Origin of the sequence: Dethiobacter alkaliphilus AHT 1 (assembly GCF_000174415.1) — a bacterium.
Classification (GTDB): Bacteria; Bacillota; Dethiobacteria; order Dethiobacterales; family Dethiobacteraceae; genus Dethiobacter; species Dethiobacter alkaliphilus.
Genome location: NZ_ACJM01000004.1, coordinates 57,672 through 115,342, shown reverse-complemented (window position 1 = coordinate 115,342; position 57,671 = coordinate 57,672). Strand labels below are relative to the sequence as shown.

Annotated in this window: 59 protein-coding genes, 1 tRNA gene and 2 riboswitches (2 of these 62 cut by a window edge); of the genes, 52 read left to right on the top strand and 8 right to left on the bottom strand. The window is 45.7% G+C overall.

What is annotated here, in order from left to right:
* From minD to ltrA, 30 genes are all read left to right on the top strand, one after another.
* A protein-coding gene (gene minD / locus DEALDRAFT_RS05000; RefSeq protein WP_008515472.1) for a septum site-determining protein MinD crosses the window boundary here: on the top strand, positions 1–577 show its 3' portion. Its footprint begins 224 nt before the window's first position; only the last 577 of its 801 coding nucleotides appear in the window; its start codon lies beyond the left edge, outside the window; its stop codon occupies positions 575–577.
* Between the two features lie 12 nt (positions 578–589).
* On the top strand, positions 590–856 hold the full coding sequence (gene minE / locus DEALDRAFT_RS04995) for a cell division topological specificity factor MinE (RefSeq protein ID WP_008515470.1): 267 nt from the start codon (positions 590–592) through the stop codon (positions 854–856).
* Between the two features lie 203 nt (positions 857–1,059).
* The gene (rodA, locus tag DEALDRAFT_RS04990; RefSeq protein WP_008515468.1) at positions 1,060–2,172 is read left to right on the top strand and encodes a rod shape-determining protein RodA; all 1,113 of its coding nucleotides are present in this window, start codon (positions 1,060–1,062) and stop codon (positions 2,170–2,172) included.
* Positions 2,173–2,520: 348 nt separating this feature from the next.
* Positions 2,521–3,318: a M23 family metallopeptidase gene (locus DEALDRAFT_RS15885; protein ID WP_008515465.1), complete on the top strand. Its 798-nt coding sequence runs from the start codon at positions 2,521–2,523 to the stop codon at positions 3,316–3,318.
* A gap of 15 nt (positions 3,319–3,333) precedes the next feature.
* On the top strand, positions 3,334–4,218 hold the full coding sequence (locus tag DEALDRAFT_RS04980; protein WP_008515464.1) for a site-2 protease family protein: 885 nt from the start codon (positions 3,334–3,336) through the stop codon (positions 4,216–4,218).
* Positions 4,219–4,406: 188 nt separating this feature from the next.
* A complete protein-coding gene (locus DEALDRAFT_RS04975; protein WP_008515462.1) occupies positions 4,407–6,266 on the top strand; it encodes a TIGR03960 family B12-binding radical SAM protein in 1,860 nt (619 codons plus the stop codon).
* On the top strand, positions 6,250–6,957 hold the full coding sequence (locus DEALDRAFT_RS04970; RefSeq protein ID WP_008515460.1) for a TIGR03936 family radical SAM-associated protein: 708 nt from the start codon (positions 6,250–6,252) through the stop codon (positions 6,955–6,957). Before DEALDRAFT_RS04975 ends, DEALDRAFT_RS04970 begins: the two co-directional genes overlap by 17 nt.
* Positions 6,929–8,602: an Rne/Rng family ribonuclease gene (locus DEALDRAFT_RS04965; protein WP_008515458.1), complete on the top strand. Its 1,674-nt coding sequence runs from the start codon at positions 6,929–6,931 to the stop codon at positions 8,600–8,602. Before DEALDRAFT_RS04970 ends, DEALDRAFT_RS04965 begins: the two co-directional genes overlap by 29 nt.
* A 140-nt stretch (positions 8,603–8,742) precedes the next feature.
* Complete coding sequence (gene rplU, locus DEALDRAFT_RS04960) at positions 8,743–9,054, top strand: 50S ribosomal protein L21 (RefSeq protein WP_008515455.1); 312 nt, start codon at positions 8,743–8,745, stop codon at positions 9,052–9,054.
* Positions 9,055–9,056: 2 nt separating this feature from the next.
* The gene (locus DEALDRAFT_RS04955) at positions 9,057–9,380 is read left to right on the top strand and encodes a ribosomal-processing cysteine protease Prp (protein WP_008515453.1); all 324 of its coding nucleotides are present in this window, start codon (positions 9,057–9,059) and stop codon (positions 9,378–9,380) included.
* 26 nt (positions 9,381–9,406) lie between these two features.
* Positions 9,407–9,688, top strand: a complete 282-nt coding sequence (gene rpmA, locus DEALDRAFT_RS04950; protein WP_040378514.1) for a 50S ribosomal protein L27 — start codon at positions 9,407–9,409, stop codon at positions 9,686–9,688.
* A 142-nt stretch (positions 9,689–9,830) separates the two neighbouring features.
* Positions 9,831–10,367, top strand: coding sequence for a Spo0B domain-containing protein (locus DEALDRAFT_RS04945; RefSeq protein ID WP_008515449.1), 537 nt, complete (start codon positions 9,831–9,833; stop codon positions 10,365–10,367).
* 29 nt (positions 10,368–10,396) lie between these two features.
* Positions 10,397–11,680, top strand: coding sequence for a GTPase ObgE (gene obgE, locus DEALDRAFT_RS04940; RefSeq protein WP_008515447.1), 1,284 nt, complete (start codon positions 10,397–10,399; stop codon positions 11,678–11,680).
* A gap of 16 nt (positions 11,681–11,696) precedes the next feature.
* Positions 11,697–12,332, top strand: coding sequence for a nicotinate-nucleotide adenylyltransferase (gene nadD / locus DEALDRAFT_RS04935; protein WP_008515445.1), 636 nt, complete (start codon positions 11,697–11,699; stop codon positions 12,330–12,332).
* A gap of 76 nt (positions 12,333–12,408) precedes the next feature.
* Positions 12,409–12,657, top strand: coding sequence for an RNA recognition motif domain-containing protein (locus tag DEALDRAFT_RS04930; RefSeq protein ID WP_008515443.1), 249 nt, complete (start codon positions 12,409–12,411; stop codon positions 12,655–12,657).
* 131 nt (positions 12,658–12,788) lie between these two features.
* Entirely contained in the window at positions 12,789–13,358 is a 570-nt protein-coding gene (yqeK, locus tag DEALDRAFT_RS04925; RefSeq protein WP_040378479.1) for a bis(5'-nucleosyl)-tetraphosphatase (symmetrical) YqeK, read from the top strand.
* A 3-nt stretch (positions 13,359–13,361) separates the two neighbouring features.
* A complete protein-coding gene (locus DEALDRAFT_RS04920; RefSeq protein WP_008515440.1) occupies positions 13,362–14,519 on the top strand; it encodes an LCP family protein in 1,158 nt (385 codons plus the stop codon).
* 15 nt (positions 14,520–14,534) lie between these two features.
* Positions 14,535–14,912, top strand: coding sequence for a ribosome silencing factor (gene rsfS / locus DEALDRAFT_RS04915; RefSeq protein ID WP_008515438.1), 378 nt, complete (start codon positions 14,535–14,537; stop codon positions 14,910–14,912).
* Positions 14,913–15,097: 185 nt separating this feature from the next.
* Entirely contained in the window at positions 15,098–16,108 is a 1,011-nt protein-coding gene (locus DEALDRAFT_RS04910) for a hypothetical protein (RefSeq protein ID WP_008515436.1), read from the top strand.
* A 90-nt stretch (positions 16,109–16,198) separates the two neighbouring features.
* Positions 16,199–16,274, top strand: a tRNA-Ala gene (locus DEALDRAFT_RS04905).
* Between the two features lie 278 nt (positions 16,275–16,552).
* The gene (locus DEALDRAFT_RS15880; protein WP_008515434.1) at positions 16,553–17,137 is read left to right on the top strand and encodes a hypothetical protein; all 585 of its coding nucleotides are present in this window, start codon (positions 16,553–16,555) and stop codon (positions 17,135–17,137) included.
* 337 nt (positions 17,138–17,474) lie between these two features.
* On the top strand, positions 17,475–17,645 hold the full coding sequence (locus tag DEALDRAFT_RS17535) for a helix-turn-helix domain-containing protein (RefSeq protein ID WP_008515432.1): 171 nt from the start codon (positions 17,475–17,477) through the stop codon (positions 17,643–17,645).
* Positions 17,646–17,661: 16 nt separating this feature from the next.
* Entirely contained in the window at positions 17,662–17,913 is a 252-nt protein-coding gene (locus DEALDRAFT_RS04890) for a hypothetical protein (protein WP_008515430.1), read from the top strand.
* Positions 17,914–17,992: 79 nt separating this feature from the next.
* A complete protein-coding gene (locus tag DEALDRAFT_RS04885) occupies positions 17,993–18,199 on the top strand; it encodes a hypothetical protein (protein WP_008515428.1) in 207 nt (68 codons plus the stop codon).
* Positions 18,200–18,202: 3 nt separating this feature from the next.
* Positions 18,203–18,508 (top strand): hypothetical protein, encoded by a 306-nt coding sequence (locus DEALDRAFT_RS04880; protein ID WP_008515427.1) that lies wholly within the window; start codon positions 18,203–18,205, stop codon positions 18,506–18,508.
* A 19-nt stretch (positions 18,509–18,527) separates the two neighbouring features.
* Positions 18,528–19,235: a rolling circle replication-associated protein gene (locus DEALDRAFT_RS04875; RefSeq protein WP_008515425.1), complete on the top strand. Its 708-nt coding sequence runs from the start codon at positions 18,528–18,530 to the stop codon at positions 19,233–19,235.
* A 203-nt stretch (positions 19,236–19,438) separates the two neighbouring features.
* Positions 19,439–19,675, top strand: a complete 237-nt coding sequence (locus DEALDRAFT_RS04870) for a hypothetical protein (protein WP_008515423.1) — start codon at positions 19,439–19,441, stop codon at positions 19,673–19,675.
* A gap of 23 nt (positions 19,676–19,698) precedes the next feature.
* Positions 19,699–19,881, top strand: coding sequence for a helix-turn-helix domain-containing protein (locus tag DEALDRAFT_RS04865; protein ID WP_008515421.1), 183 nt, complete (start codon positions 19,699–19,701; stop codon positions 19,879–19,881).
* Positions 19,882–20,037: 156 nt separating this feature from the next.
* Positions 20,038–21,243: a tyrosine-type recombinase/integrase gene (locus DEALDRAFT_RS04860; protein WP_083798653.1), complete on the top strand. Its 1,206-nt coding sequence runs from the start codon at positions 20,038–20,040 to the stop codon at positions 21,241–21,243.
* A gap of 695 nt (positions 21,244–21,938) precedes the next feature.
* Positions 21,939–23,360: a group II intron reverse transcriptase/maturase gene (gene ltrA, locus DEALDRAFT_RS04850; protein ID WP_008515418.1), complete on the top strand. Its 1,422-nt coding sequence runs from the start codon at positions 21,939–21,941 to the stop codon at positions 23,358–23,360.
* Positions 23,361–23,509: 149 nt separating this feature from the next.
* On the opposite strand, the gene DEALDRAFT_RS04845 is transcribed toward ltrA, so the two are convergent.
* Positions 23,510–24,856 (bottom strand): APC family permease, encoded by a 1,347-nt coding sequence (locus tag DEALDRAFT_RS04845; protein WP_008515417.1) that lies wholly within the window; start codon positions 24,854–24,856, stop codon positions 23,510–23,512.
* Between the two features lie 193 nt (positions 24,857–25,049).
* Between DEALDRAFT_RS04845 and DEALDRAFT_RS17395 the strand changes: the two genes are divergently transcribed.
* A complete protein-coding gene (locus tag DEALDRAFT_RS17395) occupies positions 25,050–25,181 on the top strand; it encodes a hypothetical protein (protein WP_276324442.1) in 132 nt (43 codons plus the stop codon).
* Positions 25,182–25,279: 98 nt separating this feature from the next.
* Here DEALDRAFT_RS17395 and DEALDRAFT_RS04840 read toward each other — a convergent pair whose 3' ends face one another.
* On the bottom strand, positions 25,280–26,440 hold the full coding sequence (locus DEALDRAFT_RS04840) for a glycosyltransferase family 4 protein (protein ID WP_008515416.1): 1,161 nt from the start codon (positions 26,438–26,440) through the stop codon (positions 25,280–25,282).
* A gap of 148 nt (positions 26,441–26,588) precedes the next feature.
* On the opposite strand from DEALDRAFT_RS04840, the gene DEALDRAFT_RS04835 reads away from it, so the two are divergent.
* From DEALDRAFT_RS04835 to DEALDRAFT_RS04765, 16 genes are all read left to right on the top strand, one after another.
* Positions 26,589–27,194, top strand: coding sequence for a hypothetical protein (locus DEALDRAFT_RS04835; RefSeq protein ID WP_008515414.1), 606 nt, complete (start codon positions 26,589–26,591; stop codon positions 27,192–27,194).
* Positions 27,195–27,210: 16 nt separating this feature from the next.
* Positions 27,211–27,960 (top strand): protein kinase domain-containing protein, encoded by a 750-nt coding sequence (locus DEALDRAFT_RS04830; protein WP_083798651.1) that lies wholly within the window; start codon positions 27,211–27,213, stop codon positions 27,958–27,960.
* Between the two features lie 154 nt (positions 27,961–28,114).
* Positions 28,115–29,224, top strand: a complete 1,110-nt coding sequence (locus DEALDRAFT_RS04825) for a YheC/YheD family endospore coat-associated protein (RefSeq protein WP_008515411.1) — start codon at positions 28,115–28,117, stop codon at positions 29,222–29,224.
* A gap of 184 nt (positions 29,225–29,408) precedes the next feature.
* Complete coding sequence (locus DEALDRAFT_RS04820; protein WP_143753383.1) at positions 29,409–31,766, top strand: YheC/YheD family endospore coat-associated protein; 2,358 nt, start codon at positions 29,409–29,411, stop codon at positions 31,764–31,766.
* 14 nt (positions 31,767–31,780) lie between these two features.
* Positions 31,781–32,866: a YheC/YheD family endospore coat-associated protein gene (locus DEALDRAFT_RS04815; RefSeq protein ID WP_161598017.1), complete on the top strand. Its 1,086-nt coding sequence runs from the start codon at positions 31,781–31,783 to the stop codon at positions 32,864–32,866.
* Entirely contained in the window at positions 32,853–34,241 is a 1,389-nt protein-coding gene (locus DEALDRAFT_RS04810; RefSeq protein ID WP_008515408.1) for a YheC/YheD family endospore coat-associated protein, read from the top strand. Before DEALDRAFT_RS04815 ends, DEALDRAFT_RS04810 begins: the two co-directional genes overlap by 14 nt.
* A gap of 209 nt (positions 34,242–34,450) precedes the next feature.
* Positions 34,451–34,966, top strand: a complete 516-nt coding sequence (gene nuoE / locus DEALDRAFT_RS04805; RefSeq protein ID WP_008515407.1) for an NADH-quinone oxidoreductase subunit NuoE — start codon at positions 34,451–34,453, stop codon at positions 34,964–34,966.
* Between the two features lies 1 nt (position 34,967).
* On the top strand, positions 34,968–36,860 hold the full coding sequence (locus DEALDRAFT_RS04800) for an NADH-ubiquinone oxidoreductase-F iron-sulfur binding region domain-containing protein (RefSeq protein WP_008515406.1): 1,893 nt from the start codon (positions 34,968–34,970) through the stop codon (positions 36,858–36,860).
* Positions 36,857–37,486 (top strand): 2Fe-2S iron-sulfur cluster-binding protein, encoded by a 630-nt coding sequence (locus DEALDRAFT_RS04795; RefSeq protein ID WP_008515405.1) that lies wholly within the window; start codon positions 36,857–36,859, stop codon positions 37,484–37,486. Before DEALDRAFT_RS04800 ends, DEALDRAFT_RS04795 begins: the two co-directional genes overlap by 4 nt.
* A gap of 93 nt (positions 37,487–37,579) precedes the next feature.
* Positions 37,580–40,105: an HD domain-containing phosphohydrolase gene (locus DEALDRAFT_RS15875; RefSeq protein ID WP_143753382.1), complete on the top strand. Its 2,526-nt coding sequence runs from the start codon at positions 37,580–37,582 to the stop codon at positions 40,103–40,105.
* Positions 40,106–40,388: 283 nt separating this feature from the next.
* A complete protein-coding gene (locus DEALDRAFT_RS04785; protein WP_008515400.1) occupies positions 40,389–40,739 on the top strand; it encodes an SCP2 sterol-binding domain-containing protein in 351 nt (116 codons plus the stop codon).
* 160 nt (positions 40,740–40,899) lie between these two features.
* Entirely contained in the window at positions 40,900–42,264 is a 1,365-nt protein-coding gene (locus DEALDRAFT_RS15870; protein ID WP_008515399.1) for a YheC/YheD family endospore coat-associated protein, read from the top strand.
* A 311-nt stretch (positions 42,265–42,575) separates the two neighbouring features.
* Entirely contained in the window at positions 42,576–44,084 is a 1,509-nt protein-coding gene (gene putP / locus DEALDRAFT_RS04780) for a sodium/proline symporter PutP (RefSeq protein WP_008515397.1), read from the top strand.
* Positions 44,085–44,235: 151 nt separating this feature from the next.
* Positions 44,236–44,430, top strand: a complete 195-nt coding sequence (locus DEALDRAFT_RS04775; RefSeq protein ID WP_008515396.1) for a DUF1858 domain-containing protein — start codon at positions 44,236–44,238, stop codon at positions 44,428–44,430.
* Positions 44,431–44,443: 13 nt separating this feature from the next.
* Positions 44,444–45,076: a hypothetical protein gene (locus DEALDRAFT_RS04770; protein WP_008515395.1), complete on the top strand. Its 633-nt coding sequence runs from the start codon at positions 44,444–44,446 to the stop codon at positions 45,074–45,076.
* Positions 45,077–45,089: 13 nt separating this feature from the next.
* A complete protein-coding gene (locus DEALDRAFT_RS04765; RefSeq protein ID WP_008515394.1) occupies positions 45,090–45,656 on the top strand; it encodes a hemerythrin domain-containing protein in 567 nt (188 codons plus the stop codon).
* Between the two features lie 13 nt (positions 45,657–45,669).
* Here DEALDRAFT_RS04765 and DEALDRAFT_RS04760 read toward each other — a convergent pair whose 3' ends face one another.
* Positions 45,670–46,050, bottom strand: coding sequence for a hypothetical protein (locus DEALDRAFT_RS04760; protein WP_008515393.1), 381 nt, complete (start codon positions 46,048–46,050; stop codon positions 45,670–45,672).
* 207 nt (positions 46,051–46,257) lie between these two features.
* Between DEALDRAFT_RS04760 and DEALDRAFT_RS04755 the strand changes: the two genes are divergently transcribed.
* The gene (locus DEALDRAFT_RS04755) at positions 46,258–46,440 is read left to right on the top strand and encodes a hypothetical protein (protein ID WP_008515392.1); all 183 of its coding nucleotides are present in this window, start codon (positions 46,258–46,260) and stop codon (positions 46,438–46,440) included.
* Between the two features lie 82 nt (positions 46,441–46,522).
* Here DEALDRAFT_RS04755 and hcp read toward each other — a convergent pair whose 3' ends face one another.
* The 3 genes from hcp to DEALDRAFT_RS17530 form a co-directional block, all read right to left on the bottom strand.
* Positions 46,523–48,136, bottom strand: a complete 1,614-nt coding sequence (hcp, locus tag DEALDRAFT_RS04750) for a hydroxylamine reductase (RefSeq protein WP_040378506.1) — start codon at positions 48,134–48,136, stop codon at positions 46,523–46,525.
* Between the two features lie 206 nt (positions 48,137–48,342).
* Positions 48,343–48,705 carry a c-type cytochrome gene (locus DEALDRAFT_RS04745; RefSeq protein ID WP_008515390.1) on the bottom strand — a complete coding sequence of 121 codons (363 nt, stop codon included), beginning with the start codon at positions 48,703–48,705 and terminating at the stop codon, positions 48,343–48,345.
* 148 nt (positions 48,706–48,853) lie between these two features.
* A complete protein-coding gene (locus DEALDRAFT_RS17530) occupies positions 48,854–48,967 on the bottom strand; it encodes a Vmc-like lipoprotein signal peptide domain-containing protein (protein WP_008515389.1) in 114 nt (37 codons plus the stop codon).
* A 243-nt stretch (positions 48,968–49,210) separates the two neighbouring features.
* Positions 49,211–49,295, top strand: a riboswitch (cyclic di-GMP riboswitch).
* A 96-nt stretch (positions 49,296–49,391) separates the two neighbouring features.
* Between DEALDRAFT_RS17530 and DEALDRAFT_RS04740 the strand changes: the two genes are divergently transcribed.
* Positions 49,392–50,720: a transglutaminase-like domain-containing protein gene (locus DEALDRAFT_RS04740; RefSeq protein WP_008515387.1), complete on the top strand. Its 1,329-nt coding sequence runs from the start codon at positions 49,392–49,394 to the stop codon at positions 50,718–50,720.
* A 116-nt stretch (positions 50,721–50,836) separates the two neighbouring features.
* On the opposite strand, the gene DEALDRAFT_RS15865 is transcribed toward DEALDRAFT_RS04740, so the two are convergent.
* Both DEALDRAFT_RS15865 and DEALDRAFT_RS04730 read right to left on the bottom strand, forming a co-directional pair.
* Positions 50,837–51,466: a class E sortase gene (locus tag DEALDRAFT_RS15865; RefSeq protein WP_008515385.1), complete on the bottom strand. Its 630-nt coding sequence runs from the start codon at positions 51,464–51,466 to the stop codon at positions 50,837–50,839.
* Positions 51,467–51,554: 88 nt separating this feature from the next.
* Entirely contained in the window at positions 51,555–52,556 is a 1,002-nt protein-coding gene (locus DEALDRAFT_RS04730) for an LPXTG cell wall anchor domain-containing protein (protein ID WP_161598016.1), read from the bottom strand.
* Between the two features lie 248 nt (positions 52,557–52,804).
* A riboswitch (cyclic di-GMP riboswitch) is annotated at positions 52,805–52,887 on the bottom strand.
* A 344-nt stretch (positions 52,888–53,231) separates the two neighbouring features.
* Between DEALDRAFT_RS04730 and DEALDRAFT_RS04720 the strand changes: the two genes are divergently transcribed.
* The 3 genes from DEALDRAFT_RS04720 to leuS form a co-directional block, all read left to right on the top strand.
* Positions 53,232–54,839: an acyl-CoA carboxylase subunit beta gene (locus DEALDRAFT_RS04720; RefSeq protein WP_008515379.1), complete on the top strand. Its 1,608-nt coding sequence runs from the start codon at positions 53,232–53,234 to the stop codon at positions 54,837–54,839.
* 117 nt (positions 54,840–54,956) lie between these two features.
* The gene (locus DEALDRAFT_RS04715; RefSeq protein WP_008515377.1) at positions 54,957–56,432 is read left to right on the top strand and encodes a cytochrome c3 family protein; all 1,476 of its coding nucleotides are present in this window, start codon (positions 54,957–54,959) and stop codon (positions 56,430–56,432) included.
* A gap of 249 nt (positions 56,433–56,681) precedes the next feature.
* Positions 56,682–57,671: the 5' end (the start) of a leucine--tRNA ligase gene (gene leuS, locus DEALDRAFT_RS04710; RefSeq protein ID WP_040378469.1), read on the top strand. The gene runs 1,494 nt beyond the window's last position; only the first 990 of its 2,484 coding nucleotides appear in the window; its start codon is at positions 56,682–56,684; its stop codon lies off the right edge, out of view.

The following is a 57,671-nucleotide window of genomic DNA, read 5'->3' as shown; positions in this document are numbered from 1 at the left end:
CCGTGACAAACGTTATGATACGCTGTTTCTTCTACCCGCTGCCCAGACCCGGGATAAAAATGCCGTATCAGAAGAACAGATGAAGAGCCTGTGTGATGAGTTAAAGGAAGAGTATGATTATATCCTGGTGGATTGCCCGGCGGGAATTGAGCAGGGATTTCGCAATGCCATAGCAGGGGCTGACCGTGGTTTGATTGTGACCACGCCGGAAGTATCTGCGGTGAGAGATGCGGATCGGATTATCGGCCTATTGGAGGCCGCAGAATTACGGGATCCAAAGCTGATAATAAACCGACTTCGGCCAGATATGGTCCAGCGCGGCGATATGATGGACATTAATGATATTCTGGAAATATTGGCCATCGACCTGATTGGTGTGGTTCCCGATGATGAGAAAATCATTGTATCCACCAATAAAGGAGAGCCGGTTGTGGCCAACGAGAACTCATCATTGTCCGGCCAGGCTTACAGAAACATAGTCCGCAGGGTAATGGGTGAGGAAGTGGAGTTTCTGGAGTTGTATAAAAATCGTTCATTCTTCAGCAGGCTGAAGAAAATAATGGGCCTCGGCGGCTAGGAGGAAATAGGTATGAACCTTAAAGCATTTCTTAACGCCCTGACCGGAAAGCAGGAGAGTAAAGATATCGCCAAAGAGCGTTTGCGTCTGGTGCTTGTTCATGACCGCGCCACCGTTTCCCCTGAGTTTCTTGATAAAATCAAGGAAGAAATGATTTCGGTGATTTCTAAGTATTTGGAAATTGATGAGACTAAAACAGAAATTAATATGCACAAAAGCGACGGCACAGCGGTACTGGAAGCGAACCTGGCAGTTAAAGCAATTCGCAGAAACGCATAAGTTGGCTACAGTTGCCGCTTTACGCTTTAGACAACTTGCCGTATAATAAGTGCTAGGGGTATTCTCCCCGGCACTTTATTTTTTACTGGGAAATTACATGTTTGCTAAGTAACCAGTATTGAAAACGCGCGCCTGAGGGAATAAAAATAAGCGCGCCTTTCTTATTTGGTTTAAAATCACTTACTTTTACGGGAGTGGAAAATTTGTTTGACCGCCGGTTGTTTCGGAGTTTTGATTTTTTATTGTTATTAACGGTGATTGCCATTCTGCTGATGAGTCTGGTTGTCATTAGCAGTGTTACCATGCATGATCTGTCCGGTGATCCGTTTTTTGTCCAGCGACAGGCCATGATGTTTGGTGTGGGGTTTATAATTCTCCTGGTGATAGTAAGTATTGATTATACCATCTTCTATCGCTTTACTCCTTATTTATATGGAATTAACTTGCTAATGCTTTTGGCTGTTCTTTTTCTAGGTAGCTCAGCGGGAGGGGCCCAACGCTGGATTGAACTGGGATTTTTTCGACTGCAGCCCTCCGAGTTTGCCAAGTTTATTATCATTATATCTCTGGCCCGGCATATGACAGCCCGGGAAGGAGATTTTGAAAGTTTATTCAGCCCCATTCCGTTTTTTGTCCATGTGGCTATCCCTATGGGCCTGATTTTTATGCAACCGGATTTAGGCACCTCACTGGTATTTATCGTCATTGTGTTTGGCATGTTATTTATGGCCGGTGCCAAGCTCAGACACTTGGCTTTTTATGCCATAGCCGGGGCAGCTGTAGGTTTGCCGTTGCTGTATACCCGCCTGCAGGAATATCAGCGGATGCGGCTGTTTATTTTCCTTAACCCCGATTCCGATCCCCTGCACTATGGTTACCAGCTAATCCAATCCATGATTGCGGTAGGCTCCGGAGGAGTCTGGGGAAAAGGCCTGTTTGCCGACGGTACACAGATTCAGCTGGACTTTTTGCCGGAACAGCACACCGACTTTATCTTCTCGGCGTTGGCTGAGCAGCTGGGGTTTGTCGGTGCCATTGTCCTATTATTGCTCTACCTGATTCTGATTTTCCGTATTCTGCGCATTGGTGCCAACGCCAAAGATACCTTTGGCATGTTAATCTGTTTTGGTGTGGCATCCATGCTGGTGTTTCAAGTATTGGTTAACATCGGCATGTCCATTGGCATGATGCCTGTTACCGGCCTGCCGCTTCCCTTCATGTCATATGGCGGCAGTTCGCTGCTGATGAACATGATGGCCATCGGCCTTGTCCTAAACATCGGCATGCGCCGCCACCGCCTCATGTTTGGTAACTAACCCCTCATTTGTGGACAGAGGGACAGGTTTATTTGTCCACTTTTTCACCCTGTAGCACAGGTTAAACTGTCTCACTTTTTTTAAATATTGTCTACGAAAGAACCCTTTCGCGCGCTGCGGGGGTTCTTTTCTTTGCTATTCCGAAAATACCCAGGTTGAGTTGTCCCTATGCGTCGAAAGGCTGAGAGGTAGTTGACCTGCCTGTCCCCGCAGAGGGTCCCCTTGTCACGGTTTTGTGGACAAATGAACCTGTCCCTCTGTCCACGTTGTAATATTTTTAGCATATATTTCCGGGGGGTTAAATATAATTGGATAAGGCTAAGGACAAACCTTCCGGGGGGTGGTTGGATGAAGAAGAAAAGGAAATCACGGGGTTCGCTCCGGGAACGGTTACAGGAGAGGGCCCAGCGTCGCAGCGATGATTTTTATGTGGAGCCGGACCCGGAATGTCGTCAAATTCGTTGGGAAAACCTGCCACAGACGCTGCTTAAACCCATGCGTGAGCATATGTATCAAAAGACGGTGGCGGCCATTTTGGTTGTCATCAGCCTTGGCCTGTTTAGCCTGATAAACCTGCCGGTGACCAACCGTTTAGTAGATGGAGTTCACTATCTTACTCAACATCAGTTAAGTCCCTCTGAAATAATCGATGCGGCAAAACCGGTGGTGCAGACAGTGCAGGAATTTAACTGGCGCAGGGACGGTGAGCTGCCGCCGCTTACGGAAAACGGAAACGGAGAAGCTCCGGCACAGCCTGTGGAAGACGTGATGGCCGCACCTGTAAACGGTGTTCTGGCCAGCCCCTATGGAACTCGTATTGATGCAGATGGTCAAACGGAAATGCACTACGGGATAGATGTGCTGGCCGAAGCGGGTGACCCGGTATATGCTGCACTCTCCGGCAGGGTCTCCGTTGTCAAGGAGCATGCGGCGTATGGGCAAACAATCTATTTGGAGCATGACAATAATATAGTGACCATTTATGGCCGCGTTACCAATTCTTTGGTTGCTGCCGGTGAAACGGTCACTCAGGGTCAGGTCATTGCAGCAGTGGCTGAGGGAGAAGGGGAAAGTCATCTGCACTTTGAAGTATGGCGTGACCAACAGCCGGTGGATCCCGAGCAATTTTTCCAAGATGCGCAATAAAAGGAGAGGCAGCGTTTGAAACTTCTCAAACTGGGCGGCATAACGTTCCGTTTCCACTGGGTCTTTTTACTGTTGTTATTTCTTCTGGCCTTTTATGGTTATCTGGGAGAAACGCTTATTTTATTCTCGTTGGTATTGGCGCATGAAACGGTGCATATGCTGATTGCCAGGGCCCATGGCCTTGAAGTAGGGGATGTAGAGCTTTTCCCTTTTGGCGGTGTAGCTCGCATTGAAGATGTTTTGGAGCTGGACCCGCAGGTGGAAAGCAATGTGGCTCTGGCCGGTCCGCTGTTTAACTTTGTGCTAGTGGCAATCTCCATGGTATTGTATGCCAACCTTCCCGGCTGGCAGCAAAATGAAATGTTTCTCTTTTTTATTCGCTGCAATCTGGTGCTGGGTTTTTTTAATCTGTTGCCGGCACTGCCGCTGGATGGCGGCCGTATTTTGCGTGCCCGCCTATGCGGATCCCTGGGGTTTCAACAGGCCACGGAACTGGCTATTCGCATCAGTCAGATTATGGCCTCGCTGCTTTTGCTTCTGGGTTTCTACCTGTTTTATACCGGCCATTTTCACCTGACTCTGTTTGTGGCCGCTTTTTTTCTTTACTTTGCTGCGGCCAAAGAGCGAACGGTGGCCATGTATTCTTTTATTCGCAGCCTGGGCCGTAAGAAAAAAATATTGTATGAGCAGGGCGTGATGCCGCTAACCACACTGATGGCACTGGACGAAGCTCCCCTAAAAGACGTTTTGCGCCGCTTTGCCATGAAGAAATATCATCGCATTGTGGTGGTAAACAAAGATGGGCGGGTGCTGGGTGAAGTTATGGAAAGCGATGTGGTGGATACCATTGTAAATAAAGGAATATTTGCCTCCGTTACCACGGCCCTGCGAAAAAAATAGCAGGGTCTTTCTTTGTGCCGGAAATTATAACACTTCGCAGTTTGCGAAGCTGCTAAGGAAACCGAATAAGCGTGCCTTTCTTATTTGAGCGTTTTAAAATAAAAGGAATTGGGAAAATGAAAAACGAAGTAATGTAAACACTCAATCTGTGGTAAAATATACAAAAAGGTTGTTTTTGTGGAGGCTACATGAAAGACTACAAAGAATATTTTTGGCAAAACATCCTGCCGCATGTTCAGAAACCCACACGCTATCTGGGTAATGAAGTTAATGCGGTGGTCAAGGATCACAAGGAATGCAGTATGAAAATGGTTTTGGCTTTTCCGGACATGTACGAAATCGGCATGTCGCATTTAGGTCTGAAAATCCTTTACCATATCATTAACCAAAATGAGCAGTGGCTGGCAGAGCGGGTCTTTATGCCGGATACAGATTTGGAAGATAGATTACGTCAGGAGTCGTTTCCTCTGTGCTCCCTGGAGACGGTGACGCCCCTTTCTTCTTTTGACCTGGTTGGCTTTACACTGCAGTATGAACTGTCCTACGCCACCATCTTACACATGCTGGAGCTGGGCGGAATTCCAAAGCTGGCCGCAGCGCGGACAGACGCTGATCCGCTGGTTGCCGGCGGTGGCCCCGGGGCTTTTAATCCCGAACCACTTGCTGATTTTTTTGATTTCTTTGTCATTGGTGATGCAGAAGAGGCACTACCTCAGGTCCTGCTCGCCCTGGAGGAAAAAATCCTGTCCCGTCAGGACAAGCTAAAACGAATATCAGAAATTCAGGGAGTCTATGTCCCCGCCTTTTATCAGGCAGAGTATGGCGAGGATGGATCTTACAGCGGGACACATCCTGCGGTAGATAATTTGCCCGGGCAGGTACAGCGGGCGGTAATCAGTGACCTAAACGCCGCACCGTACCCCACAGATTTTATTGTCCCTTACGGTGGTATAGTACATGACCGCCTTGTTTTGGAGTTATTTCGTGGTTGTACCCGGGGCTGTCGATTTTGCCAGGCCGGAATTATCTATCGCCCGGTCCGGGAACGGACGCCGTCCAAACTGCGGGAGTTGGCGGGGGAAATGGTGCGCTCCACAGGATACGACGAACTGGCCCTAAGTTCCTTGAGCAGTGGTGATTACAGCGCCATAGAGCAGTTGGTGACCGAGTTGGGCCAGGAGCTGGCCCAAGAAGGAGTCTCCCTGTCTTTGCCATCACTGAGGCTGGATTCCTTTTCCGGCGAGTTGGCTGAGCAGGTACAGCGCGTCCGTAAAAGTGGACTTACCTTTGCCCCGGAAGCCGGGACACAGCGTCTGCGTGATGTTATCAATAAAAATATCAGCGAGGAAGATTTATTAAATGCTGTTACCGATGCTTTTCAGTCCGGCTGGACCGGAGTGAAGTTATATTTTATGATCGGCCTGCCCACTGAAACCGATGAAGATTTGCTGGGCATTGCTGATCTGGCCCAAAAGGTTGTGCAGGCCTATCGGCAGGCGGGTAAAAAAGGCAAACCGCGGGTCACTGTTTCTGCTTCTGTGTTTGTGCCCAAAGCACATACCCCGTTTCAATGGGAAGGACAGATTTCCCGCCAGGAGATGCTCAGGCGTCAGGATCTTTTACGCAATGCCCTGCGGGGCAAGGGAGTGCAGTTTCAGTGGCATGGTGCGGAAACCAGCCTGGTAGAGGCTGCATTGGCCCGCGGCGGCCGGGATCTGGTACCCGTTATTGACCGGGCAGCTGAACTGGGCAGTAAACTGGACGGCTGGGACGAACACTTTTCTTTTGCACGCTGGGAAAGTGCCTTTGCCGACAATGGACTTGATTTGGCCACATATGCTGCAAAAAGCTATGCTTTGGAGGAGCCACTTCCCTGGGATCATATTGATTCCGGTGTAACCAAAAAGTTTCTCAAAAGAGAACTGGAACGTGCCCTGGCAGGAGAGGTCACTAAAGATTGTCGGGAAAACTGCCTTGGTTGTGGTATGACTCTTTTAATGGACAGCGAAGAAAGTAAAGGAGCCTGTAACCATGCGTTTATGGATTAAATTTGCCAAGGAAAGCCCTTTACGTTTTCTTTCGCACCTGGATTTAATGCGTGCCTGGCAAAGAGCCATTCGGCGCGCCCGTTTGCCGGTGGCTTACAGTGCCGGTTTTAACCCCCATCCCAAAATGTCTTTTGCTTCTGCGTTGGCTGTGGGAATTACCAGTGAAGCAGAATATCTTGATATTCAGTTTACGGAACCACTTACCCGGGAACAATTAACTGCTCTGCAGCAAGCGCTGCCCCAGGGCATGCCCATGACCAGCTGGCGTGAGGTTCAGGATAACACCCCCGCTTTAATGGCACTGATTCGGGCAGCAGAGTGGCTTGTTCCTCTGACCCGTGATGTACTGCCAGAGCTGCAGAAAAGAATAGAGCAAGTTTTACAGGCTACGGAGCTTACTGTGACCCGGGAAGGGAAAAAGGGAGTAAAAACTGTGGATATCAGGCCCATGATCTATGGCCTCCACGTAGATGAAAAAGAACGTCTGGTGATGCTTTTGGCCTCCGGCGGCGAAGGAGGCGTCCGGCCCCGTGAGGTGCTGGGGCTTTTGGATGTTCCTGAAGCTGAACAACATTTGCATCGAACCGAGCTGCTGGTGGGTGTAAAGCAATGCCTGCAGTCCCCCATGCATGTGCTGCTCAATGAAAAAGAGGTGTCCGTCAATGCAGAAGAAAATTGTTATCAACTGTGATAATAAGCAGACCCGCGTTGCCGTACTGGAAGAAGACAAACCGGTGGAGATTTATCTGGAGCGCCCGGTGCATCAACGGGTTGTGGGTAACATTTATAAAGGTGTGGTGGCCAACGTGCTGCCGGGAATGCAGGCCGCTTTTGTAGATATCGGTCTGGAGCGTAATGCTTTTCTTTATGTGGATGATGCGCTGCTACCGGAAGAGAGCAACAACTCCCGCGGCAAAAAGAAAATCGAAGAGCTGCTGCGTCCCGGGGAAGAAGTGATGGTGCAGGTGGTTAAAGAGCCCTTTGGCAGCAAGGGAGCCCGGCTTACCCGCCAGATTACCATCCCCGGCCGTCATTTGGTACTAATGCCCAGTGCGGAGTATACCGGGGTTTCCCGGCGGATAGAAGACCCGGATGAACGGGAACGGTTGCGCCAGATTATTGCCGAGATACGCCCTGAAGGACATGGACTGATTGTGCGTACTGTGGCGGAAGGTTTGGATGATGATGCGTTTCGGCAAGATTTGCAGTTTTTGTTGCCCCTGTGGGACCGCATCCAAAACCGGTTCCGGCAAAAGCAGGCGCCCAGCCTCATCTATCAGGATCTGGATCTGATTTACCGCATGATCCGTGACCTGTTTACTGAACAGATTGAACAGCTGGTGGTGGATACTCGCTATGAGTATGAGAAGATACAGGAAGCATTGGATGTTGTGGACTCATCCCTGGTTAACCGGGTGTATTATTATTCCGGTGACGAGCCGGTTTTTGATGTATATGGCATAGAAGCAGAAATAGAAAGGGCTCTGTCCCGCACGGTCTGGCTTGATTGCGGCGGCTACCTGGTGTTTGACCATACCGAAGCCCTGACCGTAATTGATGTAAATACAGGAAAGTATATCGGGAAAACCAACCTGGCCGACACCGTTTTTAAAACAAACCTGGAGGCCGCCACTGAAATTATCCGACAAGTCAGGCTGCGGGATATCGGCGGTATCATTATTATCGATTTTATTGATATGGATAATGAAGAACATCGTCGCCTGGTATTGGAGAAGTTGACGGAAAAAGCCAAGGAGGACAGGACAAAGTCTCATATTCTGGGACTCACAGGCCTGGGCCTGGTGGAAATGACACGCAAGAAGGCACGTCAGGGCCTGGATGCGGTCCTGCAGCAGACCTGTCCCTATTGCCATGGCCGCGGCAAAGTTCTGACCGCAGACGTGGTAAGTGCCCGCACCGAGCGCCAGTTGAAATCCTATCTTAACGGATTGGATTCAGAAGCGGTGCTGGTGGAAATGAATCAGAGCGTAGCCGGGCTGCTTATCGGTCCCGGCGGCTCGTACTTAAGGAAGCTGGAAGAAGAAACGGGCAAAACCATCTTTATCCGCGGCAGTGAGACAATGCATGTGGAGAAACACCATGTGTTGGCTACCGGCTCCCTCAGTGAAGTACAGGAACTGGCTTACCCGGTGACGGTGGGAGAGCGTTATCAGGTTAAAGTGGAAGAACCCCATGCCAACAACCCTTATGACGGCATTGCCCGCATCAGCGGCTTTGTCATTGATGTGCAGGCCGGAGGAGCGTATGTGGGAGAAACGGTTACTGTGGAAATTATGGAAGTGGCCAAAACATTTGCCCGTGCCAAAGTAGTTTAACCTACAGGCGCGTTCATTGACAATCTGCCGTCCTTATGCTAAAATACTTAAGCGACCATCGTAACCGCTCGGACAGAGGTTAAAAAACCCACTGCGGGTACCTTTGCCGGTGAGTCTTGATAGGAAGGTGAAAAAATTTCATGTACGCAATTATTGAAACAGGTGGAAAGCAGTACCGTGTCGAAGAAGGTTCCGTTCTCGACGTGGAGCTCCTGGCTGCCGAAGTAGGAACTGATGTAGGGTTTGACCGTGTACTGGCGGTCAAAAAAGATGACAAGTTTGAAGTGGGTAAGCCGTTTGTACAGGGCGCCTTGGTTCATGGTAAAGTCCTGGAGCATGGCAAAGCCAAAAAGATTGTTGTCTTTAAGTACAAGGCCAAGAAAAACTATCGTCGTAAGCAAGGCCATCGCCAGCCGCACACCCGTGTTCTTATTGAAAAAATCGAGGTGTAAACGTGATACACGTTCGCGTTAAGCGCGCGGGCGGCATGATCTCCCGGGTAACTGTCAGCGGACATGCAGGCAGTGCGCCAAAAGGGGAGGATCTTATTTGCTCGGCCGTGTCTGCACTGGTACAGACGTTTTATTTCAGTCTGCAGCGTTTACTCCAGTTGGATGTAAATGCAGATGTTAGGGACGGATACCTTGCGGTATCGATTCCTGCGGAAATTCAGGCAGAGACAGAAGCAAAAGTAGCACTACTGGCAAACAGTATGTTGGTGGGACTTGAAGAAATTGACCGGAGTTATCCCGGTTTTCTGAAAGTAAGCGAAGAATAACAGTAGGAGGTGACTCTGTCATGATGATGAACCTGCAATTATTTGCACATAAAAAAGGTGTGGGTAGCTCCCGAAATGGTCGCGACAGCAACCCCAAATATTTAGGTGTTAAACGTGCCGATGGTCAGGAAGTATCGGCAGGAAGCATTCTCGTACGTCAGCGCGGAACAAAGATTCATCCCGGCTCAAATGTTGGCCGCGGTAAAGATGATACCCTGTTTGCTCTGGTGGACGGTGTTGTTTCCTTCGAACGGAAGGGCCGCGATAAAAAGCAAGTTAGCGTATATGTAAACGGCGAAGCCGTTTAATGATTCACACAAATACCGGAGAGAAATCTCCGGTTATTTTTTTTATGCCAAATAAAATCATGAGATTTTACTGGTAAGAAAGGGTTTGACTGGCAGGTTAGCGAATGTAGACACGTTAAATGAAGTTACGAGGAGTTTGGTTATGGATAATACAAAAGAGGCTACAGAAAAATTAATAAGCCTGTACCGCCACGATTTCTTAAATATTTTACAAGTGGTGGGCGGTATGGCACAATTGAATAAAACGGACAAGCTTATGATATACATACGCAAAGCCAGCGAAGAAGTGCAACAGTTCGGACGATTTATAGGTTGTGGAGACCCCCGACTGGCTCTGATGATTTATGAAACATTATTAGAAAACGTAGCCGGAAATTATGTCCTGCAGATAACTGGTACGCTGGCAGTTTTGCCGGATAACGTGCTGCCAGCACTTGAGCAAACCCTTCAACCGGTGCGCGCTTTGCTGGAGGAGTTAGGTGAATGCACTCTTTCCGTTGCTATTCATGGATCAGACAGTAAGCTCCAAATTTATATTATCAATGATGCAAATACGGAGGTCGACTGGCAACCTGTGTTGGAGCAGGCGCAGTTGCATGGACTGCAGGCAGAGGTTCTTGCCAAAAAGAACGAACTTGTGCTTTGTCTGGATAAGCTAGGCCCGGCAAGTGAAAAATAACGCTGACGAAACCATAGGAGTGGTTACCATTGTTTGTAGATCGGACAAAAATTTATGTTAAAGGCGGCGACGGGGGCAACGGGATTGTTGCTTTTCGCCGTGAAAAGTATGTACCTCTGGGTGGTCCCGACGGCGGTGACGGCGGGCGCGGAGGCGATGTCATCCTTAAAGTAGATCAGGGTTTACGTACATTGCTCGATTTTCGCTATCAACAACATATACGTGCCGACCGTGGTGATCATGGTAAAGGCAGCAGTAAGCATGGAAAAGGTGCGAGTGACACAGTGGTTAAAGTCCCTCCGGGAACACAGGTCCGTGATGCGGAGACGGAAGCGCTTTTGGCAGACCTGACAGAAGAAGGAGAGACTTTTGTGGTGGCCAAAGGCGGCCGTGGCGGTCGGGGAAATAGCCGTTTTGCCAGCTCAGCCGACAAAGCACCCAAGTATGCCGAAAAGGGTGAACCAGGTGAAGAGCGCTGGGTCTGGCTGGAGTTGAAAGTCATTGCCGATGTGGGCCTGGTGGGATTTCCCAACGCAGGGAAGTCCACCTTCCTTTCCAGGGTTTCTGCTGCACGCCCCAAAGTGGCCGATTACCCTTTTACAACTTTGGCTCCCAATTTGGGTGTGGTTGATGTGGAAGGAGCCGACCCCTTTGTTATTGCCGATATTCCAGGATTAATCACCGGTGCTCACCAGGGCGTAGGCCTGGGCCATGATTTTCTTCGTCACGTGGAGCGTACCCGCCTGCTGGTACATATTGTGGATGCTGCCGGGGTGGACGGCCGGGATCCAGTGGATGATTACCACCAGATAAACGATGAATTAAGGCTTTATGACGAACGCCTGTCCCGTCTGACGCAGGTGGTGGCAGCCAATAAGACCGACTTGCCCCAGGCAGAAGACGGTTTAAACCGGCTGCGCCGGGAACTGGGGGAAGATAACGTTTTCCCCATATCCGCTGCTACCGGAGCAGGGGTCCGGGAGCTTCTGTACCGGGTATCGGCCCTGTTGGCCGAATTGCCCCAAGAGAGCCAAATGACAGAAGATGTTGCCGTATTTACACCCGGCCCTGATGAAGAGGAAACGGTTCGCATAGAAAGAGAAAATGATACATTTACCTTACACGGCCCGCGGCTGGAAAAGCTGGTGGCCATGACCGACTTTGATAACGAAGACGCGGTAAAGCGGTTTCAGCGTCTATTCCGCCTTTGGGGCCATGAAGATGCACTAAAAGATGCGGGAGCCAAAAACGGCGATACAGTTAGAATACGTGATGTTGAATTTACTTTTTGGCAGGAACAGGACGATGAGTAGAGCGGGGTGAGGAGCAATGACGATACAGAAAAACCCGGGTAAACTTTCCGTGGGCATCATGGGAGGCACTTTTGACCCCATCCATATGGCCCATTTGGTTACTGCCGAAGAGGTCCGGATTCAGTTTGATCTGGACAGGGTGGTTTTTGTGCCCAGCGGTAATCCGCCGCATAAAGAAGCGCGTAATGTAAGCGATCAGGAACACCGGTACCTGATGACGGAATTGGCCACCATCTCCAATCCGTATTTTTCGGTCTCCAGAGTAGAAATTGACCGACCCGACGAAGAGCTGACATATACCATTGATACCATTCGCTATTTTCACCGACACTTTGAAGGGAAGGCAAATATCTATTTCATTACCGGAGCTGATGCCATCCTGGAGATTCTCACCTGGAAGGATTATCGCGAGCTTTTATCCATTTGTTCTTTTATTGCGGTTACGCGCCCCGGCTACTGCTTAAGCAAGCTGGAAGAAACTATAGGTGCGGCTTGTCCGGAAGCGCTATGCAATATCGATATCTTAGAAATCCCCGCAGTGGCCATTTCTTCCACTCTAATCCGCAGCCGCGTAGCAGAGGGCAAACCTATAAAATATCTGGCTCCGGAAGCGGTAACCCAATACATTATTAAGCACGGATTATATCGTTGATTCCTTCCTCCAAGGTATAAAACTGGTACTTCTTCAGATACTAACCTTAGGATCTGAAAGTGAGGTGAGGGCCGACGTGCCGAAAACAATTTATGTAGGAAATATTCCATGGTCTACTACTGAAGACCAATTGCGTGAGTATTTCAGCGAACATGGCCAGGTGCTCAATGCCAGAATCATCACCGAGCGGGCCACAGGCCGCTCCAAGGGATATGGCTTTGTTGAAGTGCCGGAAGAAGACGCAGAAAAGATGATTGAAATGAACGGAACAGAACTGGAGGGTAGAAAGTTAGTCGTTAATGAGGCTAAACCACGACCCGAATAGGCAACGTCAGTTGCCTTTTTTTTTTTAGGAACAATGCGCCTTTGTTGTTGTGTAAGCTTGCTTCAATAGCAAGCTTTTTGCATTTGCAGGAAAAGGTTGCCTGTTTGTCGAAAGTTACCAAGGGTGATGACATGTCAAACAAACGTGTGCAGCAGCAAATAAAAAAGTCACTGTCTCCGGAATTATACCAACATTCAGTTGGTGTGGCGGAGATGGCGGTCATTCTGGCAAAACAATTGGGCTATGACGAAAAAAAAGCCTATCTTGCCGGCTTGCTCCATGATTGCGCGCGCGACTGGACTGAAAGGGATCTGCTGCGTTATGCGGAAAAAAACGGCATTGAAGCAGACAAGTTCTCACAGAAATATCCTGTTTTATTGCATGCCGCAGTGGGAGCAGCCTATGTGCAAGATTGGGGAGTCGATGATAATGAGATTCTTGCCGCCATCCGTAATCATACTTTAGGCTATCCAGGGATGTCGCTCCTTGAGCAGATTACCTATGTAGCCGATAAAATTGAACAGGGACGAACTTATCCCGGCGTGGAAGAGTTGCGCCGCACTGTACATGCTGATTTTTACCAGGGTTTGTTGGCTGTTGCAGAACAAAGTATTTCCTACATCCTCCATAAAAGGCAACCACTTCATCCAGCGACCATTAGTTTCTGGAACTGGCTGGTGGGACAAAGTAAAGGGGAGTAGATCTTGTCCACAGCAACTCGTTATTATACCATTAAAACAAAACGCCGCAGACTAAAGACCGGGCGACTACTCTTTTTGTTAGCCCTGTTTGCTTTTCTTTTGGTCCTGTTATTTAGTGCCCGCTTTTTTGGCGCCTTAAATGCCATAAAGGATCAATCCGCATGGGCAGCAGAGCTGCCTCAGCCCACAGCAGGTCAGCGGGAAAATATTTTGGTTTTCTCTGTCACGGAAAGTGATGTTGAAAATGCAGTACTAACGGGTATAGTGCTGGCCGCCTCCGATTTTAACGCAAATGATTTTCGCCTGCTTAATATCCCTGAGCACACACTGGTAGAGCCGGAAGGGCAAGGCTTTATGCGTCTGTCAGAGGTATATGCAGAAGGTGGCCCCAAACAGCTGATGGAAACGATTACAAGCTTTCTGAACCTTCCTTTGCACGGATACCTGGAGATAAATGAAGCATATTTGCCAACCGCCATAGACATCATCGATGCGGAGGTAGTTTTTTCCCGCCTGCACTTGGCAAACGGCGGGGAGGTATTGGCCATGATTCATGATGACAATCTGACCGGAGCTGAAAGGTTAGAGAGCCGCCGTCAGGTATTGTCGCTAATTTCAGCCCATATCATGGAAGGCGGCGCCTTCAGCCGGGTACAGCGTTTTCTGGAATTGTCGCCCTTAATTCGCACCAATCTTTCCTGGCGCAAAGTCTTATCTTCCATGGAAGAGCTCAGAGACATTTCTTTTCAGCAAGCTGCGCAATTAACTGTACTTCCCGGCCAAAAACAGGTAAATACCGACGGACAATATTGGCTGGCCGACAGCCAATCTGTTCCCGAGCTGGTTGACTGGGTAAGCAGTGAACAGTCCGGTATTCCCAGAAGCCAAATTGCCGTTGAGGTATTAAACGGCAGTGGAATACAGGGGCAGGCCAACAAGTTGGCACAAACGCTGGAAGCAGAAGGATTCACCATCGTACATATCGGTAATGCTGACCACTCAGATTATGAAGACACTCAGGTAATCAGCCGTATCGAGAATATGGATGCGGCGCGGGAAGTGGCCATTCTTATACGAAATGCACAAATGCTTAAAGATGAACTCCCTGACAGCGATGTTCATGTAACAGTGATAATTGGGAAAAACTATAGCAGTGAATAAATAAGGAGGGATCCTGTGCCTCAGGACGTAGAAAAGCTGGTTAACCTGGTGGAAGAAGCAGCGGAAGAAAAAAAAGCCAATGATATTACCATTTTGGATGTGGGCAAGGTCTCTGTGGTTGCCGACTACTTTGTCATCGCTTCCGGCGGTTCCCGCACCCAGGTCTATGCCATTGCCGATAACATAATGGAGAAAATGAAAGAAGCCGGCTATGATCTGTTACACAGGGAAGGATATAATGAAGGGGTCTGGGTTCTTCTCGATTACGGCGACATTGTGGTTCACATTTTCCAGCCGGAAGAGAGATCCTTTTATAACCTGGAACGCCTCTGGAGCCATGCTCCCAGGGCAGGAAACAATTCCCCGGATAATAATGTTGATAACGAGCTCTAGTTCCTTGCAGTCCTCTTTCGGTTTCCTCAGCGCGCGCTTTTCAGAGACCACGGAGTTTTTCCTCCGTGGTTCTTTTGTTGTGGAGACGGTTTTCTTAATGTCAGGTAGGAGTTGAGAACTGTTTGGAGAATAATGTAAATCAAGGAGCTATTCTCTGACCATTAGCTCCTTATGGAGGGATTACTTTGTCTAAAAAAAAGATATTTGCCCTGATATGTTTGTTCATCTTTACAGCCTGGGGCATTGTTTCTCTTTATTATTACAATAAGCATCTTGTGACCATTAAAGAATACAAGATGGGGGAGAGAATAGAAGTTTCAGAAGGAACTGTAATAATTAACAGTATAGAAATCCATGATTTTGAACGCCAGTACTTAGGCTCTGATAGGATTGATTGGTTTTATAACTCATTTTTGCCGAAAGTACCTGTGAGCCTGCAACGTTCTGCAGTGAGAGTAATGGCTTTTTATAGTGAACCTTACAATTCTGATTTAGGCGTAAATGACACAGAAGGAAGAATGATGTATGTTTATGGTATTTATATACCTAACGACGGAAAAGGTTTATTGGATGATGATATGGAACTTGCTGTCAGCGCTAATGTTATAACAGAGAACGGAAGAAATCTTACCCTTAGCTCAGGAGGATATCTGAATCAGAATACCAATTATATATTATTTCACTCGGGGGGTCGGTTCTTTTTAAATGAGTATTCTCTAACAAGTGATGATAGCCTAATCATAAGAGTGGAGGATAAATTGAGTGAAGAAAACCATGAAATAGTCACTGAACCTGTATGGGAAACAAAAAAATACAACTTCTTCAGCCGTCCTCCAGCAGAGTATAGCTTTTCTCCGGGAACTGCTTTCCGCTATATAGGAGATATTATCCGCCAAGAAGACGTAAACGCAGTAGACGGATTAATACACCCTCAGATAAATGACTTTCCCTGGGAGCACCTGGAGCACTACGAGAGCTCAGGAAAACATGGGGGGATAACATCAAAAGGGACTACACAATATATAGACAGTTATTTAGGGTTTGCTGATGTATTTTCAACCAGAATTACGTTTAGTGGTTCTGACGATGAAAATGCCGATACCGTTTTTGAACAACATATTTATGTGGTTAATTATGATGGCGAATGGAAGATAATTGACGTCAGTCCCCCTACAACAACCAACCTCCCAGAGTAGGAAACAATTGCCCGGATAATAATGTTGACAATGAACTCTAAACTCGGTATAATATAACTTGTCACTGCATAAGACACATGCAAGACATGTGGGGGTGTAGCTCAGTTGGGAGAGCGCTTGAATGGCATTCAAGAGGCCTGCGGTTCGATTCCGCACATCTCCACCATAAGAAAACACAGTAACTACAGGCATTTATAGCCTGTGGTTACTTTTATTTTATGGTATAATATGGGTATTAGTTGCAGTATTGACTACTCATTGACTACCTATGCAGGGAAATATGGCACATAATAAAGTAATTTTAATGGAAATAGAATAGCAGGAAACTGGTCAAAATTCGGAAAGGGTGGAGTATATGAGCTTGCCGGGGATGCCCTTGTCAGTTAGATAAAAAGGATAATGATGTCAAATGTAGAATATCATAACATAAAGGAGGGATGTCAAATGTTAAAAAAATTACCGGGATTTAGGAGCGGCACGCCGTGGAAGATGGCCGTAGGTGGATTCTTCTATGCCCTACTGCTGATGGTGATTGTGATTGCAGTCATCGACCCTTCAAGCGAAGAAGCCGCCAGTGAACCGCCGCAGGCACAGGAGCCGCAAAGGGAATTAACACAGGAAGAGGCAATAGAAGCCGTGTTCCATGCAGTAGTGGGCGAGAAGTCGAACCATAGTAACGAGGACTTGAAAGAGCGAGTACAGAAGGTAACGTACAACGAGGGCATAGGTTTTGTGCATATCGAGGCCATCGCCAACGATAACCTGACACAGAATGCAATCCGGGGAGGCATGTTGCTGGATGCAAAGAAGCTGTATTCTGTTATCTTCGACGAACTGTCGGAGGTAGATACGGTTGACTTAACCTGGTATTTTCCGCTTGTAGATCAGAGGGGGAATGAATCACTGGATAAGGTGATGACTTTTACCTATACAAGAGAGAATGCGGCGACGGTGAATTGGGATAATGTTCTGACAGATAATGTGGGCAAGGTGGCAGATTCGTTTTGGCAGCATCCGGCAGTAGAGTGAGTGTCCGAGAGGGGCACTTTTCTTTTTTGGGGTGTGGCACAGACCCTTTCTTTTGGAATGTTAAGGAATCTTAATAATAAAAAAGCTTGTACTTTTGGGTGGTTGAGTGGCTATATCAATATAGGAGGAAAATATTTAAATAAAACTAATGATAAAGGGTTACCTAAAGCCTCCCTGCTCCCACAGATGGCAAAAGGTAACTCTCCTCTAACCAACGGGGGGCGGAAATTCCTCCTTACCCCCCTACGGTTAGATATAAAAGAGAATTGACCCGATGAGGGTCTTTTTTTATTTACTGATATAGGCTTATTAAGAACATACGAAAGGAGCGGGAATAATGGAACATTACACCGTGGACAATGTTGCTAAAATGCTTTCACTACACCCGGCAAGCGTTAGGCGGTTAGTACGGCAGGGAAAGTTAAACTCAGTCAGAATTGGCAACAAAATGTATTTCACTATTGATGATATTCTGGAATATGTGAGAAGAAACACCGAAAATAAATAATTACGGGGGCGATATTATGCGGAAAGATTTAGAGTATTTACGGAAAAGGTTTACTGAACATGGGGAACAAATCAAGCAACAGGAGCAGGAGCAGAGACACGCAAAGCAACAGGAAAAAGATTCGATCCAATTACAATTAGCACAAAAACTATACCAGAAAATGCAATATGCAGGAATTAGCCCGGAGAAGAAACAGGAACTAAAAGAACGTGCTGAACAGATGGAAAAGGAATACATTGAAAAATACGGTACAGATACAGACGAATAATAACCGAATATGACTACTTAAAGACGGGAGAAACCTTTATAAAACAAGGCTTCTCCCCTTTTTAGGCGGGGGTGATGTTATGGCAAGACGATTAAATACAAATAGGGATGTCAGGCGATACCTTGCGAGTATTGCCGGGAAAGTAGAAGCCGGGGAAATGGACACCAAAACTGCGGACACATTGACCCGAATCCTAAACGCTATCCTTATTTCAATTAAGCAGGAAATGAGCGAACGGGAATTAGAAGCCGTGGAGGAATACGGCAGACAACTAAAGGGGGCTTAAATAATGGGAATAAAACAACTTCGGGAACTGTCCCGTAAAATGGCTGAGGAAGCAATACTTAAAAATTGCCGGGATGAGAAACCCTCCCCGGAAATGCGGGAACTAATGAAACAGTATTCTTCCCTAATTAGGGAACAATGCGAACTTGACCGGGCAGAGGGTACAGTCATTAGAGAGGTTGAGGGCTGCCCGGAGTATGCAGGGCTTACAGAGGAACAGGAAGCCCGGGAAAAGCAAATAGAAATCGAAATGCGGGAAGTATGTCGGGCTATGCAGGACTTGCAGGAGCAGGGCAGGGCTACCGTATAGGGAAAGGATTGAGGGAATTATGGCAAATAAGCGGAGAACTACAGCCTATTGGCTGACCCTATCTTACAAGATAGAGCCAACGGGAGACATTAAGAAGCAGACAAAAGCACACCTTAAAGCGTTAATGGCTTCACTACGGAAGCAGGGGCGGGCTAATCAGTGGGCATACAAAATTATTTGCTGTCCCTCTATCACTGACCCACGGACTAAGAGAGTAAAAAGGCTTCACATTCATTTACTGATTGAAGGAAATCCCGGGGCTACTATTGCCCAGTATATAGAAAAGTATTGGAGCGGGAAAACGGTACAGAGAAACGGCAAGGGCTATGGGCTTGCGAACTACGGCAAATGCAATCAAAGCACAGCCGGGTATATTAGCTACATGCAGGAACAGGCTATCTACACATGGGAACAGACAGAGGGCGAACTTCCACAGGAGCGGGAAACCTTTGAGAGCCAAGCCCCTGCAATCATTAGGGAAGCGGGCAAACTATCAGAAGTATATCGTTCATTAACAGATACTAACCAACTAACTGTAGAAACAATGGAGAAAATTGAACAACTGATTGAAAAAGTTAAAGAGCCAGAGCCACAGAAGCCCCTGAGAGGGCTTTTTTCTATTCCACAGGAGCAAGACCCTTCACCAATCATAAATAGCCCAGTATGGGCAAATATGGTTGTCTGGAATGATTTTGACCGTGGAAGCCCCCTCTCTCTCAGGCTATGACCCATATACTTAATATTACTATGTAATATACCTATATTTAATTATTTAGTTTGTTAGTAATTAGTATATAGGTATTTATTTGAGGGAACTTTTCTTCCGGTCATGTGGGATAAATTTCCATAAAAATAAATGAAAAGGTACTTTATAAAACCCTGCATCACGTTGTATATAATTTTAGAACGTAATGACAGGGGGTGCAGAAGATGAAAGAAAAGGAGGATGAGGCAAGTAAATGGCTTAGGGAAAATGACTGGTATTTCACAGATAAAAGCAGAGTGAAAAACAGAAAAATCGAATATCCGTATTTGACTGAATCAATGTATGACGAACGCAACAAGAAGGAAAAAGCATTTAGTCAACTCTCTAAGGGAGAGGCTATTGAAGCAAAATCAAAAAATGTTGATGCTGAGTATTTAGATTTTCTGAAAGATGATGAATAGTTAACGAAAGGAGAATTTAAACAATGATAAGGGAAAAACTGACAATTAGTGTAGAAGAAGCGGGGCAAATATTAGGAATAGGGCGGTCTTTAGCTTACAAGTTAGCGAAAGAGAGAGCCTTCCCGGTATTACCTTTAGGCAGGAAGCTGGTAGTACCAACAGAGGAGTTTTATCAGTGGATTCGGGAGAAATCAAAAACAGCATAAAAGAGCGGGGGAGGCCAAAAACCTTCCTTCTTTTTTCGGAATAATAAGTAGTCAATAGGTAGTCAGGGGGTAAAACAGGCCTATAAATAAAAGGTTTACAATTATTCCCTTGATTATTTGTCAAGAGATTGACGGCAAAAAGGGTACTATGGTACAATGAAGCCGAAGGCAAAACTATACAAAACAGGAGGAAAGAGGAACATGGCGAGAAGGTCAAAGGGCGAAGGCTCAATATATCAGAGGTCAGACGGTAGATGGCAGGGCAGGGTAGTTATCGGTAAAGATGAGCAGGGCAAAACAAAATATCAATTCTTTTATGGCAAGACCAAAGCGGAAGTAACGAAAGCAGTTAAGGAAGCAGTTGGTAAGGTAGAAAAAGGAATTGATATTAACGCTGGTAAGACCACGTTTACAGAATGGTTTGAAATATGGTTAGCCAGTAAGAAAAACAATATCAAGCCTTCAACCTATGACACCTATGAAACCTTTTGGCGGGTACACATTAAGTCTGCTTTAGGACACATGAAGTTAGATAAGATTCAGCCTCATCACGTTCAGAAGTTGTTAGATGAGAAGCAGGGCGGGGAGCTATCTCCCAGAAGCGTAAGGTATATACATACCACCATAAACACAGCCTTGAAATCTGCACTCAAGCAGAGAATAATTAGCTTCAATCCTGCGGATGCTGAACTTTTAGAACTGCCAAAGAATACCAAAATCAAAGAGGTTAAGCCATTAACTCAGGATGATGTAAAGGCATTCATTGCAACAGCCAAAGAAGATAAATTCTCAGTAGCCTATATACTCTCATTAGCGTTAGGAATGCGGAAGGGTGAGGTATTAGGGTTACAATGGGAGAATATCGACTTTGAGCAGAAAACACTCACAATTAAAAACAACTTGACGAGGGTAAAGGGTAAGGGTCTTGTCCTGACTACTCCCAAAACAGCCTCATCAAATAGGGTTGTACTGCTTCCCGAAAAGATATTAACTCTCCTGTCAGAACATGGGAGGAAGCAAGCAGTAGAGCGGGAAATTGCGAAAGCAAGCGGGAAGTATAGCGAGGCAGAAGGGTTTGATAACATGGTATTCACCTATGAAGAAGGGAAGCCAGTCTGCCCCCGGTACTTTGAAAGAAAGTTTAAGAAGGTACTTGAAAAGGCAGGGCTAAGTCAGGCAGGGTTACACAGCCTCAGGCATTCATACGGTACATTACAAAATGAAGCCGGGGTAAATATGAAGGCGATTCAAGCCACGTTAGGACATTCAAAAGCAAGTTTTACAATGTCGGTATATACACAAAACACAACAGAATTACAGAGGGAAGCTACTCAGGCAGTAGATAAATGGTTACCCTTATAAACGTAACAATGACAGGAGTTTATGACCCCTGTCATTATTCTTTAGTTGACTATTTTTGACTACTTTTAGACTACCTATATTAAAAAATACCCGGCAAAACAGTGTAACATGAGTGAGTATAGGACAAGGGAAAACACCGATAAAATAAGGGTTGTGGGTGAATGCGAGAATACAGGAAAATATGAAAAAGTGACATTTTTCTGAATGGCATTCAAGAGGCCTGCGGTTCGATTCCGCACATCTCCACCATAATGAATGTAGAAACCACGGTACTTTAAAAGTACCGTGGTTTTTTGGTGCGCCCGGCATGGGCGCAGTCTCACGGACGAAAGTTCCGAACACGCCCGGTAGCGGGAAGTGTATAGCTAATGCCAAGCGCGTCCACCGTGAGGTGGAGTGTGAAGGAAGGCGGCGGCAAATCTCCGGCCTGACGAACAGAAATCGTATCAGGCGCAAATTGAGGATAAGGCTGCCAAACGAGTCGAAGTCCAATAGCTACACGGAATCAATTTGTGTAAATGCGGCAGGTAGATGGAGAGAAAGACTGCGTTCTTACCCGGGGAGGCCTCACGGACGATGGCGGCGTATCTGCTAAAATCGGTTGAAATAAGATTTGTCGTGAGGAGTCAGATGAAACCGTAGTAGCAGTACATCGACAGTACTGTGAAGGGTGGAACCTTTGGAGGTGATAGTCAATGAATGTTACCAGGAATCAGAATAATAGCAGAAAACACTGTAAAAACAGTGGCTGGCCGCAAAGGGATAGTGCGGAACACGAAGAGTATGCGGGAGCGCTTACTGGTCCCGGGATAACTGAAAACAACATCACCAACGCCAACAGACCCGAAGGTGGAATGCTGGAGGAAATCCTCACCCCAAACAATCTAAACCAAGCTTACAAGCGGGTTAAGAAGAACAAGGGGGCAGGCGGAGTCGATGGGATGAGCGTGGAAGAACTTCTGCAATATCTCAAAGCCAACGGGGAGGAAATCCGGCAGACCATTAAGGACGGGAAACACCGTCCGCAACCCGTATTGCGGGTAGAGATACCCAAAGACGACGGGAAAAAGAGAAAATTGGGAATACCAACAGCCGTAGACCGAGTCATACAGCAGGCAATAGCACAGGTTCTAACGCCGATCTATGAACCACAATTCTCAAACAGTAGTTACGGTTTCCGACCAAAAAGAAGCACGCATGACGCTATCAAAGCGTGTCAGGAGAATATCCGTGATGGATACAAGTACGTGGTAGACATGGACTTGGAAAAATTCTTTGACACAGTAAATCAAAGCAAATTGATAGAACTTTTGTCTCGGAGCATTAAGGACGGAAGAGTAATCTCCCTTATCCATAAATATCTTCGAGCAGGAGTCATCACACGCGCTGGCAGATTTGAGGAAACGGAACTGGGAGTACCGCAGGGGGGACCACTGAGTCCTCTTTGCGGAAACATCCTTCTTAACGAACTGGATTGGGAACTTGAACGAAGAGGGCATAGGTTTGTTCGCTATGCGGACGACATGCTTATCTTCTGTAAGAGTAAAAGAGCGGCAGAAAGAACACTGGAAAATCTAACTCCATTCATAGAGAGGAAACTATTTCTTAAAGTGAATAGGGAGAAGACAAAAGTAGCTTATGTAGGCAAAGTTAAATTCTTAGGTTATGCGTTCTACATTAACAAAAACAGAGAAGCGAGCTTGCGAGTACACCCCAAAAGCGTAGCAAAAATGAAAGCAAAGATACGCCAAATAACATCAAGAAGCAACGGAATGGGGTACGAGCAGAGAAAGTTAAAACTCAAGCAGTTCATAACTGGCTGGGTTAATTACTTTAAACTTGCGGACATGTTGAACCTGTTGAAGAGAACAGACCAATGGTTGCGGAGACGTATCCGAATGGTCATCTGGAAACAGTGGAAAAAGGTAAGAACGAAGTACGCAATGCTCAAGAAATTGGGCATTGTGGACTGGGTGGCGTGGGAAGGCGCAAACATAAGAAAGGGCTACTGGCGTTGTGCCCGTAACCCAATCATTGCCAAAGCCATCTCTGCCGAGAGACTTAAGAAGGTTGGATATCTAAATTTTCTCGACTACTACGAGTCTGTTCGAGCGTAAACTTGGGAGGAGCCGTATACCGAACGGTACGTACGGTTCTGTGGGAGGTCGGCTACCCAATTAATGGGTAGCCTCCTACCCGATTGTAGGTAGGAAATCGTGGCTTTATTGATATGTTTAGGCACAGCAAAACTTAAATATTATGGTGTTTATTTCTGTTTTTCCTTCTTATTATCCTCAAAGCCTGATGATTTTTCCCCTCCCTGCCGGTAATGTTTCCGGACCCATAGATAATACCAGCCTACGCCTAAGGAAGCAAAGCCGATTCCGGCAATTTGTGGTACAGAGCCCATGACCAGGATTACACTTAACGCTGTAAGGCCCGAAACAAAAGGTAATACAGGTACCAGTGGAACCTTAAAACCTGGTTTGTACCAGGCAGGTTTTTTTCTGCGTATTCTAATCAGCCCCCAGCTGATTAAGGCATAAGAAGCCATAAACATGACGCTGGATATCTTTGCTAACTGCTCAATGTTACCTATTAAAGCAAGCCCTACAGAGATTAATCCTGTTAAAAGTACGGAGCGCATTGGAGTGTCAAATTTATTATGAATATAATCGAACCAACCCGGTAAGACCCTGTCGCGGCTCATGGCAAAATTAATGCGCGAAGCGGTGGTGATGGCTGCATTGGATGAGGACGCCATAGCCAGTAATGCTGCCGCCCATATTGCCATTACCCCCACCGTATTCCCCATGAATTCACGGGCAGTATCTAACAACGGAGCATTAAAAGTTGCAAACTCATCATAAGGAACTACACCTGTGGAGACGTGCAGTATCAGGACGTAGAGCACCGTAGCTATTACAACAGAGCCAATAATGGCAATCGGCAAATTGCGGGCAGGTTTTTTTATCTCCCCGGCGGTGGTTGATATTTTTTCAAACCCTGTAAAGGAGACAATTATCAGTCCCACCGTAGCAAAAACATCTCTGAATCCCTTTGGCATGTAGGGGGTGTGCAGGGCCGTATCCATTTGCTGCCAGCTGCTTGCGATATAGTAGGAGAGGATTAGCAGCAATAGTGATACGATGGCAAGCTGCAGCTTTCCGGTATAATGGGCTCCCAGAACGTTAAGTAGGGTAAACAGCCCCCCTACTGCCGCAATAACTATCCAGGGAGCAATGTTCACATATTCTGTAAGGTACTGGGCAAACCCTATCAGATAAAACCCTCCCGCAAAGATCAAACCCAGCCAGTTTGCTATCCCTACTATTGTGCCGGCAAAAGGTCCGATGGTATTTGTGACCAGATGATAGCTGCCACCCGCCTGTGGCATAGCTGTTGCCAACTCTGCTACAGTCATGGCCACCGGTAGGCAGATCAGCCCGGCAATAACATATGACAAAGTTACTGCCGGTCCTGCTTGCCCTGCTGCCGGCCCGGACAATACAAATATGCCGGCTCCAATCATGGTGCCCAGCCCGATGGTAAGGGCACCCGGCAGTGAAAGATTTCTATCAAATTTTGATGCTTGCGGTTTTTGTAGTTTCATAACGCATTCCTTTGAAGTGTTTAATGACTTAATGGTATCACCTGATTTTATTGCTAATCAATCTATATAATATTACAATATAAACTCAAGGATTTTTAACAATCCAGGTCCAGAGTTATACTGAAAGTGGAAATTCTAAGCAGGCCTCGTTGACGCTGAGACTGCCACCTCACTTCGGGAGCGCTTGGCTAATATGTGGGAATACAGAAAGCAGCAATTTGCTGAAGGAAATTACCTGCAAGGTTTTGGATTTGGCGGCGCACCATGCCACGGTAGCGGAACTGGAAACGGTATGATGGGCGGATCAGGCCGGATGATGTGGTAAAACAGGCACAGCATATAAAAGCCACGGAGTTTAAGACTCCGTGGCTTTTAATTTCCCGGCAAGGATTACTTGAGACTTGTGAGCAGCACTGTGCCAGGCTACGGTTGGGAGATAGTTTGATAAAGACGTAGCATTCTGTCTGCTGAATGCTCCCATGTAAAGTTTTCGTACACATGTCGAACGGCATTCTGACTGATGGTATGTGCTTTTGTAGGGTTGGACAGTAAATCAATAACCGCATTAGAAAGATCTTTTTCAATTGACTCGTGATTTAGCAGAATTCCTGTTTTGTGGTGCTCAATTATTTCAGGTATGCCGCCGGCATTTGTTCCTACTACCGGGATACCGGTTGCCATTGCTTCCACCACAACTTTCCCAAATGGTTCCGCTTTTGAGGGAACAGCCAGGATATCGGCGATCTGAAACCATTTTTGAATTTCGTTATGCGGGACATGCGGAATAAAATGAACTGAATTTTTGATGCATTGGGCTGCATGGTGTAGCTCTTGGACATATTTTGTTTGTTTATTTACACCGTAAAAAGCACTTCCTACGATAAAAAGGACTGCGTCGGGTACTTCTTTTGCAACGGCAGGGAAGGCATTAAGAAGATGATGAACGCCTTTTATTTTTCTTAACCGACCTACATAAAGTACTACTTTTTTATTTTGTATGCCCAGTGATTTCCTAAATTGTTCTGTTTGCTGCTTAATGCCCGGGTCCCACTTAGGTTTAAATTGAGCTGTATCGGCACCTAGATGGATAACCACAACTTTTTCTTCCTGGCAGCAAGTGTACTTCACTACATAGTCTTTTAAGTACTGACTGTTAACAATAATTTTATCAGTGGAGTTGATGCAATCTAATAATTCTTCTTTAGAAATGTGATTGCGATTAATAAAAAGTGTTGAATGGAGAAATAGCCATAACTGCCTGGAGGGAAAGGATTCCCGTAAATGCTTGATATACCTGGGGCGGTTTTCTACCTGAATAATATCTGTTTCTGTGTTTTGCAGTTCTTTTATTATCTCTGTGATATAAGATCTTGGATTTATATAAGGAGAGCGAATAAAAGTTAGTTCTCCAATCCTTTCATGGAAAGGATGTTTTTTTATTTTCCGGCCGAAGATTGTAAAATCAATATCATGCTGAAGGATTGTGGATATTTTGTAAACATCCTCTTCTACGGATGTTGAGTTGGGGTCAGGAATGGGGTGGGATCCTGGAGTAATAATGGCTACCCTAAGTTGTTGTTTCATAAATACATCCTTTCAAAGAAGTTATACTGCAGTATATTCAGGCTGATTTATTTTGCAACAACAGGTACAGGCATGATTTAGGTCGAGGTAGTTACCAACCTGGCTTTATAGCATATGATACCTTAAAGAGTTGCTAAAGGAGTATACCATGGAAGATTTCAGAGACATCATTGTTGTAAAAGGGTCTCCTCAGGTCATTGTTTCTAAGAATCCCACCTCTTATCAGCTCATTGGCAAAGGAAAACAGGGTGCTGTGTTTAGATTGTCGCCAAAGCGTTGTGTCAAGATATATCCACAAGAAGAACATGCTGCAATGGAGCAGGAAGTACTGCGGGCAGCTAAAGGGTCGCAATTCTTTCCCGTGTTATATGAGTGGGGAAAGAACTATACTGTTATGGAATATATCGAGGGCCAAAGTCTTTATGAGCACCTTAAAGAAGGCAATAAAATTACAAAAGAGATAGTGCAAAAGCTATTATTAATGTTAAAAGAGCGGGAACAGCTAGGTATTCCAAGGCGCGATGCCAATTTAAGGCACGTTATTACCAGCGAAAATAACGGTATAAAAGTAATCGACCATGTCAATTCATACAGGAAAAAAAGACGGGTGCCGCGACAAATGGTTAGAGGTTTAGAAGACATGGGAGTACTAAAGGATTTTTTAAGTTATGTCAAAATCCTGGATGAAGCTGAACTTTCAAAATGGGAAAAAGATATAACCATTGGCCGCTATATTAAGAAGTACCAACTTTAAGTTGGAGGTGTAGGGCATTAGCAAGAAAAAATGGCAAAACTATGAAATAGGTCAATGTATTGGCAGAGGGCTACAAAGTCAGGTCTTTAGGGGATATGATATTGCAAATAAAAGGGAAGTAGCCATTAAAAAGCGGGTGAATATCAAAGGTGCAGAAAAAGAAGTAGACATTATGAGAAATTATGGCCAACATCCCGCTCTGCCAAAACTTTATGACTACTTTACTTTTAAGCACCGAGCCTATATTATCATGGAGTATATAGATGGAGAGCCTCTTGGTAGGGGGCGCAAGGTTAAGAAAAAGAATGAGAAAGATGCTCTGGAAATCACTGTGAATGTGCTGAGAGCCCTTGGCCATTTGCATAAACACAACATTTTACATGGTGATACCTTGCCTAAAAATGTTATGACACTTAAAGGGCAGCAGAACAGTATTAAAATTATTGATTTTGGATTTAGCTTTAAAAAGGGTAAGGCCGGAGTGTTTAAAGGGAAGAAATGGTTTGGCAAGGTGACGGGGAAGCCCATTGAGTTAAGGGAGCAATTCCTGTTGTTAGATGACACTACGGACATTTATGTTGCTGCTTTTCTGTGTGTTTCTTTGCTAAATGGTCATCAACCCCAATGGGACGAAAAAGACGGACGGCATATCTTTAACCTGGAAAATTCCCGGCTGCAGGCTATTATGGAAAAAGCAATGAGTAAGGAAAAAGCGTTTAGGTATTCCACCACTGAGGCATTTATTTATGCATTGGAACAATCATAGAAAGTATGTAAATGATACTGCGGTGACCTGTGGGTTGCCGTTTTTTATTGGGGACGTTTATGTGGCCCTGTCTAACTCAGACAGTGATATATCCCGTCACAAATAACTTATGCTCATCATAATATAGCACAAGCCTTATAAAGGGGTGAAATACTTGAGTAATGAGTGTTTGGGGATTTTGGTAAGCAATGCTGTGTTCCAGGGTATTCCCTCTAAAAGAACCGGCTATGAGCATATAGCTTTCTACGAGGAAGCAGCCAGAAAAAATGGCATTTCACTGTGCTTTTTCCGATTTAGGGATCTTGAAGCCGCGCAAAGAGAGATCTCCGCTTATGTACAGAACGAACATAGTGAATATGAAAAAGTTATTGTTTCCGTCCCAAAAGTTATTCATAACCGCGGACTATATTTTTCTAAAAAAAAACGAGCTGTCTTCACTGAATTGCAAAAGGAAGGCAAAATTCTTTATAATCCCTGGAATAGGTACCCCAAGCTTGAAGTGTATCAACTACTGAAGCGAGACAAGAATCTGCATCAATATCTTCCCAAAACCCAAAAAGCAACTGACGATTCTGTTCAAAATATGCTAACGGCATATGACAAGGTAATTATTAAGCCCAACAGCAGCAGCCTCGGAAATGGTTTAATGAAAATTGAAAAGAATAAGGAATTTGTGTTGACAATGTACAGCCAAAAGAAAAAGAGTTGGATTGATATTACCTTTACAAAGGTGATACCACCTATTCTGCAGAGGAAGCTTGCCGCGGGAACGTATTTAGTGCAAGAGTATATTCCCCTAGCAAAATACGGCGGGAGTGTATATGACCTGCGGATTTCCTGTCAGAAAAATGGAGAAGGAAAGTGGCAAGTTACAGGTGTGGTTGGGAAGGTTGCTAAGGGAAGGAATTTTGTTACCAATGTGGCCAGAGGAGGCAAAACTTATCCTTGCGATGTTTTATTAAATGAATCATTTAACAAAGTTCATCTCTTAGAGGAAATAGAAGGTTTTTCTACCAGAGCGGCAAGGGTCTTGGAAGAAGCATATCCCGGACTGGCAGACTTGGGTCTGGATCTGGGGATTGCAGAGGATGGCTCGGTGAAGTTTATTGAATGTAACGGTAGGGATCTACGCATCACATTTAGAAACGCAGGGCTTTATAAAACGTGGGAAGCAACATTTACCACACCCATTGATTATGGTAAGTATTTGCTGGATAAGAAAACATTCCAGGTTGGGCCAAAGTATTGCAGCGCGCGGCGTTGACCTGCTGATAACGGTGGGGAAAGAAGCAAAGGGCATTGGGTATATATTGACTTAAGTAGAGGTGAATTTGTTGAGAACCCTGTGTAATGGCGTGCTATCAGGCCCGGCATATATCAGAATACTAAGTAAAAACAAAACCTTAAAGAGTGCGCAGTGTTTAAGTGATGCAGCGGAAAAAAAGAATATGGGAGTTATCTTTTTTTCCTATGATGATATTGACTTTGAGCGTATGGAGGTAAATGGCTATAGCCTTCTGGGCGGCTTATGGGAAAAGAAGACATTGAGCATGCCATCGGTTATTTATGATCAGGCTCACTCCTGCCCGGCGAAAATCAGAAGAAAACTGATGGAAATACCAACGCTGCGGTTTGTAAATGAGAAGATCGGTTTTTGGAAGTGGGAAACCCATCAGGCACTAGACAGGTTTTCGGAAATCAGAGACTTCCTGCCGGAGACCTCTTTTTTTGAAGAGAGCGACCAGATTTATAGTCTGCTAAAAAAATACGGCAAAGCCGTTCTCAAACCTGTACATGGTTTAAAGGCCATGGGCCTGATTATTTTAGTTAACGATAATGGGAAGATCAGGTTTCAATACAGGGGTAAAGGTAAAGACAGAATGAATTATAAATTTGGCCGTGTGGAAGAATTACATGATCTGCGGACTCAGTTTCCCGTAATGGGTACTGAGAAATATATAGTTCAGCAAGGGTTAGAGTTGGCAAAATACGAGGACAGGGTATTTGATGTCCGGGCGCTTATGCAAAAAGACGGCAGTAACATGTGGCATGCCTCTTTGTGTGCCAAGGTAGGTCCAAGTAATAGTGAAATTACTGCATTGGGCAATTGGGAAAATATTGAGCGTGTGGAATCATTTCTAATATCGAAGTGTGGCTCAAAGTTCAATAATCTCAGTGCGAGGCTTAAACAACTGGCTGTACTTACTGCAGAAACTGTTGAAAAGGCCTTTGCTCCTGTGGGGGAAATTGCGCTGGACATTGCTGTGGATAAAAATGCGGATTGCTGGCTTCTGGAAGTAAACAGCATGCCATCAAAAGCTATGTTTTATGACCTGTTTAATGATGAAGAATTAAGTGATGTGTTATCCCGTCCCATGGAGTATGCTTGTTATCTGGCCAAAGAAAGCTTAATGCAAAAATGCAGAGTCTGTTATCTGGAATCGGATTTACAGCAAACTTTATTTCTTACACCAAAGCAATCCAAAGAGTTTAATTTAGACCATGAAAAAGCTTACGTTAGACTAACTGTAGGTTCTGCTTCCCTGTTATTAAGAAAGGAAATCAGCAAAAACAACAGCCTGGGGGAAAATAAGCTAACTTTATCCCGGGATTTAAAAACCACAGTGTTTATACCGGAAGATACAGAACTGCAGGTAAGGGTTATAGAACCGGGCCATTTGGAGTTAGGGCCTTTAATCGGAGTGTTTATCAGCCCCAAAAAAGCAGCAGCTCTGGTAGGCGGAAAAACCGATAGGGTGTATTACCAATTTACAAATAAAACAAAGTCAGTGGCAGGAATTTGTTGCTTTTTTAGCATCGGGGATATTGACTGGGAAAATAAGTTGATCAGAGCACTTTTGTGGGATGGCAGCACATGGATTAGCCGCATAGTGCCGCTGCCCAAGGTAATATATGATCGCTGTTTTGGTGAGAGAAGCTATGGTTTCGAATTAAGAAATAAGCTGGATAGCGATTATCGTGTCATTAATAGTTTGCCTAAGCTGGGAAAGTGGGAAACCATCCAGGCCCTTAAAAACACCCCCGGCGTGAAAAAATATCTGCCGGATACAATAGTTTATAGCTCCAAATCTGATATTGCAGATTTTCTCGAAAAGTATCAAAGCATCTATCTGAAACCAGACATGTTATACAAAGGAAAGGGGATCTATCGTCTCAAGCGTGGCCCCGGCGCAAGCTATATTGTGGAGTTTAGAGACGATGATACAAATGAAATTATTCATCTGCCCACCCTTGATGATTTAGATGAAATGCTGGGTAAGTACCTGGAGATTGGTTGGGGTTATATAGTTCAGGAAACAATTGAGCTGTCATATTATAAAGTCTACCCCTTTGATTTTCGGCTTTTATATCAAAAAGACTGGCAAGGCAGTTGGCAGCCCACATATATTGTTGCCAGAATAGCGGCTCCCGGAAGCGTTGTTACCAGCCCAAGAAGTGGAGGGGCGGTAGCAGACTTTAACACGGTCTTAGATGAATTAAATAACCAAGAGTGTATTAATAGCACTGATATGTATCAGGAAATAATTACTGCCGGGCGTAAAATAGTAGAGAGCATTGAAGATAAATTTGGTGATTTTGTAGAACTGGGATTAGATATGGCCATTGATAAGAGTGGAAAACTATGGCTCATTGAGGTAAATGGCAAGCCCCTGAAAGTCAGCATTAAGAAGTTAAATAATGCCGAAGCATTTGAAAGGTGTCATAACAGCCCCATAGAATATGCTATTTATCTTTCAGGGTTTATTGCCAAAGATACAAGAAAACCTGAGGAGCAATTAATATGATACTGGGCTTATTTGTGGAAAAAAAAATCTATTTACGCTTAGCTAATGGGCAAATTCCCCCTGGTATTCAGTTACTTGCAAAGGAAGCGGTTAAAGAAGGTATTACCTTAGTTGCATTTGCCACATTTAACATGGATTGGTGGGAAAAGCGTATTAACGGCCTTTGCTACAGCAAGGAAGATAATATATGGAAACCAGACACCTTTCCTTTCCCCCATGTTATCTATGACAGGGCAACACTGGATTCAAGCGAGCGGCAGAGTGCAAAATTAATCAGGAATCGCTTTAAGGAAATTTATAAGATCCCTTATATCAATACCAGAAATTCTTTTGGAAAATGGATAACTTACGAAACGTTGACGGCTTATCCCGAAATTAGCAAATATCTTCCTGAGACACATCTTTATAATCATCCCTGCTACCTCACTAAGCTGCTGCAGAAAAACCAATTTGCCTATATCAAAGCTACCGATGACAGCATGGGGAAAAATATATATAAAGTAAAGAAAGCTTATGAAAATGTTGTGGCTGTCTATTATCGGGAAAAGGGGCGAAACCGTAGTGATACCCTGACCATGGAAGGACTTTACAGCAGGTTAATTCAGGGAAAATTAAAAGATAAAAACGTTATTATTCAACAGGGGATAGAATTAGCAAGTCTAAATAATAACCCTTTTGATATTAGACTGTTAGTACAAAAAAACCATCTGGGCTCCTGGGAAGTAGTGGATAAATCAGTGCGGTTAGCCCCCCCCGGTAGTATTGTTACTAATGTGAGCAGCGGGGCAACTGTGGAAAAGTTTGAAAAAATAGTGCCGCAGGTGTTTCCGCAAGAATACCCCACCATCTCTCAACGCATTGATCTGTTGGCTCTTACTGTTTGCAGTAAATTAGAGGAAAACTTCGGCAGGCTGGGGGAATTGGCCATTGATATGGCATTGGATGTGGGTGGCAGTTTATGGCTGATAGAAGTAAATTCCAAGCCGTCAAAAATAAGTGTTCGCAGATCTCAAGACAAAGAGCTGATACAGCGGGCTTATAGCAATCCGGTTAAGTACGCTAAATTCTTGTATGGGGTAGCCAATAATGAAACCAATTAATTGTAAATTAGTTCCCTATTTTTATAAAACAGATGAGGAAATGATTTGTGTTAATAAAGAACTGGCTGAGAAATTAATGATAAAGGAAAATAGTTATTGCAAGGTTATTTTGGGGTCATTTGAAGCATCGGCAAAAATAGTGACAGTCTCAGAGCAGAAATCAGAATTTCATACCTTAGTGTGGATGACGCCTTCCCTTTTTAGTGCGCTTAAAGTTCCGCAGAATATCTCTGTTGGGGTCACTGTAATCAAGCGAAATAGTATAAAAATCGGTCCTGTGATTGGTGTTCTGACGGCAAAAAGGTTATTGGAGAAATATATGAGCGGCAAGAGCACCAGAGAAGAATTTGATTTCTATGCAGACGCAGGGGAAGAGTCGTCTTCGCTGGTCTACATTTTTAGCTTGTCTGATGTTAACCGGCAGGACAAATCTGTAGAAGGTTATCTTAGGGTGCGAGACCATGGGGGTATACCTGGTTGGCAGCAGCGTAGGCTTCCTTTACCGGATGTAATTCATAATCGCATATCTTTTCCCAGGGGAAGTACCAAAGATCAAGAAATCAGTTTATTAAAACAAGAGATGCAAAATATGATGGCCATAAATCGGATTACTGCTTTTAGCAAATGGCAGATCGCTAAATTGTTGCAAAATGATTCTCAGGCCAGGGCTTATATTCCTGAAACAAAATTATTACAAGGACCGGAGACTATTAGAGAAATGACGTTGAAGCATGCAACGGTTTATCTAAAACCTGTACGGAGAAGTCTGGGCTTAGGCATAATAAAGCTTGCAAAATCATCCCCGGAACATTATGTCGCCAGCTATCGCACAGATGATAACAACGAAAGCGCTAAAGGAAAAATCGAAGACTTGCTTGTGGGCCTGGAAGACATTATGGGCGGCAGATTATACATTGTGCAGCAGGGCATAGACCTGGCCCATATTAACGGTAAACCATTTGATTTAAGGGTGACTGTGCAAAAAGACGGTACCGGCGCCTGGTCTTTATCTAGTTGGGGAACCAGGGTTGGTGTATCTGGAAGCCATATTACAAATGTAGCTTCAGGAGGACAGGGCCTGCCAATAGAAAAGGTTTTGGGAGCAGTTTTTGCCGGCAAATACGCAAGTATCACTGAGGAGATACACAAGGTAAGTATCATAATTTGTGAGGCATTGGAAAGAGGATTGCAGGACATTGGGGATGTAGGACTGGATATTGGTATTGATACCGGTGGTAAGCCGTATTTAATTGAAGTGAACTTCAGGGACCACCGACTCACCGCAGAGGAGATGGATGATCCTGATAGCTGGGCTAAAACTTACAAAAAACCAATCTACTACTTAAGGTATTTGTATGAGCAGCAAAGCCATTAGGATTAACTATTCTCACCGCTCCAAAAATATTAGGCCACGGGAATTGAAACCCGGGTTTTTTTTGTACAGAAACTTCTTTGGCATGGTGACAACAGCAGGGATTTTACAGTGGCTATAGAATTTGCCTAATATATCCAAGTTCCGCTTTGAACTTAATCTAATAAGAACCCGACATGCATATCATTATATGATGAAGGGAGGATTCGGCTGTGAATTTGTTAGAAGGTGAAAGAGAAGAGATTTTAAACAGTGTTGATGAAATCCTGACAAGTTCTGAAATTAACAGAAGGAACCTGATTCCCATACTGCAAAGTATCCAGGAACGGCTCGGGTATTTACCCAGGCCGGCGTTGGAAAAAGTGGCGGATGCTATGGGAATGGCAGCAGTTGATGTTTATGGAGTGGCTACTTTTTATAATCAGTTTCGCTTCCACCCTCCGGGTGAGCATCAAATCAAAGTTTGTATGGGTACAGCCTGTTATATTGTGGGTGGACAAATCGCCATGGATTCCTTTGCCAGGCGGCTTAATATTTCCGAAGGAGAGACCACACCCGACAGGAAGTACGGCCTGGAACGTGTGGCCTGTGTTGGCTGCTGTACAATGGCGCCTGTGGTGGTGGTTGATGAACAGATGGAAGGCAGTGTGACGCCTACAAGAGTTGATGGTATACTTTTATCTCTAGAAGCAAATGGGAACGGGGAGAAGCCCGGGGAGGAGGAATAGTATGACGAAGTTTGAACTCCTTAGGGCAGAAGCAAAGCAGAGAATTGATGAAAAGCAAGGAACAACGCTGGTTTGTGTGGGAGTTGCTACCTGCAGTATGGCGTCAGGGGCCCTGAAAGTAAAGGATGCTTTTATAAGTGAAATTCAGCGCAAAGAACTGGATGCAAGGGTAATGGAAGTGGGTTGTATGGGCCACTGCTATGCGGAGCCGCTGGTACTAATCAAAAAACCCGGATTCCCTGCTCTTTTATACGGTAAGCTTGATGAGGATTTGGTTGAGCGCTTGGTGGAGGATTTTTTGGCAAATGATGACCCTTGTTTTGACTTTGCGCTGGCTGCAATTGAACCTAATGATTCTTTTCCCACATTAGCCGATTTTCCCAGAGGGTTTTACGAAGAAAAACTGATTCTGGAGCAATGCGGATTTATTAATCCGGAGGATATAGACCATTATCTGGCGGTAGAAGGCTACCGCGGCTTGGTGGGTGCTTTGGATAAAAGCTCTGCAGCTGTTATTGAAGAAGTAAAGTCCGCCCGCTTAAGAGGTAGAGGCGGAGCCGGTTTTCCCGCCGGTGTGAAATGGGAAAAATGCAGCCAACAGGATGATAAAGAAAAATATGTGGTCTGTAACGCTGATGAAGGAGATCCCGGAGCTTTTATGGACCGGGCCATTTTGGAGTCTAACCCGCATCTGGTTCTGGAGGGGATGGCCATTTGCGGCTATGCGGTGGGAGCATCCAAAGGCTATATCTATGTCCGCGCCGAGTATCCCAAGGCCACAAGCAGGCTAAGAATTGCCATCAGCCAGGCAAAGGAAAAGGGGCTTTTGGGCAAAAACATACTGGGCAGTGACTTTTCTTTTGATATTGAGATTTTTGAGGGATCCGGTGCCTTTGTTTGTGGTGAGGGTACAGCCCTGATAAATTCCATGGCCGGAAATATGGGTATCCCGGAGACCAGGCCACCGCGCATGGCTGTTTCCGGTTTATATGGAAAACCCACTGTTTTAAATAACGTTAAGACTTTTGCTTATGTACCCGGTATTGTCAAAAACGGCGCCCACTGGTTCAGGCAAAAAGGTACAGAACAAAACCCGGGCACCGCGGTTTTTGCCCTGGTGGGTAAAATAAAAAATTCCGGGCTTGTGGAAGTACCCATGGGTACAACCTTGCGTCGTTTAATTTACGATGTGGGCGAAGGGATACCAAATGATAAAAAATTCAAAGCTGTCCAAATCGGGGGCCCTTCCGGCGGGTGCCTGCCCGAAGATGCTCTGGATATACCCATTGACTTTGATTCACTGCATGACGCCGGGGCAATTATGGGTTCGGGAGGAATTGTTGTCCTCGATGAAAACGACTGTATGGTAACGGTTGCCCGTTACTTTCTGGAGTTTACCCAGCATGAGTCCTGCGGTAAATGTACTTTTTGCCGCCTGGGCACTAAACATATGCTAGATATTTTGACAGCTATAACCCAGGGCAAAGGGAGTTTGTCCGATCTTGACCTGCTTTTAGAGCTGGCGGAGGATGTGAGGGACGGATCGTTGTGTAATCTGGGCGGCACCGCGCCTAACCCGGTGCTAACCACACTGCGGTATTTCAGGGATGAGTATGAAGCGCACCTTGAGGAAGGGCGCTGTCCGGCCCGGATGTGTAAAGATTTAATTGCCTATTACATAGTCCCCCAAAAGTGCAGTAAGTTGTGCAGCGCTTGTGTGGGAAGCTGTCCCACAGAGGCGATATACACCAGAGAAGACGGTATTAAGGCCATTACACAGGATAAGTGCGTGAAGTGTGATAACTGCCTGAAGGCTTGTCCGCCGGAATATGATGCAGTAGAAAAACTTTCTCCACCTGTACTGCCGGGTGAGAAAGGAAGTGAGAAAAAATGAACAAAGTCACATTGTATATCGACGGGCGTGAACTCACTGCCCCGGAGGGTGAAAAACTGCTTTTTATTGCTCTGGAAAATGATATTTATATTGCCCACCTTTGTGCAGTAAAAGAGGAAGGGAGACCTTCTGCATGCTGCCGGCTCTGCTTTGTGGAGGTGGACGGCAGAAAAAAACCGGTGACCGCCTGTGCTGTGCGCGTCAGTGATGGGATGAAGGTTAGTACGCGGACACCGGCTGTTGACCGGTTGGTAAGAACAGCTTTTGAACTTCTACTCTCCGACCATCGTCTTGATTGCGATAATTGCCCCAAAAACAAGAGTTGTGCTTTGCAGAAAATTGCCGGGGAACGGGGTCTGAAGCTTGGCTTGCCCCGGCTGAATAAATTAGAGCGGGAATATATTTATGACGACAGCGCAGAAAAACTTACCTTCGACAGCAGCAGATGTGTTTTGTGCGGAAAATGTATTGCTGCTGATAAAAAAATTGAAGCAGGGGCGATAGGCTTTGCCCACCGCGGGCTAAACAGAAGAATATCAACCTTTTATGAAGGGAAACTGGCCGACTCTACTTGCAAAGAATGCCTGCTCTGTGTAAAAGCCTGCCCGGTGGGAGCACTGTATTAAATATTACAATTTGACTAATATTGGTCGGCAATAAAGGTTATTTCAGGGGAGGAGGGCGAAAAGTAGAGGCATAACTATTACGGGGTGAAATATATGGATAGTGCGCTGTGGAAAACTATGGTTGAATATTCTGCTGATGGTTTTGCTTATCAGAAGCTGGTTTGTGATGAAAACGACCGGCCCTGTGATTATGAGTTTATAGCTTTAAATCCCGCTTATGAAAGCCTGACTAACCTGAAAGCAGATAAGGTTATTGGCCGGAGGGCAACAGAGGTTCTGCCCGGCGGTTACTTTCAGGATTTTAACTGGGTTTCGTTCTTTGCCAGGGTTGCACTGCAGCAAATCTCCGATGAACATATATACTATAGCCCTTCGTTAAGCCGCTGGTTTCACATCCGGGCCTACTCGCCGCAAAAATATTATTTTTTTACCCAGGTGAGAGACATAACCTCGGAGATGGAGAAGCTTGAGGAACAGGAAACCATAAATACTGCTTTCAATGATGTTATTTTTGTGCTTAATGAGGAGTATGAGTTTATCAATATTTATGCCGCGGATGATTGTTATCTTTTTATGCCCCGGGAAGAAATCATCGGCAAAAATATTCATGAGATAGTTGATGGCGAACTTGCGGCGGAATTTGTTGAAGCCTTTGCCCGGGCTTTTGATTCCGGGCAAAAACAACGCGTTGAATATAAACTGCCTTTATCAGGGGCCCAATGGTGGTATGAGGCAGAGATAATGTTCCGGCAGGGCCTGTTAAATGAAAAGAAATATATTGTGGTTGCCCGCGACTATTCGGAAAAAAAGAGAATACTGCGCCGCAGTGAGAAAAACCTAAAGGACGCCCATGCTATTGCGCGCATGGGCAGTTGGGATTTGGATCTTGCTACAGACCATCTGTCCTGGTCAGAGGGAATATATAAAATTTTTGAGGTCAACCCTGAAAATTTTGCCGCTTCCTATGAAGCGTTTTTGGAGTTTATTCATCCTGATGACCGGGACCTGGTGGATCAGGCCTACAAGGAATCGGTTAAGAACAAGACACCTTATGAAATAACCCACCGTTTACTGATGCCTGACGGCAGGGTTAAGTGGGTTAATGAGATTGGACGGACAGATTATGATTTACAGGGCAGGCCGCTTAGGTCTTATGGTACGGTTCAGGACATTACAAACCTGAAGCGTGCCGAACAGTCCATTTATGAGGAAAAGGAGCGTCTGAGAGTTACGCTGCGCTCCATCGGTGACGCAGTAATCACCACGGATAAATTCGGAGCAATAACCGACATAAACACTGTGGCTGAAAAATTAACCGGCTGGGCTGCGGCTGACGCGTGCGGCAGGCCCCTGCAGGAAGTTTTTCATATTGTCCACGGCGTTACGCGGGAGGCCTGCGAAGATCCTGTCCAATGCGTGCTGCAGTCGGGTGAAATATGTGAGCTTGACAGTGAAACAATGTTGATTACCAAAGATGGCAGGGAAGTCCACATTGCAGACAGTGCTGCTCCCATCAGAAACGACGATGGCGATATTCTGGGTGTTATCCTGGTTTTCAGGGATTTTTCAGAGGAGAAGCAAAAGCAGGAAAGAATTGCGTATCTTAGCTACCATGACAGTCTGACCGGTTTATATAACCGCCGTTTCTTTGAAGAACAGCTGGACCGGTTGGATACGCCGCGTAATTACCCCCTGACAATTATTGTGGGGGATGTTAACGGCTTAAAATTAACTAATGACGCTTTTGGCCATCTGATAGGAGACGATTTATTAAAGCAGGCGGCAGCAATCCTGCAGGAAGCCTGCCGCGCCGATGATATAATTGCCCGTTGGGGCGGTGATGAATTTGTTATCCTCCTGCCCAATGCCAGCCAGGAGGACGCTAAGAGAATTATTAAAAGAATCAAAAACGCCATGGACCAGATTGAGCTGGTTCCCATAAATCTGTCCATTTCTTTCGGCTCTCATAGTAAAGTTACTCCCGAAGCAGACATTCTGGATATATTAAAAAGCGCCGAAGACGATATGTACAAAAATAAATTACTGGAAAGTCAGAAAGTTGTGGGAGAGATTATCGCAAAGATTGTGGACACGCTGCATGTGGCAGCTCCCAGAGAGAAATTGCATGCGCAAAGAGTTGCACAGCTGTGCAGTCTTACAGGAAAGGCCATGGGGTTCTCTCAGGAAAAAATTAAACAGCTGGAAACCACCGGTTACATGCACGATGTAGGGAAAATTTCAATTCCCGGCAGTATTCTGAGTAAGTCGGGAGAGTTAACAGAAGAAGAATGGCGTGAAATAAAGCGTCATCCGGAAGTAGGTTACCGAATTCTCAGTTCGTATAATGAAACTGCCGATATTGCAGGTTTTGTTCTGGCCCATCACGAACGCGTTGACGGCTCCGGTTATCCTAAAGGCCTCAAGGGGCCTGATATTCCTCTGGAAGCCAAAATACTTGGTGTGGCCGATACTTTTGCTGCCATGACCGGGGAAGGGCATTATAAAAAGCCCGTGCCGGCAGAGGATGCGGCAGCAGAGCTTAAAGCAAAAGCGGGGACCCAGTTAGACAGTGATGTAGTACAGGTGTTTGTAGAAAAAGTGTTAAACATGGTTAATTAACCCGTTAGCTGATTAGAGACACCTCCTGATAGTCAGAAACCCGCGGACCCACGTCCGCGGGTTCATTGTTGCCTGCATCCAGGAGCGACGTTGGCAGCATCACAAGTACGGCAGGTACTCATTTTTGAAATCCTCCTTGCATATATTGTTTGTTGTGAGTTTATTATCACAGAAAGCAAAAAAGCTCCGTGTCTGGAATCACGAAACAAAAAAATAACAAATATATCACAGGGGACATAAGATATAAAGATTGATGCAGCCAATTATAATGGGAGGGCTATACGTGGATGTTACTGATTTTCTGCCACAGGTAATGGAGATATTAGATGAAATTTCTGATGATTTGACCGATATGAATGCCGTATTTCAGTTGGAACTAAAAAATACTCAGACAGAAACTTACCAGTTAAAAATCACAGCAGGAAAAAGCAAGTGGGCAGAGGGGACACCCTTTGCAGCTACCTGTACTATAAAAATATCTGTCAAAGACTTCCGGGATTTAATGCAGGGAAAGATGAATCCGACAGTGGCTTTGCTGACCGGAAAAGTAAAAATACAGGGAGACCGTAAACAGCTGCAGAAACTGCAGTCCATTCTGAAAAAGCATTACAGGGATGTGCCGGAAATTTTTTGACCCGAAAAAGATTGACCCAAGCCTCAGGCCTGGGTCAATCTTTGTTAAAACCTGGCAATTAGATTGCTATACCAGAGGTTTCATCACTAAATTATACTGGTGGGAATAAAGTAGTATTGAAGTTAGTAATGCAGTTAATAGAGGGATGGAGGATATCTTTGTGAGCATTAAACCCCAAACGGTGACAATTTATGTGACAGATAGACTCGACGATACAATTGTTACAGTACCAGACACAGTTTATAACTTACTAAAAAATGATTATCCTTTGTCTATAAAGGCAGGAATTTTTGAGCAGGAGATTAATTGCCACAGAAATAGCACAACAAATACCATAGCAATATCAAAGAACCTGGCAGGAAAATGTGGTCTTTCCCACCAAATTACCACCAACCTGATTGTAGAAAATAATAAATTGTCCCTGGGACCGGTAATCGGTGTTTTTACAAGCGTTGGACAGGTACGAAAAGCTAATTTGCAAGACCCGATCTTTAGGCTGACAGAGTTGGTGAGGGCTAATGAGGAAGCAAGAATCATTCTCTATTTTTTCTCAATAAAAGATGTAGACTTTGCACAAAAGCATATCCGGGGCACTTACTACGATAAAAAGACCTGCAGGTGGTTGAAGAAGAATTTTCCTTACCCTGATGTACTGTACGACAGGGGCGGCGGTGCACTTAAATCACAAAAGCTGAAATCCGATAAAATCCGGGAGCACCTGAATACCCACAGCAATTCAATAAACATTAATCCCAGGTACTTTTTTGACAAATGGGATGTTTATAATAAGCTTGCCGTTCAGGAAGAGATAGCGCGTTATTTACCTCATACCGAATTATACGAAACACCAGAAGACCTGCACATAATGCTCGATGCTTATTCAGCTGTTTATGTTAAAGAAAGTTCCTCCAATAACGGTCGTGGCGTTTTCCGGGTAAAGAGGCTTGCCTTTGGTATGTTTGAATTGAGCTACTACAAAGATAATTTAGTAACCATGACGTATAATTCTTTCAAAAACCTGCTCTACGGCCTGAACTCTTTATTGAGTAGCAATAAGGTAATAATTCAAGCTGCCATTGAAGTATTGCAGGTGGAAAATTGCAATGTGGACCTGCGGGCCTTGGTACAGAGAAACGGCCGGGGTGAGATGGAAATTGGCGTTTTGCCTGTACGCATGAGCCGGGCGGGGTATCCCATAACAAACACCAGGACGGGTGCCAAAACTTATAAATGGAATGATTTCCTCACTGAAAAACTTCTGCTGGTTAATGAGAGCAAAAAAGAAGAGTTGCTGAAAAAAACCATAGCTTTTCTCACCACATGCTTTCAGGGTATAGAAAAAGCATACTGTGCTTTTGGCGAAATCGGAATAGACTTTGCCTTCGACAAAGAACTAAATATTTGGTTTATTGAATGTAACGCCAAGCCGGGAAAGGATACCCTCTATACTGTTTACGGGGAAAAAGTTATAAAAAGGGCTTTTATTAATCCTCTGGAGTATGGTAAATATTTAGCGGGATTTTAGCAGAATCAACTAAATAAGTCATCGGATATAGCCGAGCCAGGCAAAGGGAACTGAGGTTACTCAGTTCCCTTTGCAGTTCAATATAAAAATCAGAGCAATTAAAGGGAAAAGATGATATTTGTCTAAATAAACACCTTAGTGTTCCCATGTGAAGCCTATAACAGTATGGGACGAATATAAAAAAAAGAAGGGAGATGGTTGCTTATGGAGATTAGTCTAACACCTGCAACCTGGTTTTGGCTTCTGGTTCCCATGCCCTTACTGATTGTCTGGGCAATCCTAAGCTACATTAAAGAAGGGAGGGACTCCCAGTGAACCCGACATATGTAACGTTCTTATTCTATTTAACCGGTATGCTTATTGTTGGCATTATTACTTATCGTATGACGCATACCTTATCCGACTACATGATTGCCGGTCGGGGATTAAACAAATGGGTTGTGGCCCTGTCTGCCCAGGCCAGCGATATGAGCGGCTGGCTGCTGTTGGGCCTGCCCGGCGCCGCCTATGCCTCAGGCCTTGGTACATGGAGTATCTGGATTTCCATCGGACTGGCTACAGGAACCATGCTAAACTGGCAGTATGTGGCCAAGCGGTTGCGCTGCTACACGGAAGTTTTCGGCGATTCAATCACGTTATCTGAATATTTTGCTCATCGTTTTAAAGACACCAGCAATGTGCTGCGTATTATTTCTGCGTTATTTATCCTGATTTTCTTTTTATTTTATACCGCTTCCGGCCTGGTAGCCGGCGGCAAGCTTTTTGAAGCAACTTTTGGCATGGATTATACCACTGCTTTATTAATCGGTGCTTTTGTCATCGTGGCTTATACTTTTATGGGCGGATTCTTTGCTGTTAGCTGGAGTGACTTCTTCCAGGGGGGCCTGATGTTTTTTGCTCTGATTATTGCCCCTGTTTTAACCGTGAGGCATTTAGGTGGACTGGATGCGGTGTTGAGTACAATTTACAATGCCAATCCGGATCTTTTGGATGTTGCTGCCGATGTGACATATGCAGCGGAAGGCGGGGGTGTATGGAGTTCTGCGGGATCGCTGACCGCAGTAGGCATTATTTCAGCCATGGCCTGGGGTTTGGGTTATTTTGGACAACCCCATATCCTGGTGCGTTTTATGGCCATTAAATCATTAAAAGACATTAAAACATCACGACTGATTTCTATGATCTGGGTTGTGTTTACGCTCTATGGTGCGGTGCTGGCGGGCTTTGTAGGGATTGCTGCTTTTGGCCCCGGCAATGCGCTGGCCGATCCGGAATGGGTCTTTATGGAAGTGGTGCAGCTTGTCTTTAATCCCTGGATTGCAGGAGTATTGTTGGCAGCAGTGCTGGCAGCTATTATGAGTACCATTGACTCACAGCTTCTGGTGTCGTCCAGTGCGCTGACGGAGGATTTCTACCACACCTTCTTTAAAAGAGATGCTTCCCAACAGGAACTAATCTGGGTAGGCCGGTTTGCAGTGCTGATTATTGCCGCTTTGGCTTTAGTTCTGGCTTTTGGCGGCGGGCAGGTGTTGGAACTGGTGGCCTATGCCTGGGCCGGCTTTGGTGCTTCCTTTGGCCCTGCTGTTCTGTTTTCACTGTTTTGGCGCAGGATGACCAAAAACGGCGCCCTGGTGGGTATGATTGTGGGCGGCGTTACCGTAATTCTCTGGCAGTACACCGGTTCAGCCCTGTATGAGATTGTCCCCGGATTTATCTTTTCTGCCATATCCATTGTGGTGGTGAGTTTGATGGATAAGGAACCGGCAGCGGAGGTACTGGAAGAATTTGACCGGGCACAGCAGGTTGTACGCGAAAACTAAACGAAAAAATTAAAACCACGGGCAACCGTGGTTTAATTTTATTGTAAAGAGTTTATGGCGCAGTGATTGTATAATGAACCCGAAGGTATTTTCCCGGGCAAAAATTGTGATATTAATACTAAGGTGTAAAAAGCTAAAAGGAGGCAGAAAAATGAAAGTTAAAAAAGAAATGACCATCGCTGAGGTGCTGAAAGTTAACCCTGAGGCGGCAAAAACGCTAATGCAATTTGGTATGGGCTGTGTGGGCTGCCCGTCTGCTCAGGCAGAAACCCTGGAAGAGGCTTCTCAGGTCCATGGTATCAGTTTGGATGAACTGTTGGATGCGTTAAACAAAGATCTGGAATAAGGCAGGATAAAAGATGAGCTTGACGTTGGGAAAAATACATTATTGGCTCTACAATAAAATCCTTTGGTTTGAAAATATTGAACAGGAGATTGCTACCCGGGCCAAAGAAAAACGCCCTGCTGTAGAGGATTGGCTGCAGCATATTTATGCTCAGTATGGCCATCCCACGGGGAATCAACCTTTGGAAGAAATCATTGACACCTCCAATATTCACGGTTGGCTACAGGGACGGATTGCCGCCGCTGAATTAAGGCAGGCCGCACTGGTAACCAGATTATTGGATGAAAATATTTTCAGTCAGGCAGAGCTGATTGATATTTTTAAGCGCCAGGGAGAAGATGCGGCCCGTGAATACAGGCAAAATGTTACTTCTCCCGAGGAAGTTTTTAATGCCTTAAACGATTTCATATTGGAGGGTATGCCCTGTGACCGGGTAAATGAGGTGTTGACCAGTACCGACAATGAGTTTTCATGGCGGACCACCAGATGCCTGCATGAAGAGTACTGGCGGCAGGCAGGCGGCGATGTGCAAAACTTCTATACCCTCAGGGAAGCCTGGGTTGCAGCTTTCGTTAATACGCTAAATGCTGACTTTACCTATGAAAAGGATCAGGATGGTGTAAACAGAATCACAAGTAAGCAGTGAAAGGATGGTGCCGGTGAACTGTATTGAGTTAATGGTAGAAGAGCATAAGAACATTAAAAGAATGTTGGCGGTAATCCGTAAGTACTGCTACAAGGTCCTAAAAGAAGACGATGTTGACTATCAAGACTTCTATAAAATCATTGACTTTGTGCGCAACTACGCGGATAAGCATCATCATGGCAAAGAAGAAACGTTGCTCTTCGAAATGATGATGGAAGAGTTGGGTACGGTGGCTGAAAAGCTGGTTAAGTTCGGCATGAATATTGAACATGACATGGGCCGGCTGCATATGCAGGAACTGGAAGCGGCGGTGCAAAGAGTGCAAAACGGCGATGATGAATCCAGGCTCGATATCATTGCCAATGCCATCTCCTATACACATCTGCTCCACCGTCATATCGACAAAGAGGATAATGTGGCCTTTGTATATGCCGAAAAAAACCTTACCCCGGCTACTTTAAAGCGGTTGGATGAAGAATGCAAAAAGCTTGAAGAGGAAGCAACAAACAATAAAACCATCCAGAAATACCTGACGCTTTTAGAAGAGCTGGAGAAAAAAACAGGAACCACGGGAAATTAGCTCCCGTGGTTTTTTACTCTTGTTCTGTATCACTCTTATTTGTTAGAGCCACATCTTCTTCCTGGGGTTCCAGGCTATGTTCCTCAAATGCTTTGCGCCAGTTTCTGGTCCATTCTACCAGGGAAACAGGCACATCCTCATCACGCAGGGCTGCTTCTTCCTGTTTGCGATATTCTTTAGCTTCGCCGGCAAGCATCTGCAGCTTGTCTTTGAATTCTTCGTTATCCTCCATGGGTATGGTCTCCTGCGCATATGCTTCCAAGGTCATAAGATGCTTGCGCACACACATTTCTCCGTCCGATTGGCAGGGACAGGTAGGGTCGGTCTGATGTTCCTGAAGCAGCAACAGCTCTTTTATGATTTGGTCGTACTGCCATTTTAGAATAGGCTTCATAAGCACTTATCCTCCTTTTTCTTTATTAGTCCCTTTCTTTATCCGTTTATTCTTTTTCCGTTCTTTCTTTTGGCTATTCAGCGGAAAATGATATTTGTTGCTCACTTCCAGAAATGCAGCGAGGTAATTATTGCCATGCTAATTTACTGGAACTGATTTCTTTTTTTATACGTAAAATATAGTAAGTTTAAAAAGGGTGGTTAGTGTATGGGGGATACCGTTTTGCGCTGGAAGCTGGTAGAAGCGGACGATGGAGAATTTACTGCATCAGATATTTTGTTTTTTTGGGCTGTACTTCATCTGTTTGCAGGAAGCGAGGAGTTTTCAGGTTGCAGGGCGGCCATCACTAAACTGCAGCCACTGATGAAACAGATTTATCCTCATGTTTAAAGCAATCATCATACTATCCGGCCTTCTAAAGGAAAGGCAAAAAAACCGGAGAGCAGACAGCTCTCCGGTTTTTTTTAATAGTTTAGCCAAGAATCATCTCCAGGTCTTTTTCCGGAGTGGAAATCGGACGCAGGTTGTAGTTCTCTACCAAGACGTTGAGTACGTTGGGGGTAATAAACGCCGGCAGGCTTGGTCCGATAAAGATGTTTTTAATGCCCAGATGGAGCAGGGTTAACAGGATGGCAACCGCTTTCTGCTCATACCAGGACAGAATCAGTGTCAGCGGCAGTTCGTTGACATCGCAGTCAAATGCATTGGCCAAAGCCAGTGCAATCTGGATAGCAGAGTAGGCATCGTTACACTGACCCACATCCAGCAATCTGGGAATGCCGCCGATATCACCCAGGTCTTTGTCAAAGAAGCGGAACTTACCGCAGGCCAGGGTGAGGATTACAGTGTCCTTAGGCGCTTGTTCCACCAAGTCTGCGTAGTAGTTACGGCCGGGCTTGGCACCGTCGCAACCGCCTACCAGGAAGAAGTGCTTAATGGCGCCGCCTTTAACAGCTTCAATTACCTTGGGAGCCACACCGATTACAGCATTGCGGGCAAAGCCTACATTAACTGTACCGTTATCTTCATCGGAGGGGAACCCGGGCATAGCCAGTGCTTTTTCAATAACCGGACCATAGTCATGGCCATCAACATGGTGAACTCCAGGCCAGCCAACCAAGCCGGTGGTAAAGATATTGTCAGCATAGCTTTCCTGTGGTTTCTGGATGCAGTTGGTGGTCATCAGGATTGCACCGGGGAAGTTAGCAAATTCTTTTTGCTGGTTCTGCCAGGCGGTGCCGTAATGCCCGTAAAAATGACTGTATTTTTTCAGCTCAGGATACCCGTGAGTGGGGAGCATTTCACCGTGAGTATAGACGTAAATGCCTTTGCCTTCTGTTTGCTTCAGCAGCTCTTCCAAATCTTTTAGATCATGACCGGAAACCACGATGGCTTTGCCTTTTTTGTGGCCCAGGGGAACCGCAGTGGGGGTGGGGTGGCCATAGGTTCCGGTATTACCGGCATCTAAAAGTTCCATGGCTCTGAAGTTCATTTCACCGCACTTAAGAATCAGGCCCAGCCAATCATTTGCTTCCAGGTCGTTACGGGTCAGGGCAGCCATGGCTTCCTGAATGAACGCATATACCTTCTCATCAGTCTGATTCAGAATGGCAGCATGGTCCGCATAGGCAGCCACACCCTTAACCCCATAAAGGAGGATTTGCTGCATAGACTGAATATCGGCATCCGTTTCTTTATCAGAATCCAGGCTCACTTGTTTGCCTTGTTCAGTCAAGCCGGCAACATCAGAGGCCGGTTGGAAGTTAGCAGAATTGTGATCAAAGCTGACACCAACTCTTTCTTTCAGCTTATCCCGCATGGCAACTGCCTCATTGATGTAATTTTGGAAACGGGCGGGATCGAAATCCACGTTGGTAAGGGTGGTGAAGATGGCCTTGACTGTGAACCGGTCCACCTCAGGATCTGTAATCCCTTTTTTGCGGCCCTCAACGGCATAGAGTGACAGACCCATAACTGCATGAACCAAAAGATCCTGCAGCGCCGATACTTCCGGGTCCTTGCCGCACACGCCGTGAGTAGTACAGGCAATCCCCTTTGCCGTCTGTTCACACTGGTTACAATACATACTCATTTAATCAACCTCCTTGAATTTTGTGACTGGATTGGTTTTATTTTATAGGATAGCAAATCACAATAATGTGATGTACGTCACCTTTTTCAATTTTATTTTCTCCATTACACCTACAATGTTACTATAGGAATGAAAGGAATGAATTAACAAATGCTTTCACAAAACTTAAGACTTAAAAAAGAGCCAGGCAAAATGCCCGGCTAGTTACCATAGTTTTCTTCAAGATATTCTACTACAAGATCGTATTCATCATCGTCAAGCAGGCCAGGACGCTTATCCACCATCCGGTCCACAGTCGCTGGCCAGTTACCCCGTTCTCGGTAAACCTGGTCAAGGCCATGACACTGGCTGCAGCGTTCTTCTACCAACTCAGCTCCGGTTAATGCCGGCAATACCTCATTGTTATTATCGCCGTCAGTATAATCCTCGTTATTTTCTCCATTTACATATTCTTCATTATTGTCTTCATTAGAGTAATTCCCGGTATTATCCCCACAACCTATAGCAAAAACCGTTACCAGAGCCAGAAGCAGAAATAAAACAAAAGATTTTTTGCTAAACACAGTTAACCACCTCGATTACTTTTTTTGTTAGTTCTTATCTTACTATAGAAACACCGGGTTTAAATTAACAAATGGTTTCAGTTCGCTGGAAGCAAAAAAAACCAGGCTGTTATGCCTGGCTAGCTGCTGAAATTCTCTTCAAGATATTCTATAACTTGCTGATACTCTTCATCTCGTCCCCGTTGTCATCTTCCCCGGCCGGAGGTTGTTCCGTATTATCACCGCAACCTACGGCAACGGCCGCAATTAAAGCAAGAAGCACCTGTAATTCACCTCCAGCTACGCTATAATTCGGCAATTTGTCGCAAAATCATTCCGGTATTATGGTAATTTTTTTGACTCTTGTAGTTTAACTTAGGGTAAAAAAGAAAAAAAAATAAAAAAACTTTAGTTTTTTTTGGAAATAAGCAGGAAATTAGATAAGAGTGTAGAAAAGGGGAGTACGGGATCTATAAAACCCGGTGTGGGAACCGGAAAAAATTTAAAAAGCGGAATGGGGTCTCCTATCCGACAAAGGCAAACCTGCTGAAAGGCAGGGACGCAAAGCCATGGGTCTAAGGGCACACGCCTACGATCGCCAGGTTGCCGAAGAGCGGAGTTTTTGTATTTCTAAAAAACTTTAGCTACGGCTGAAGTTTTTTTTATTCGGCAGGTCGAGGGCCCCTCCGGAAACGGGGGTAAAGGAAATGAAAAAAGGTTTTTCCAAGTTTTTAGTGTACGTAGCAGTGGTGTTCTTGTTTGCCAGCAGCTCTTTTGCCATGCATCAACTCTCACCGTTTGGCGGTGAGCGGGAACCTGAGGCGGTATTAGCCAGTGCAGACGAATCGTACAAGCCTGAGGAGCAGGCAGCACCAGTACCAACGGCACCAACTGCGGCAACCGAACTGCCACCATCACAGCAAATAACAACAGATGACATAGAGGAAGAAGAGCAGAAAGAAGAAGATCAGGAAGTACAGGAAGAGCAGCAAGACGAAGCCACCGAAGAAAACAAACCTGCAGAACGAAGCGCAACGGCTTCTGCCAATACAGAAAACAGCTCCAGGAACAATACAAGTTCTCAGCAGAGCAACACAACAACCATCGCCGAAAGAAGAGATGACAAGCCTGAAGCCAAAGAGGAGCCCGTTGAGGTTGAAGTTGTAGAGGAAGTAGCACCAACTCGAGCCAATCCATACCGTACCTGGTCATCACGTGACCATCGGTATATGATGCAGGTGGATGTTAAAAACACCAGTGATAAGGAAGCTAAAGATGTTCGTGTTGAGGTGCCGCTAGTCAGTTCCAGTTCTTTGTATCAATCACGCAGAAATGAGAGTTTTTCCATAGAACCTGAAATTGAAACCGTGTCAGGGACAAGGGTTGCAGTGTTTTCACTGGGCACGCTAGAACCCGGTGAAGAAATTATTATAGAAATTAAGACTCAGGTACGGAGTTCAAACATTGAGTTTTTTGCAGACTATATTCCTACAAACAGCAACAAAAGTTCTTCATATCTGGGTTCTTCCACCGGAATAGAAAGTACAAATTCAGAAATAGTAAATTTATCTAACCAGATAACACAAGGTCTTTCAACGGATTGGGAAAAAGCACAAGCTATTACCCGCTGGGTAGCTAACAACATCTCCTATAATGCCTCAGCAGACAACCGTAATAGTGGCGCACTCAGGGCACTTCAGACCCGTAGTGGGGTCTGTGAGGATTATGCAATGCTATCGGTTGCACTAGCTAGAGCGGCAAACATTCCTGCAAGAGTCGTATACGGGTATGCGGATAGAGGTGGCAGGTGGCCTTCAAGTGGAAGCTATTCTTTGGTCGGTTACAGGCATGCCTGGGTTGAATACAGTCTGGAAGGTCGGGGATGGGTACCTGCAGAGCCCACACGATCGACCTCTAATCTCTACTTTGGCAAACTGCCACATAACGGTTATATCATCCAGAATTATAACAACATGAATCTTAAATTTAACCAAAGCAGTAAAATATCTATTAGTTGGACCCATTCCCTTTATTAAATCTTTATGCAAGCATCTATCATTGGGGATTTATATCTATGCGGAACCCCTATCACCCCCCAAGTGATAGATCCCAATAAGAGAGCCGGACATTTATGTCCGGCTCTCCCCCTTTTTCATTGTATTTCACGAGTTTCCTGCTGAACCTCAATCACCTCAACCAGATCTGCCTTAACAATTAAGCGTCTGCTGTTGGTGGTCATCAGGCAGGTGGTTAAAGTCAGCTCGGCATTGCCGTTAGATTCAATTACATCCCAGTCACGGTTATGTGTAATGAATTGTTTGCGAACGCTGTAGTGATAGCGGTTTGGTCCCAGTGTCAGTATAATTTCATCGCCCGGCTCCAACCTGTCAATCTTCAAAAACCATCCTGCATAACCTGTCCGATGGCCTGCAATCGATACGTTGCCGTATTCAGGGTGTGTGCTTTGAGGATAAAAACCAACTCCACGTCTGAGGTCTTCCTGAGAAACTCCTTGGACAACCACCACATCCAAATCAATATTGGGAATTTCAAGTACACCATTAAATTGTGGGAGTTTGGTAGGGTCTACTTCCATTTCTTCCTGCAGAACGACTGGGTCAATAGATTTGACAGGTTCATATTCGGGAGCTTCACCGACCATAGCTGCCCGTTCTGCGCTTTGATAATAGATTCCCACAGCATATCTGTAGATGGGGGTGGCTACAAGTGCCAAGCCACTGAAGATAAGGAGGACGCTAAAGATGTTAATAGCTCGTTTCATGAAGCCACCTCATTTAAAGATTATATTTCCATTATAATACAACTAGCCTGGGAAAAAAAGAAACCCCGTCGGGGTTTCTTTTTAATTGTTATTTACGCTTGCGTCGACGGAGTACCAAGCCACCTGTAGTCATTGCGGTTCCCAGTCCCAGCATCAGGAAGTCGGTTCCACTGGTTACGGGTAACTCTTCGTCGTCACCGGCAGGAGTCTCATCGGGAAGCTGGCCAACGTCCTCGTCATCGTCGTCACCGGCGGGAGTCTCATCTGGAAGCTGACCTTCGTCATCGCCATTGTCGTCACCGGCAGGAGTCTCATCGGGAAGCTGGCCAACGTCCTCGTCATCGCCATTGTCGTCACCGGCAGGAGTCTCATCGGCAACCTCGCCATCGTCATCGCCATTACCGTTTTCTGCAGCAATTAGTCGATTTGTTATAGTTATTGTGATTGAGGCATCATCTACGGTAAAAGTGTATTCTCCAGAGTCTTCTGTGACTTCATCAGAAAAGCTTACAAATTCATATTTTTCAGCGTCAAATAATTCTTCAATATCATACGTGTCGGGTAGAAGATGGAATTCAGCTCCCAGGGCAACGGTAATTTCTTCAGATATATCATCGCCTATAAGAACAGTGAATGTACCATCATCATCGGAAACGGGATCACCGCCTACGTCTATTACTTCCTTATTTACGGTAACAGTAACAGGAACAGGAGCAGGATCCGGAACATCTTGAGGCATGATATAGAAAGTAACGTGACTGATGTCCGCTTGATTGCCGCCTCTGTTATCGGGTGCCCTTAACCCTTGATCACTAGAAGTTTCTCCATCATAGGAGTACAAGAAGCCGCCAGGGCCCCCTTTAACAAAAACATGTGTAATGGGCAAAGGGTTGGTTTCCCAATCGACATACTTTCCATCCTCAGAAAAAGTAAATTTGATTGTGCCTGTGATCTGTTGTTCATCGATGGTGATGTTGATTGTCTCTTCACCGTCTCGAGGCGGGTCTACTTTTAGCACCTTATAGCTCTCAAGGTATCCAGGGTCATTTCCGGAAATCTCTACCCGTGACTCATATGCCCCATATGCCAATGCTGTAAAACTAACTCCAAAGAACATATAACTCATTAAAGCGATAACCAGACATAAAGCAACTTTATTGTTTTTTAAAGCTTTCATTAATAATTCCTCCTTTTTTTTCCGATCCCTATACCCCCCAAGATATCCCGATCGGATGAGAAATTATTGCTTTCTCACATCACTCCCCTTGTCGATAAAAGTTGTAAATATGAAAATGCTGTAATATGTGCGGGAAAATAAAAAGCACACGGGTTAAATAACCCGTGTGCAGCCGGTTTCACTCTATCTCGCGCGACCCTAAAGTGACCAAATGAGAGTCGCGGTCATTGATTCCGCACACTTGCAGAAAGGAAAAATCTGCATTATTCTGTTTATAAGCTAATTATAGTTTTATAAAGATTGCCTTGTCAATAATGTTATACCAGTTTTAATGGGTTTTAGACATTGATTCATAAAAGGTTAATAATATCTTTTGCTAAGAGGCTTCCTGATGCAAGGGGGAATCAATTATGCAATACGGAATCAGTTTGTCCGGCGTTGCTGATGCATGTGTGCATAGCGGGCGGTGTTTTTGGGGGCAAATACCGGGTTTAATTGGTTGGTATGTATATTGCAAGAGTAAGTTTATAGGTGATGATGTGCACGAGTTATATATTGTAATGAAAACATGCGGAGGGGGTTTGCGTTATGACTCAGGATAAAAGGCAGGAGAACTACGAGTTCTGGCTGGAGCGGGATCAAGAGCTTTTGGCTCGCCGGGAGGAAGCTTATAATGTAGGCGGGGAGAAGCAGCTGCAGAGGCTGGCCAAGCAGGGTAAGATGCCGGCCCGACAATTGGTGGAAATGTTGATTGATGAGGATAGTGATTTTTATGAAGTGGGGCTGGATGCCGGTTATGATATCGGGTATCCGGAGCAGCCGCATATACCCGGTGGTGGTGTTATTACCGGTGTAGGTAAAATTCATGGTAAGGATTGCATGATTTTTGCCAACGAGAGCCGGATGACGGCGGGTACCTACTACCCTATTACGTTAAAGAAGCATATGCGGGCACAGAAGATTGCGGAACAGTGCGGTTTGCCCTGTGTTTATATTGCTGATTCGGGCGGGATTTTCCTGCCGCTGCAGAGAGAGTGCTTTGCCGATGAAGGCATGTTCGGCACCATGTTTTATAATATGACCAGGATGTCTGCCAAGGGGATTAAGCAGTATACCTTAAGTACCGGCGGCAATACCGCAGGTGGCGCGTATATGGTTTACCTGGCCTGTGAATCCATCATGATTGATAAGCTGGCATATGCGTTTCTGGCCGGACCGCCCATGGTGCGTTCAGCTATTGGGGAGGAAGTATCGGCGGAAGATTTGGGTGGGGCGTATGTGCATACCCAGCATTCCGGCGGTTGTGATCATTTTGTCAGTACCCAGGAGGAAGGGATTCAGAAGCTACGGGAAATTATTGCTTTTGACCCGCCGCAGAAGTTTCACGGGCATCGCTTTGAATCGTGGGATGAGCCGCTGTACGGGCCGGACGAGTTGATGGCCAATATGCCGGCGGATCCCTATAAACCCATAGACATTAAAGATGTCATTAAGTGCATTGCCGACGGCAGTTATTTTCAGGAGTATAAGGCCAATTATGCTCCGGGCCGGGGTGACAATATAATTTGCGGTAAGATATGGCTCAAAGGTATGCCGGTGGGCATTGTGGCTTCTAACCGCAACGGTGTTATTTTTCTGGAAGGGGCGCGAAAGGCTACCGAATGGGTGGTGCGCTGCGGTAATGATAAGACTCCGCTTCTGTATATTCAGAATTCACCGGGTTATATGGTGGGCAGTAATGAAGAGTGGAACGGTATTGGTAAGTATGGCTCGGATATGGTGCGGGCCTGCTCATGTGTGGAAGTGCCCAAAATCCAGTGGGTGATTGGTCCGGACCATGGTGCGGCCAACTACGGCATGTGCGGCCGGGCTTATAATCCGCGGTTTGTGTTCCATACCATGCGGGCCAGGACCACGGTAATGGCCGGTAGGACTGCGGCATTTATTTTGGAAAGTATTGAGCGCAAAAATAAGAAGAAACAAGGCGAAGAGATCGATGAGGCAAAAATGACCGAGTTCCGCAACAAGATGGTGGAGCGCTATGACCGGGACGGTCATCCGTATGTGACCGGGTCATTGTTATTCCATGACGGAATTATTACCTGGCCGGAAGCGCGGGATAAACTGGCCAGAGGGTTTGAACTGGCTTTACGGGAGCCGGTTGCCGAGTCCAAGTTTGGTAACTTCAAATTCTAAGGAATCCGGGGCAAATGCCCCGGATTTTTGATGACAAAATCAGTTCAGCCTCCTTTGACCTGCGAATAAATTTAAATGACGATGCCGTCGAAATAGTCAGGAGAAGGAGGAAGAACGTTGAAAAAGCTGGTGTTGGCAATTATCCTCTTGCTATTATTGCTGGCTGTAGGTAGCGTACATGCTTCCGGTTATCAGGAGATGCCGGTTATCTGGGAGGCAACCTGCTGGTCCTGCCATGACGAATATGTTCCTGTTTTGCAGTCTCAGTGGAGTACAAACCCTATTGTCAGGGGGGAACATCCTGTTCAGTCGCCATGTCTTGGTTGTCATAATATGAATGTACAGCAAAGTCCCAGATATCGATACTGTACCGTATGTCATTATCCCGGTGGCTCTTTGGGCATCAACAACTATTTTTCCTGGAGACATACCACCGATGGAAGGCAGGGTTTTCTTAATCTGCCAAATGTGCGGCATGATATGGCAGCAGCCCATGAGTCCGGGGATGAGGTTTGTCTTGGGTGCCATGCCGGGACGCTGACCAGTGAACATTATCGGGAGAATCGTACAGACCGTTATGGGGATCCTGTGACCTGTGATACATGCCATACCGGATCCGGTCTGGCAGATCGTCTGGAAACCGATGATACTCTGAGAATTGAAAAGGATAGGAATTATCAGCTGGAATGGTCGGATACTTATTATGCTCCTGCAGGGGAGGCCATTAACCGGATTCGGATTACCCATGCGCTTAACCGGGGAAACAGCATGGAAGTGCATGCTCTATATAATGGAAACTGGGGCATAGTGTATTACCGGACATCGGGTGTTGTGGACAGATGGTTTGATTTGCCCTACCCGGCCACCGCCATCAGGGCAAGGATGCATGCTCCCTACTCAGCTCCCGAGGATATGTGGGGTGTCGATGTGCCGGAAGTGGAGCTGGCTGCTACTCCCACTAACACGCCACGGTATGCTTCGGTCCTGGAAGCGGTCACTGAGAAGGATACTTCGTGTGGGAGTTGTCACGACTTAAGCAACATTGAGGGCCACCCGGAGCATTCTGTTTCACTAAACTCATCCTGTGCTTCGTGCCATGGAACTTCCATGAGTGAGGAGGAGGTTAGGCATCAGGATGATTGCGGGAGTTGCCACAACAGCGATAATGCACTGGTGCGGGAAGCGATACGGGTAAACCGTACCGATTGTTTCTCCTGCCATACCAGCGCGCATGGGGTGAGAACAGTTTCTGCTCCTCCGGGGGATATTCCGCTGGATGCACGTTTTAATTGGTCGATTCCCGAAGCTGTTGCGATTTGGCAGCAGGAGGAATGGTTCCCTGAAGGTACGTTGGGAGCCGCTGGGTTGGTAGTTTACAGTAACCGTTTACCGCTGGTTGGGGAGGATGTTTTTAACGATGTGGCGGCAGCTCTGGCTGAGAAGGGCTGGCAGTTAGGTGAGCAGGCAGAGGTAGCAGGGTTTGTGTTTGGCAATTTTGAAAAACAAGGGAGAGTTTGCCTGGTTTGGTGTGGTGATTTTCCCGGGGGCGGTAGTGGAGCGGAAGGAATAAGAATCTTTATCGCTTATGAATAGAGCAGGCAGGGCGGAGAAACGCTTGTTTTTCCGCCCTTGCATTTTACAACTAAATAAGTGGAGAATCCGTTGAAGGGCAACTATAGCAGTTGCTCTCTTGCATTCGACGCTTTTCTCCGTATATAATAAGAATAGCGCGCTTCTTTAGTCAATTAACGCGCGTTTTTCAATACTGGTTATATATGCCGCTTCATTAGCGTTATGGTTTACGGCCAGTAGTTGGCAGGCTTTTGAGGCAAGAATATTAGTATGGGAGGCAGAATCGTGGCCGATTACAATCCAAGTGTCATTGAGCCGAAATGGCAGAATTTCTGGGAAAAAGAAGATTTTTATAAGACGGATGAGGAAGGAAAAAAGAAGTACTATGTGTTGGAAATGTTTCCGTATCCTTCCGGACGACTACATATGGGGCATATGCGGGTTTACTCCATTGGAGATGTGCTGGCCCGGTTTTTAAACATGCGGGGCTACAGTGTGCTGCATCCCATGGGTTGGGATGCTTTTGGCCTGCCGGCGGAAAACGCTGCCATTGAGCGGCAGGTACATCCGGCGGAGTGGACTTATGCCAATATTGAGGCCATGAAAAAGCAGCAAAAAGCGTTGGGCATAAGCTACGACTGGGACCGTGAGGTTGCCACCTGTGCTCCTGATTATTATAAGTGGACCCAGTGGCTCTTTTTGCTGTTTTATAAAAGGGGACTGGCCTATAAAAAGAAAGCTTCGGTTAACTGGTGCCCGCAGTGTGCCACAGTGCTGGCCAATGAGCAGGTAGAAGACGGCGGCTGCTGGCGCTGCGGCGATGAAGTGGTGGTTAAGGACCTGGAGCAGTGGTTTTTACGAATCACCGATTATGCGGAGCGGCTCTTGGATGATTTGAAACTGCTTGACGGTTGGCCGGAGCGGGTCCGGACCATGCAGGAAAACTGGATTGGTAAAAGCGAAGGCGCGGAAATCCGGTTTCCCGTTACAGGCAAAGACGTGGATATTCCCGTCTTTACCACCAGGCCCGATACTTTATATGGTGTGACTTATATGGTGCTGGCGGCGGAGCATCCGCTGGTGGATGATTTAACGGTGGGAACCGAGCATGAAGCGGCGGTACGGCAGTTGGTGGACAAGGCCCGGAAAATGTCGGAAGTGGACCGCTCCTCCACTGAGATGGAGAAAGAAGGGGTCTTTACCGGGTCGTACTGCATCAATCCTGTTAACGGCAAAGAGGTGCCTATCTTGGTGGGCAAT

Bases quoted from the DNA above. Each gene is read 5' to 3' on its own strand.
- minE (WP_008515470.1), top strand. From the start codon at position 590: ATGAACCTTAAAGCATTTCTTAACGCCCTGACCGGAAAGCAGGAGAGT.
- DEALDRAFT_RS15885 (WP_008515465.1), top strand. From the start codon at position 2,521: ATGAAGAAGAAAAGGAAATCACGGGGTTCGCTCCGGGAACGGTTACAG.
- DEALDRAFT_RS04975 (WP_008515462.1), top strand. From the start codon at position 4,407: ATGAAAGACTACAAAGAATATTTTTGGCAAAACATCCTGCCGCATGTT.
- DEALDRAFT_RS04970 (WP_008515460.1), top strand. From the start codon at position 6,250: ATGCGTTTATGGATTAAATTTGCCAAGGAAAGCCCTTTACGTTTTCTT.
- DEALDRAFT_RS04965 (WP_008515458.1), top strand. From the start codon at position 6,929: ATGCAGAAGAAAATTGTTATCAACTGTGATAATAAGCAGACCCGCGTT.
- rplU (WP_008515455.1), top strand. From the start codon at position 8,743: ATGTACGCAATTATTGAAACAGGTGGAAAGCAGTACCGTGTCGAAGAA.
- rpmA (WP_040378514.1), top strand. From the start codon at position 9,407: ATGAACCTGCAATTATTTGCACATAAAAAAGGTGTGGGTAGCTCCCGA.
- DEALDRAFT_RS04945 (WP_008515449.1), top strand. From the start codon at position 9,831: ATGGATAATACAAAAGAGGCTACAGAAAAATTAATAAGCCTGTACCGC.
- nadD (WP_008515445.1), top strand. From the start codon at position 11,697: ATGACGATACAGAAAAACCCGGGTAAACTTTCCGTGGGCATCATGGGA.
- yqeK (WP_040378479.1), top strand. From the start codon at position 12,789: ATGTCAAACAAACGTGTGCAGCAGCAAATAAAAAAGTCACTGTCTCCG.
- DEALDRAFT_RS15880 (WP_008515434.1), top strand. From the start codon at position 16,553: ATGTTAAAAAAATTACCGGGATTTAGGAGCGGCACGCCGTGGAAGATG.
- DEALDRAFT_RS17535 (WP_008515432.1), top strand. From the start codon at position 17,475: ATGGAACATTACACCGTGGACAATGTTGCTAAAATGCTTTCACTACAC.
- DEALDRAFT_RS04890 (WP_008515430.1), top strand. From the start codon at position 17,662: ATGCGGAAAGATTTAGAGTATTTACGGAAAAGGTTTACTGAACATGGG.
- DEALDRAFT_RS04885 (WP_008515428.1), top strand. From the start codon at position 17,993: ATGGCAAGACGATTAAATACAAATAGGGATGTCAGGCGATACCTTGCG.
- DEALDRAFT_RS04880 (WP_008515427.1), top strand. From the start codon at position 18,203: ATGGGAATAAAACAACTTCGGGAACTGTCCCGTAAAATGGCTGAGGAA.
- DEALDRAFT_RS04875 (WP_008515425.1), top strand. From the start codon at position 18,528: ATGGCAAATAAGCGGAGAACTACAGCCTATTGGCTGACCCTATCTTAC.
- DEALDRAFT_RS04870 (WP_008515423.1), top strand. From the start codon at position 19,439: ATGAAAGAAAAGGAGGATGAGGCAAGTAAATGGCTTAGGGAAAATGAC.
- DEALDRAFT_RS04865 (WP_008515421.1), top strand. From the start codon at position 19,699: ATGATAAGGGAAAAACTGACAATTAGTGTAGAAGAAGCGGGGCAAATA.
- DEALDRAFT_RS04860 (WP_083798653.1), top strand. From the start codon at position 20,038: ATGAAGCCGAAGGCAAAACTATACAAAACAGGAGGAAAGAGGAACATG.
- ltrA (WP_008515418.1), top strand. From the start codon at position 21,939: ATGAATGTTACCAGGAATCAGAATAATAGCAGAAAACACTGTAAAAAC.
- DEALDRAFT_RS04845 (WP_008515417.1), bottom strand. From the start codon at position 24,856: ATGAAACTACAAAAACCGCAAGCATCAAAATTTGATAGAAATCTTTCA.
- DEALDRAFT_RS17395 (WP_276324442.1), top strand. From the start codon at position 25,050: ATGTGGGAATACAGAAAGCAGCAATTTGCTGAAGGAAATTACCTGCAA.
- DEALDRAFT_RS04840 (WP_008515416.1), bottom strand. From the start codon at position 26,440: ATGAAACAACAACTTAGGGTAGCCATTATTACTCCAGGATCCCACCCC.
- DEALDRAFT_RS04835 (WP_008515414.1), top strand. From the start codon at position 26,589: ATGGAAGATTTCAGAGACATCATTGTTGTAAAAGGGTCTCCTCAGGTC.
- DEALDRAFT_RS04820 (WP_143753383.1), top strand. From the start codon at position 29,409: ATGGGAGTTATCTTTTTTTCCTATGATGATATTGACTTTGAGCGTATG.
- DEALDRAFT_RS04810 (WP_008515408.1), top strand. From the start codon at position 32,853: ATGAAACCAATTAATTGTAAATTAGTTCCCTATTTTTATAAAACAGAT.
- DEALDRAFT_RS04800 (WP_008515406.1), top strand. From the start codon at position 34,968: ATGACGAAGTTTGAACTCCTTAGGGCAGAAGCAAAGCAGAGAATTGAT.
- DEALDRAFT_RS04795 (WP_008515405.1), top strand. From the start codon at position 36,857: ATGAACAAAGTCACATTGTATATCGACGGGCGTGAACTCACTGCCCCG.
- DEALDRAFT_RS15875 (WP_143753382.1), top strand. From the start codon at position 37,580: ATGGATAGTGCGCTGTGGAAAACTATGGTTGAATATTCTGCTGATGGT.
- DEALDRAFT_RS04775 (WP_008515396.1), top strand. From the start codon at position 44,236: ATGAAAGTTAAAAAAGAAATGACCATCGCTGAGGTGCTGAAAGTTAAC.
- DEALDRAFT_RS04770 (WP_008515395.1), top strand. From the start codon at position 44,444: ATGAGCTTGACGTTGGGAAAAATACATTATTGGCTCTACAATAAAATC.
- DEALDRAFT_RS04760 (WP_008515393.1), bottom strand. From the start codon at position 46,050: ATGAAGCCTATTCTAAAATGGCAGTACGACCAAATCATAAAAGAGCTG.
- DEALDRAFT_RS04755 (WP_008515392.1), top strand. From the start codon at position 46,258: ATGGGGGATACCGTTTTGCGCTGGAAGCTGGTAGAAGCGGACGATGGA.
- hcp (WP_040378506.1), bottom strand. From the start codon at position 48,136: ATGTATTGTAACCAGTGTGAACAGACGGCAAAGGGGATTGCCTGTACT.
- DEALDRAFT_RS04740 (WP_008515387.1), top strand. From the start codon at position 49,392: ATGAAAAAAGGTTTTTCCAAGTTTTTAGTGTACGTAGCAGTGGTGTTC.
- DEALDRAFT_RS15865 (WP_008515385.1), bottom strand. From the start codon at position 51,466: ATGAAACGAGCTATTAACATCTTTAGCGTCCTCCTTATCTTCAGTGGC.
- DEALDRAFT_RS04720 (WP_008515379.1), top strand. From the start codon at position 53,232: ATGACTCAGGATAAAAGGCAGGAGAACTACGAGTTCTGGCTGGAGCGG.